Annotated in this window: 44 protein-coding genes (1 of these 44 running past the window's edge); 17 read left to right on the top strand and 27 right to left on the bottom strand. The window is 68.2% G+C overall.

Annotation, left to right across the window (positions count from 1 at the left end):
• Positions 1–180 precede the first annotated feature (180 nt).
• The 3 genes from VGT00_07160 to VGT00_07170 form a co-directional block, all read right to left on the bottom strand.
• Entirely contained in the window at positions 181–1,833 is a 1,653-nt protein-coding gene (locus VGT00_07160; protein HEV8531175.1) for a tetratricopeptide repeat protein, read from the bottom strand.
• A gap of 64 nt (positions 1,834–1,897) precedes the next feature.
• The gene (locus VGT00_07165; protein ID HEV8531176.1) at positions 1,898–3,721 is read right to left on the bottom strand and encodes a DUF2207 domain-containing protein; all 1,824 of its coding nucleotides are present in this window, start codon (positions 3,719–3,721) and stop codon (positions 1,898–1,900) included.
• Entirely contained in the window at positions 3,613–4,176 is a 564-nt protein-coding gene (locus tag VGT00_07170; GenBank protein HEV8531177.1) for a LemA family protein, read from the bottom strand. The genes VGT00_07165 and VGT00_07170 overlap by 109 nt, the downstream gene beginning before the upstream one ends.
• A 125-nt stretch (positions 4,177–4,301) precedes the next feature.
• Between VGT00_07170 and VGT00_07175 the strand changes: the two genes are divergently transcribed.
• Entirely contained in the window at positions 4,302–5,756 is a 1,455-nt protein-coding gene (locus tag VGT00_07175) for a M20/M25/M40 family metallo-hydrolase (protein HEV8531178.1), read from the top strand.
• Positions 5,757–5,894: 138 nt separating this feature from the next.
• Here the strand turns inward: VGT00_07175 and zwf are convergent, their stop codons facing one another.
• From zwf to VGT00_07220, 9 genes are all read right to left on the bottom strand, one after another.
• Positions 5,895–7,397 (bottom strand): glucose-6-phosphate dehydrogenase, encoded by a 1,503-nt coding sequence (gene zwf, locus VGT00_07180; protein HEV8531179.1) that lies wholly within the window; start codon positions 7,395–7,397, stop codon positions 5,895–5,897.
• A gap of 1 nt (position 7,398) precedes the next feature.
• On the bottom strand, positions 7,399–8,382 hold the full coding sequence (gene gnd / locus VGT00_07185) for a decarboxylating 6-phosphogluconate dehydrogenase (protein HEV8531180.1): 984 nt from the start codon (positions 8,380–8,382) through the stop codon (positions 7,399–7,401).
• A 24-nt stretch (positions 8,383–8,406) separates the two neighbouring features.
• Positions 8,407–10,149: a bifunctional transaldolase/phosoglucose isomerase gene (locus VGT00_07190; protein ID HEV8531181.1), complete on the bottom strand. Its 1,743-nt coding sequence runs from the start codon at positions 10,147–10,149 to the stop codon at positions 8,407–8,409.
• A gap of 52 nt (positions 10,150–10,201) precedes the next feature.
• Positions 10,202–11,185, bottom strand: a complete 984-nt coding sequence (gene glk / locus VGT00_07195) for a glucokinase (protein HEV8531182.1) — start codon at positions 11,183–11,185, stop codon at positions 10,202–10,204.
• Positions 11,182–11,931, bottom strand: a complete 750-nt coding sequence (pgl, locus tag VGT00_07200) for a 6-phosphogluconolactonase (protein HEV8531183.1) — start codon at positions 11,929–11,931, stop codon at positions 11,182–11,184. Before pgl ends, glk begins: the two co-directional genes overlap by 4 nt.
• Positions 11,928–12,668 carry a ribose-5-phosphate isomerase RpiA gene (rpiA, locus tag VGT00_07205; protein HEV8531184.1) on the bottom strand — a complete coding sequence of 247 codons (741 nt, stop codon included), beginning with the start codon at positions 12,666–12,668 and terminating at the stop codon, positions 11,928–11,930. Before rpiA ends, pgl begins: the two co-directional genes overlap by 4 nt.
• A gap of 4 nt (positions 12,669–12,672) precedes the next feature.
• On the bottom strand, positions 12,673–15,321 hold the full coding sequence (locus tag VGT00_07210) for a glucosidase (protein HEV8531185.1): 2,649 nt from the start codon (positions 15,319–15,321) through the stop codon (positions 12,673–12,675).
• Between the two features lie 201 nt (positions 15,322–15,522).
• Positions 15,523–16,206 carry a TIGR04282 family arsenosugar biosynthesis glycosyltransferase gene (locus tag VGT00_07215; protein HEV8531186.1) on the bottom strand — a complete coding sequence of 228 codons (684 nt, stop codon included), beginning with the start codon at positions 16,204–16,206 and terminating at the stop codon, positions 15,523–15,525.
• A 2-nt stretch (positions 16,207–16,208) separates the two neighbouring features.
• A complete protein-coding gene (locus VGT00_07220; protein HEV8531187.1) occupies positions 16,209–18,206 on the bottom strand; it encodes an amylo-alpha-1,6-glucosidase in 1,998 nt (665 codons plus the stop codon).
• 238 nt (positions 18,207–18,444) lie between these two features.
• On the opposite strand from VGT00_07220, the gene VGT00_07225 reads away from it, so the two are divergent.
• The 3 genes from VGT00_07225 to VGT00_07235 all read left to right on the top strand — a co-directional run bounded on the left by VGT00_07225 (position 18,445) and on the right by VGT00_07235 (position 21,988).
• Positions 18,445–19,683 carry an ATP-binding protein gene (locus tag VGT00_07225; GenBank protein ID HEV8531188.1) on the top strand — a complete coding sequence of 413 codons (1,239 nt, stop codon included), beginning with the start codon at positions 18,445–18,447 and terminating at the stop codon, positions 19,681–19,683.
• A 5-nt stretch (positions 19,684–19,688) separates the two neighbouring features.
• The gene (locus VGT00_07230; protein ID HEV8531189.1) at positions 19,689–20,942 is read left to right on the top strand and encodes a response regulator; all 1,254 of its coding nucleotides are present in this window, start codon (positions 19,689–19,691) and stop codon (positions 20,940–20,942) included.
• Between the two features lie 206 nt (positions 20,943–21,148).
• Complete coding sequence (locus tag VGT00_07235) at positions 21,149–21,988, top strand: sigma-70 family RNA polymerase sigma factor (protein ID HEV8531190.1); 840 nt, start codon at positions 21,149–21,151, stop codon at positions 21,986–21,988.
• A gap of 128 nt (positions 21,989–22,116) precedes the next feature.
• Here the strand turns inward: VGT00_07235 and VGT00_07240 are convergent, their stop codons facing one another.
• Together VGT00_07240 and VGT00_07245 are read right to left on the bottom strand one after the other, a co-directional pair.
• A complete protein-coding gene (locus tag VGT00_07240; GenBank protein HEV8531191.1) occupies positions 22,117–23,487 on the bottom strand; it encodes a sigma-54 dependent transcriptional regulator in 1,371 nt (456 codons plus the stop codon).
• Between the two features lie 799 nt (positions 23,488–24,286).
• On the bottom strand, positions 24,287–25,126 hold the full coding sequence (locus VGT00_07245; GenBank protein ID HEV8531192.1) for a hotdog fold domain-containing protein: 840 nt from the start codon (positions 25,124–25,126) through the stop codon (positions 24,287–24,289).
• 128 nt (positions 25,127–25,254) lie between these two features.
• Here VGT00_07245 and VGT00_07250 point away from each other — a divergent pair, with 128 nt between their 5' ends.
• On the top strand, positions 25,255–27,054 hold the full coding sequence (locus VGT00_07250) for a hydantoinase B/oxoprolinase family protein (protein HEV8531193.1): 1,800 nt from the start codon (positions 25,255–25,257) through the stop codon (positions 27,052–27,054).
• Between the two features lie 2 nt (positions 27,055–27,056).
• Positions 27,057–29,105: a hydantoinase/oxoprolinase family protein gene (locus tag VGT00_07255; GenBank protein ID HEV8531194.1), complete on the top strand. Its 2,049-nt coding sequence runs from the start codon at positions 27,057–27,059 to the stop codon at positions 29,103–29,105.
• A gap of 254 nt (positions 29,106–29,359) precedes the next feature.
• On the opposite strand, the gene VGT00_07260 is transcribed toward VGT00_07255, so the two are convergent.
• Positions 29,360–32,056 (bottom strand): GAF domain-containing protein, encoded by a 2,697-nt coding sequence (locus tag VGT00_07260; GenBank protein ID HEV8531195.1) that lies wholly within the window; start codon positions 32,054–32,056, stop codon positions 29,360–29,362.
• Between the two features lie 130 nt (positions 32,057–32,186).
• Complete coding sequence (locus VGT00_07265; protein ID HEV8531196.1) at positions 32,187–34,493, bottom strand: transketolase C-terminal domain-containing protein; 2,307 nt, start codon at positions 34,491–34,493, stop codon at positions 32,187–32,189.
• Positions 34,494–34,544: 51 nt separating this feature from the next.
• Between VGT00_07265 and VGT00_07270 the strand changes: the two genes are divergently transcribed.
• The 3 genes from VGT00_07270 to VGT00_07280 all read left to right on the top strand — a co-directional run bounded on the left by VGT00_07270 (position 34,545) and on the right by VGT00_07280 (position 37,808).
• Positions 34,545–35,435, top strand: coding sequence for a DMT family transporter (locus tag VGT00_07270; GenBank protein HEV8531197.1), 891 nt, complete (start codon positions 34,545–34,547; stop codon positions 35,433–35,435).
• Positions 35,436–35,675: 240 nt separating this feature from the next.
• Positions 35,676–36,740 (top strand): ABC transporter substrate-binding protein, encoded by a 1,065-nt coding sequence (locus VGT00_07275; protein HEV8531198.1) that lies wholly within the window; start codon positions 35,676–35,678, stop codon positions 36,738–36,740.
• 27 nt (positions 36,741–36,767) lie between these two features.
• On the top strand, positions 36,768–37,808 hold the full coding sequence (locus VGT00_07280; GenBank protein ID HEV8531199.1) for a substrate-binding domain-containing protein: 1,041 nt from the start codon (positions 36,768–36,770) through the stop codon (positions 37,806–37,808).
• Positions 37,809–37,941: 133 nt separating this feature from the next.
• On the opposite strand, the gene VGT00_07285 is transcribed toward VGT00_07280, so the two are convergent.
• The 4 genes from VGT00_07285 to VGT00_07300 form a co-directional block, all read right to left on the bottom strand.
• Positions 37,942–39,381 carry a DUF222 domain-containing protein gene (locus tag VGT00_07285; GenBank protein ID HEV8531200.1) on the bottom strand — a complete coding sequence of 480 codons (1,440 nt, stop codon included), beginning with the start codon at positions 39,379–39,381 and terminating at the stop codon, positions 37,942–37,944.
• A gap of 336 nt (positions 39,382–39,717) precedes the next feature.
• Positions 39,718–40,926, bottom strand: a complete 1,209-nt coding sequence (locus VGT00_07290) for an acyl-CoA dehydrogenase family protein (protein ID HEV8531201.1) — start codon at positions 40,924–40,926, stop codon at positions 39,718–39,720.
• 48 nt (positions 40,927–40,974) lie between these two features.
• A complete protein-coding gene (locus VGT00_07295; GenBank protein HEV8531202.1) occupies positions 40,975–42,063 on the bottom strand; it encodes a Gfo/Idh/MocA family oxidoreductase in 1,089 nt (362 codons plus the stop codon).
• A gap of 3 nt (positions 42,064–42,066) precedes the next feature.
• Positions 42,067–44,520, bottom strand: a complete 2,454-nt coding sequence (locus VGT00_07300; GenBank protein ID HEV8531203.1) for a mechanosensitive ion channel domain-containing protein — start codon at positions 44,518–44,520, stop codon at positions 42,067–42,069.
• Positions 44,521–44,616: 96 nt separating this feature from the next.
• Here VGT00_07300 and VGT00_07305 point away from each other — a divergent pair, with 96 nt between their 5' ends.
• From VGT00_07305 to VGT00_07325, 5 genes are all read left to right on the top strand, one after another.
• Positions 44,617–45,135 carry a GAF domain-containing protein gene (locus VGT00_07305; protein HEV8531204.1) on the top strand — a complete coding sequence of 173 codons (519 nt, stop codon included), beginning with the start codon at positions 44,617–44,619 and terminating at the stop codon, positions 45,133–45,135.
• Between the two features lie 212 nt (positions 45,136–45,347).
• The gene (locus tag VGT00_07310; GenBank protein HEV8531205.1) at positions 45,348–46,403 is read left to right on the top strand and encodes an extracellular solute-binding protein; all 1,056 of its coding nucleotides are present in this window, start codon (positions 45,348–45,350) and stop codon (positions 46,401–46,403) included.
• Complete coding sequence (locus VGT00_07315) at positions 46,400–47,473, top strand: ABC transporter ATP-binding protein (protein ID HEV8531206.1); 1,074 nt, start codon at positions 46,400–46,402, stop codon at positions 47,471–47,473. The genes VGT00_07310 and VGT00_07315 overlap by 4 nt, the downstream gene beginning before the upstream one ends.
• Entirely contained in the window at positions 47,470–48,354 is an 885-nt protein-coding gene (locus VGT00_07320; GenBank protein ID HEV8531207.1) for a sugar ABC transporter permease, read from the top strand. The genes VGT00_07315 and VGT00_07320 overlap by 4 nt, the downstream gene beginning before the upstream one ends.
• Before the next feature lie 98 nt (positions 48,355–48,452).
• Complete coding sequence (locus VGT00_07325; protein HEV8531208.1) at positions 48,453–49,274, top strand: ABC transporter permease subunit; 822 nt, start codon at positions 48,453–48,455, stop codon at positions 49,272–49,274.
• Between the two features lie 57 nt (positions 49,275–49,331).
• On the opposite strand, the gene VGT00_07330 is transcribed toward VGT00_07325, so the two are convergent.
• Positions 49,332–49,862, bottom strand: a complete 531-nt coding sequence (locus VGT00_07330) for a hypothetical protein (GenBank protein ID HEV8531209.1) — start codon at positions 49,860–49,862, stop codon at positions 49,332–49,334.
• Positions 49,863–50,086: 224 nt separating this feature from the next.
• Between VGT00_07330 and VGT00_07335 the strand changes: the two genes are divergently transcribed.
• Both VGT00_07335 and VGT00_07340 read left to right on the top strand, forming a co-directional pair.
• A complete protein-coding gene (locus VGT00_07335) occupies positions 50,087–50,878 on the top strand; it encodes an enoyl-CoA hydratase/isomerase family protein (GenBank protein ID HEV8531210.1) in 792 nt (263 codons plus the stop codon).
• A gap of 8 nt (positions 50,879–50,886) precedes the next feature.
• On the top strand, positions 50,887–51,402 hold the full coding sequence (locus VGT00_07340) for a gamma carbonic anhydrase family protein (GenBank protein HEV8531211.1): 516 nt from the start codon (positions 50,887–50,889) through the stop codon (positions 51,400–51,402).
• A gap of 126 nt (positions 51,403–51,528) precedes the next feature.
• On the opposite strand, the gene VGT00_07345 is transcribed toward VGT00_07340, so the two are convergent.
• The 4 genes from VGT00_07345 to VGT00_07360 form a co-directional block, all read right to left on the bottom strand.
• The gene (locus VGT00_07345; GenBank protein ID HEV8531212.1) at positions 51,529–52,317 is read right to left on the bottom strand and encodes an SDR family oxidoreductase; all 789 of its coding nucleotides are present in this window, start codon (positions 52,315–52,317) and stop codon (positions 51,529–51,531) included.
• Positions 52,318–52,331: 14 nt separating this feature from the next.
• Positions 52,332–52,907, bottom strand: coding sequence for a CoA pyrophosphatase (locus VGT00_07350; GenBank protein ID HEV8531213.1), 576 nt, complete (start codon positions 52,905–52,907; stop codon positions 52,332–52,334).
• Positions 52,908–52,955: 48 nt separating this feature from the next.
• Entirely contained in the window at positions 52,956–53,747 is a 792-nt protein-coding gene (locus VGT00_07355) for an aldolase/citrate lyase family protein (GenBank protein HEV8531214.1), read from the bottom strand.
• A 75-nt stretch (positions 53,748–53,822) separates the two neighbouring features.
• On the bottom strand, positions 53,823–54,719 hold the full coding sequence (locus VGT00_07360; protein HEV8531215.1) for a polysaccharide deacetylase family protein: 897 nt from the start codon (positions 54,717–54,719) through the stop codon (positions 53,823–53,825).
• A 103-nt stretch (positions 54,720–54,822) separates the two neighbouring features.
• Between VGT00_07360 and VGT00_07365 the strand changes: the two genes are divergently transcribed.
• The gene (locus VGT00_07365) at positions 54,823–55,281 is read left to right on the top strand and encodes a GatB/YqeY domain-containing protein (protein ID HEV8531216.1); all 459 of its coding nucleotides are present in this window, start codon (positions 54,823–54,825) and stop codon (positions 55,279–55,281) included.
• Between the two features lie 15 nt (positions 55,282–55,296).
• Here VGT00_07365 and VGT00_07370 read toward each other — a convergent pair whose 3' ends face one another.
• Positions 55,297–56,691, bottom strand: coding sequence for an AMP-binding protein (locus tag VGT00_07370; protein HEV8531217.1), 1,395 nt, complete (start codon positions 56,689–56,691; stop codon positions 55,297–55,299).
• A gap of 338 nt (positions 56,692–57,029) precedes the next feature.
• Positions 57,030–57,671, bottom strand: partial view of a UbiD family decarboxylase gene (locus VGT00_07375; GenBank protein ID HEV8531218.1) — the 3' portion only. It continues 714 nt past the right edge of the window; only the last 642 of its 1,356 coding nucleotides appear in the window; the start codon falls outside the window, past its right edge; the stop codon is at positions 57,030–57,032.

Here is a 57,671-nt window from a genome sequence, read left to right on the forward strand (position 1 = left end):
CTGCTGAACGGGGCCACGGCCGCCAATGTCTCCATCGCCGACGGGGCCGTCAGGAACCCGAGCCTCGGCGCCATCCAGTACGCTTCGTCGGCCACGGCGCTCGTATCCGTGAGCGGCGCCAGCAGCAAGGTCACGGTCGGCGGCAAGTAGTCCCCCGCCCCCGCCGGCCGATCAGCCGGCTCAGTACTGATACGAGACCGAGACAGACAGCACGCTGCGGTTGTACTGGAAGACCTTCAAGTTCGACTGCTGCGCGATGATCTGATATTCCACGGCCAGGGTCAGCGGCGATCGCGTCACGCCCCCTTCCTGCCTCTGGAGCCACGGCAACGGATGCTCGACCTTGAAGATGTGGTTCTGCTCGGTGTCGTATCGCTGCCGAGAGCCCGGATTCTGGACGGGCAGAAGCACGTTGGCGTGGAGGTAGTTTCGGAACTGCACGTCCAGGTTGTAGCTCACCCGCGTCAACGCCACGGGCACCGTGTACTGCACGCCGGCCAGGATACGATTTCCTCGATACTGGAAGTCGCGGCCGCTCGTGTCATCCGTGTCCCACTGGTAGCCGAGCCGGAGCCAGTGCCGGTCGCCCTGCCAGTAGAAGGTGTGCGCGAACCCGATCATGTAGTTGATGCCGCTCCGCTCCTCTTCGGGAGGCGCGGGGAAGTCGACAAACTTGGCGAACATCTTGCCCTGGATGCGTCCGATGGGCGTGGTCACGTTGGCGGGTATCCAGGGATTGCCTTCCGGCGACGCGTTCCACTGAATCGTGCCGAACACGGTACCCGTCTGACGCTGGAGGAATTGCTTGCCGCCCAGCGTCTGGTAGTCATAGGCATACTGCGATCCGAGAAGGAAACGGCGGCCCGCCAGCACGCCGGTCTCGATGGCCCCTCGGTAGGTCAGGCCGAGCACCCCGACATGATCCTGAACGCTGAAGTTGGGAAAGTTGTTGACGTAGTTCTCGAAGAACTGGTAGCCGACCGTGGACTCCCATGGCCCCGCGCGCAGCCAGTCATAGGAGAGGGTGAGCGAGGCAAGCTCGCCCGGCGACGTGGTCGACGTGTGCTGGAGCTCCTTGACCACCAGGTCATCGCTCGGGGCGGGAATGACCTTCACGTTGGTGTCGTACGTGAAGCCGAGCCGCAGCTCGGCGTGGAAGCGACTGCCCCCGCCCACGCCCGCGGCAAAGCTATCGCGGAGACGCTCGGCCGGTCCCGTCAGCGCCGATCCGGTGAGACCCCGCGTGGCCGCATCGAGCTCGGCGGCGGCGCGCTCCGGCAATCCCATCACGGCCAGGGCCAGGCCGGTGTAGAAGCGGGTCAGCTGCTGTATGGCCGGGTTCTCCGAGGTCTCGGCGCGCAGCGCCTCCACCGCGGGCGCGTATTGCTTGTTGCGGTACCGCATGAAGCCCACGTAGTAGCCGAGGCCCTCGGTCTTCGGCCGCTCGCGGAAGCATTGCTCCAGGATGGGTTGGGCCAGCTCGTAGCGCTCCTGGGAGAAATACACCACGCCCAGGAGGAACCGCACAGAGAAGTCGTTGGGGGCGAGCGAGCGGGCACGCTCCAGGGACTCGGCGGCCTGGGGCATCCGCTGCTGGGCGATATAGACGAGGCCCATGTAATACCAGGCCTCGACATTCTTCGGCTCCTGCTCGACGGCCTCGCGGAGATGGCCCAGGGCCTCGTCGTATCGCTTGTCTTCATAGGCCAGGATGGCCTGGGCCACGAAGACATCGGTCTCCGACTGCTGGGCCCAGGCTGGCGCAACAGCGCCACCCAGCAAGGCCAAGACCAGGAAACAGGCCAGGGAACAGCGGGCGAGAGGATATCGCATGGGGCCTGGTTTTTTTACCAGAAACGGAGCCCTCCTGCCCCAGAAAACTAGATGCGGTCAACTGTTAGAACGTGCCCCCGCCCCCGCCGCCCATGCCTCCTCCCGAAGATCCTCCGGACAAGCCCCTGCCTCCGCTCCATGAGTCGCCCGCACCCCGGCGGGACGTCAGCAGGGCCTGCTCGGTGCCCGAGGAGAATCGGCTGAGGCTCCGGTCGAAGCTGTCGAGGTCGAAGCCACCGCCGGAGACGTACCACGTGGGCTGGCTGACGGGCAGTCCGTCGAATGCGTGGATCCAGCGCTCGCTGACCCCCAGAGCAATGGCCCAGGCCAGCCACTTGTGCATGGTATCGGGGGGCAGGCGTCGAAGCTCGTCCTTGCTCGTCCGCTCGAGAAACTCCCGGAAGCCCTTGACCCGGTCCAGCGCCTGCACGCCGCGCCAGGTCTTCCTCGGCATGATCCGCGACAGCGCGACGACGATGAGACCGGAGAGACCGGCACCGAGGGCAAGCGGGAGGGGCGCCGCCCCGAGCCGTTCCGTGCCGCTCGTGAGGGCCCAGCCCGCCACGGCCACAAGCGCGATGCCCGAGACAAGCCAGAGGGCCCGCACCCGCTCCGGAGAGGACGGGAAAAAGCCGTCGCGGACCATGCTCCGGTAGATCTCGTCACGCATGGGCGGGAAGACATTGTCGTAGTCGCGCCTGAGCTCGGAGAGCCGCCGGGCGTTGACCCCCCAGTCGCTCCCGAAGAGTCGGCTGAGCACATAGAGCTCGAGGGGCTTGAGGCCGGGATCGCCCGAGAGGGGCTTGAGCCGATGAAAGACGAAATCCTTCTCGCCGAAGTCGGGCTCGATCTCCTCGATGCGGATATAGCCGCGCACGGCCAGATCGACGAGGGTGGCGACCACGTCGCGCGGCTCCGCCTTCTCCGTGACGAGAGCTCCCCCCGCCGCGGGACCGAGTCCGTCGGGCGGGGCGTACTCCGGCTTGATGGTGCGGGCGCCGCCGGGATCCCGTCCATAGAGCTGCCACATGATCAGCGCGCCCGTGATGGTCAGGAGGGGCAGCGCGAAGGGCCAGTTGTCGCCCAGCCACCACAGAGCCCGGCGCGCCGCCGACGGTCCCCGAATGGCGCCGGGCGGCCAGCCCACGGCCACCGTCAGGCCCTCGCGCGCGCGAAGCGGTCGGGTCGTCCGGAAGGTCAGGTACGTGTCGGCTCGATCCTCGGTGTAGTCCGCACCCGCCGTCCCCGACGGGCCGGTATAGGCGATGGCCCGGATCTGCTCGAGCGGGATGGAGGCAGGCGAGGAGACCACGGCCTCGGCCTGGCGAATCGGCACGTCCCACTCCGAGCCGGTGACGTTCCAGTACAGCTCCTCGTGGCCGTCCACGTTCATGAGCGCGCGGCGCACGCGATAAGTCAGCATGACCGTTCTCGCCGTATCCACCGCCCCAGGAACCAAGACCTTGACGTGGATGGCGCGCCCGAGCCGGGAGACCTCGGCCCGCAGCGGCATGACGCGCTCGTCGAAGGCGTGGACCTCGTCGATGCGGAGCGCGAACTCGAAGCCGCGACGCTCGTAACGGACGGGAATGGTGCGGAAGATCCCCTGGTGGCTGCCCTTGAAGTCGAAGGTGATGGCCTCGCGCACGTTGAGGATGCCGTCGGCCGTGACCTCGAGGGTGACGGCGAAGCGGTCGATGGCAAAGCTCTTGCCCTGGGCCGCCGCGGGGGCGGCGAGCGCCGCCAGCAGGGCAAAGGCGAGGACGGCTCGGGTGATCGCTAAGCCCCGAAGGAGACCTTGGGGACCTGCCGCTCCTCGGGCCGGTCGAGCTCGAAGTACGCGTGCTCCCGGAACTGGAAGAGGCTGGCCACGAGGTTGGACGGAAATATCTCGATCGTCGTGTTGAGGTCCCGCACCACGGCGTTGAAGTAGCGCCGCGCGCTCTGGACGGCATCTTCGATCTCTCCCAGCGAGGCCTGGAGCGTCTGGAAGTTGGCGCTCGCCTTGAGGTCGGGATAGGACTCGGCGAGAGCGAAGAGGCCGCGGAGGGCCTGGGTCAACTGGCCTTCGGCCTGGGCGCGCGACTCCGGCGTCTGCGCGGCCACCGCGGCGCCGCGCGCCCGGATCACCGCGTCCAGGGTGCCGCGCTCGTGGGCCGCGTAGCCCTTGACCGACTCCACGAGGTTGGGGACGAGGTCGGTGCGACGCTTGAGCTGCACGTCCACGTCCGACCACGCCGACTGCGTGCGCTGGGCGAGCGAGACCAGCCGGTTGTAGCTCACGATCACGAAGATGACGATCGCGGCCACCACGGCAAGAAAGATCAGAAAGGCGAGACTCATGGGCGCGCGCCTCCTCGTTTCCATGATACGAGCCCGGCGGACGTCGAGACAAGAAAGAAGCGCCCCTCGCGTCGGAAGGGGGGCAAAGCCCCCTCCAAGCTTCCCGTCCGGGTTATGGTAGCGGCATGACCACCGACTGGAATGCATTCGAGACGAGATTGACCGACAAGCGACGCGGCATCGTCGAAGGCTTTCTCGAGTTCCTCCGCCGCAATACCGTGAGCCAGAACCCCCAGGGCGTGCGTGACGGGAGCGAATGGCTGGCCGCGCTCATGCGACGACGCGGGCTCGAGACTCGCGTGCTCGAATCAGGCGGCGGCCCCGCCGTCTTCGGCGAGCGCAAGGTGCCCGGCGCCGCCCGTACTGTACTCATCTACTGCCACTACGACACCAAGCCCGCCCCGGCCCAGGAATGGTTTCAGCCCTCGCCCTTCGAGCCGGTCTTTCGCAAGGTCGATGAGGCAGACAATGCGCCCTTTGTGCCCTTCGACCGCGTGCCCACGGAGGCCTTGGCCGACTGGCGCGTGCATGCGCGGGGGGCGTCAGACGACAAGGGGCCGATCTGGTCCCATCTCGAGGCGCTGGCCTTGATGGACGAGCTGAGGCTGTCTCCGCGGGTCAACGTCAAGTTCATCTTCGACGGCGAAGAAGAAATCGGCAGCCCCTTCTTCGGCCCCCTGACGGAAAACCACCGGAAGCTCCTCGCCGCCGATCTCGTCCTCGTCACGGATGGGCCCAAGCACGCGAGCGGCCGCCCCACCATCATGTTCGGGGCCCGCGGCGTGCTGAAGTTCGAGCTCACCGTCGAGTCCGCGCGCCGCGATCTCCACTCGGGCAATTTCGCCGTGCCCAATCCCAACTGGCGCCTGGCCGGGCTCCTGTCGAGCATGGCGGCCCCCGACGGCACGCCGCTCATCGAGGCCTTCGAAGATGGCGTGCTCCCGCCCACCCAGGCCGAGCGTGAGCTCATGGCGCGCTATCCGCTCGATCTGCCCAGCCTCGAGCGCGAGCTGGGGGTGACGCTGCCCAAGGACTACCTCGAGCGAATGATGTTCCATCCGACCCTGACCATCCGCGGGCTGCGGAGCGGTTTCGTGGGGGCCGAAGCCAATACCATCATTCCGCACAAGACCACGGTGGCCATCGACATCCGCATGGTGAAGAACCAGAAGCTCGAGACCGTCTACGCGCGCGTGCTCGACCACATCCGCGCTCAAGGCTTCGAGGTTATCGAGGGCGCGGAGGCGCCCCTGCCCGATCATCTACGCGGGCGGGCCGTGCGCGTGCTCGACAAGGGCGGCTATGACCCCGCCAAGACCGCCGCCGATCTGCCGATCTGCGCCGAAGTGGTGGCCGCCGTCGAGCGGGCGCATGGCGGCCAGGAGGCGGTGGTGGTGCCGACGGCGGGAGGCAGCGTGCCGATCTGGGCCTTTACCGACATCCTGAAGCTGCCGACCATCCTGGTGCCCTACGCCAACGCCAACAATCGACAGCACAGCCCCAACGAGCACCTGAGGCTGGATCATCTCTTCCAGGGGGTGAGGACGACGGCAGGTCTGCTCCACGACCTCGGCGATTAGCTTTCGCGCAGGCGAGCAGGTGCGTCTCAATAATCTCGGGCTCTCGCGAGCAGGAATGTCCCATTTCGAGCGCCGGCTTCGCCGCCGCAATCGATCCCGGGGGGAGGTTTCGGAAGGGAGGCGGGGCCCCCCTCCGAGTCATTTAGGCAGCCACCACTTGCGCCCATCCCGCTCGATCAGCGCGTCGGCAACCGCAGGGCCCCAGGACCCGGCGGGATAGTTAGGAAAGTCCCGGGCAGGCAGGGAGGCCCACAAGTCCAGGATGGGCGTGACGATGCGCCAGGCTTCCTCGACCATGTCCGCGCGATGGAAGAGGGTCGAGTCGCCGATCATGCTGTCATAGAGCAACCGCTCGTACCCGGTGGCCGCGCTCGTCTCGCCGAACTCCTTGTAGGAGAAAGCGAGCTTGACCGTGTTCAGCTCCATGGCCGGCCCCGGGTGCTTGGCCTTCATCTGAATCTCGATGCCCTCCTCGGGCTGGATGTGGAGCACGAGGCGATTGGGCTCGACCTGCTTCTCCCGCTCCTCGAAAAGCAAGAGGGGCGGCCGCCGGAACTGGATCATGATCTCGGTGTCGCGCCGGGCCAGCCGCTTGCCCGAGCGGAGGTAGAAGGGCACGCCGGCCCAGCGCCAGTTCTCGACCTCCAGCCGTATCGCCGCGTAGGTCTCCGTGTTCGAGGTCGGCGAGACCTTCGGCTCGCTCCGGTAACCCGGGACGGGCTGGCCGTCGATCACCCCGGGGCCGTACTGACCTCTCACCGTCGCCTTGAGCACATCCTCGGGCTTGAGGGTGCGGATGGCCGTGAACACCTTGACGCGTTCGTCCCGCACGGCCTCGGCCTGGAAAGACGTGGGCGGCTCCATGGCGACCAGGGCGAGGAGCTGGAGCATGTGATTCTGCATCATGTCCCGCACCACGCCCGCCTTGTCGTAGTAGTTGCCGCGGTCCTCCACGCCCACCGTCTCCGCGACCATGAGCTGGACGTGGTCGACGTAGTTGCGGTTCCACACGGGCTCGAGGAAGCCATTGGCGAAACGGAAGACCATGATGTTCTGGACGGTCTCCTTGCCGAGGTAGTGGTCGATCCGGTAGATCTGGTTCTCCTCGAGCACGCGCGAGAGATCGGCGTTGAGAGCCCGGGCGGAATCGAGGTCGCGACCGAAGGGCTTCTCGACGACGACGCGCCGCCAGGCCCCCGTCGTTTGCCGGCTCAGGCCGGTCTCCCCCAGGCGCTTCACGATCTCGCCGAAGAAGTCGGGGGGAGTGGCCAGATAGAAGAGCACGCTGTCGCCCGTGCCGTGGGTCTTCCCGACCTCCTTGAGCAGGGCCTCGAGCTTGGTATACGTCGCGGGATCAGTGAACTCCCCGGCCTGGTAGTAGAGACACGGGCGGAGTTCCTCCCACAGCGCCTCGTCGACCCGCTGGGTGGCGAACTCGTGGATGTCCTTGGTCTGCTCCTCTCGAAACTCCTCGTGGGTCTTCTCTTTACGCGTCACCCCCACGATGGCGAAGGGGCGGGGCAGCAGTCCCGCCGCCTTGAGGTTGTAGAGGGCGGGCAGCAGCTTGCGCTTGGTCAGATCGCCCGCGGCGCCGAAGATGACGAAGGTGCAGGGAGGCGGCGGCCTGAGCCCGGTCGCCATGCTAGCCGCCCGCGGGCGGCTCGACGTGGCCGCCGAACTTGTGTCGCATCGCCGACAGCACCTTCTCGGCGAAGGTGTGCTCCTGTCGCGAGCGGAAGCGCGTGTACAGGGAGGCGGAGAGCACGTCGGCGGGAACGCCTTCCTCGACGGCGGCCATCACCGTCCACCGCCCCTCCCCCGAGTCCGCCACCACGCCCTCGAAGTTCGAGAGGGTGGGGTTCTCCACGAGCGCCTGCGCGGTCAGGTCGAGCAGCCACGAGCTGATCACGCTGCCCCGCCGCCAGACCTCGGTGATGTCGGCGAGGTCGAGATCGTAGCGCAGCTCCGGAGCCAGGTCCTTGCTGGTGGCGTTCCTGAAGATGTCGAGACCCTCGGCATAGGACTGCATGAGCCCGTACTCGATCCCGTTGTGCACCATCTTGACGAAATGGCCGGCCCCGCTCGGTCCACAGTAAAGGTACCCCTGCTCTGCGGTCCCCGCGAGCTTTTCACGTCCGGGCGTGCGAGGGATGGAGCCCATGCCGGGGGCCAGGCTCTTGAAGATCGGGTCCAGGCGCTCCACGACATCACGGGGGCCCCCGATCATGAGGCAGTAGCCGCGCTCGAGGCCCCACACGCCGCCGGACGTTCCCGCATCGATGTAGTGGATGCCCTGGGGCTCCACCATCTTCTTCCGGCGGACATCGTCCTTGTAGAAGGAATTGCCGCCATCGATGATGACGTCGCCCCTGGTCATCCGCTTCGCGAGCTCCCTCACCACCTGCTCGGTTGCCTCGCCCGCGGGCACCATGATCCACGCCGTCCGGGGCGGCGTGAGTCCGGCCACGAGGTCGTCGAGGGTGCTGACACCCTTCGCCCCTTCGCTCGAGATCTGCTTGACGGCGGCCGGATCGGTCGCGTACGCGACCACCTCGTGCCCGCCCCTCATGAGGCGCCGCGCCATGTTGCCGCCCATGCGCCCCAGGCCGACCATACCGATCTGCATGTCGTGCCGCTCTCTTTCCGCGCTCTAGGCGAGCGCCTGTTCGATGGCCCGCCGAAGCGCCTCCAGACCGGCCGTCACGTCCTTGCCGAGGTGCACCCGGAGGGCCCGTCGCTGCCGCTCCGCCAGCACCTGGAAGTCGCCGCGGGCCTGCGCCGCCTTGACCACGCCGAAGGTGAGCTTCTGTCCGGGCACGGGCAGATCGGTGGCGTCATCGCAGGTGATCTGCAGAAAGACGCCGGAGTTGGGCCCGCCCTTGTAGACCTGACCCGTCGAGTGCAGGAAGCGCGGGCCGAAACCGAGGCAGGTCGCGACGTGCTTGCCGTCGCGCACCATTCGGCGCATGGCCTGGAGGGTCTGCTCGTGCGCCTCGCTCATCTCGATATAGGCGAGGAAGGCCGCGTAGTCACCGGGCTTGAGCCGTGCGAAGTGCGCGTGCAGGGCTCCCACGATCGAGGTGCGAGCCCCCGGCACCGCCATGAGCTGTGAGGCATTGCCCTCGTCGGCATAGAGCCTCAGGCCGTCGCCCTCGAGCATGGCGGCTTCGGGTGCCAGCATACCCGTGCGCTCGTACTGCTCGGTCAGCTTCCGCGTGGCGATCTTGCTCGCCTCCACGTCGGGCTGATTGAAGGCATTGATGCCGATGATCGCCCCCGCCACCGCCGTGGCGAACTCCCAGCGGAAGAATTCCTGCCCCAGATCGTACCGATGGCCGACGCGAATGCGCACCACTGGGTGCCCCGCCCGCTCGAGAGCCGCCACGTGCTCGTCCTGGTGGAGGTCCGGGGCGGGCTCGAGGCGCAGATAGACGAAGAGCTGATCGGCGCCGTAGACGGCCGTGTCGCCGGACGGCTCGCGGTCCACGGGAACGATCCCCTTCCCCTCCTTGCCCGTGGACTCGGCGAGGAGCTGCTCGAGCCAGGCGCCGAGGTCGTGGATGCCCGGAGAGGCGATCAGGGTCACCTTGTCACGGCCGCCTCTGGCGAGCACGCCCATCACGATGCCGAGCGCCGCGCCGGGGTTGTCGGCCACGGAAACCGCGGCGGAGCAGGCCGTCGCCATCTCCTTCGCCCGAGTCAGGAAATGCCCCACGCCGAGTCCCATGATGGCGGCCGGCACCATGCCGAAATCCGACAGGGCCGAGTAGCGGCCGCCCACCGACGGCACGCCGAAGTAGACGTGCCGGAAATGGGCGGCCTCCGCGACCTGCTGCAGCTTCGAGCGAGGATCGGTGATCGCGATGAAGTGGCTCCCCGCGCTTTCCTCACCCACCGCCCGCCTGACGCGGTCGAAGAAGTAGTCCTTGAAGATGTTCGGCTCGAGGGTGGTGCCGGACTTGCTTGACACGATGAAGAGAGTCCGGGCGGGATCCAGTCTCCGCTCTACGCTGCGGATCTGAGCGGGATCCGTCGAGTCCAGCACGTGCAGCTCGGGGAAGCCCGCGACCCGGCCGAAGGTCATCCGCAGCACCTCGGGGCAGAGGCTCGAGCCGCCCATCCCCAGGAGCAGGACATGGTCGAAGCCGCCCGTGCGCGCGTCCTCCTGGGCCCGCTTCAGATGATCGATCTGCGCGATCTCCTCCGCGGGGAGCTCGAGCCAGCCGAGCCACGAGGCCTCGTCCGTGGCCGTCCACAGCGACGCGTCGCGCTGCCAGAGACGGCGCACCTTGCCCGCCTCCTGCCAGGCCTGGATCTCCGCCTTGACCGCCGCCTCGAGGTCCGCGGGCAGCGTCCACGTCTGGCTCTGCACGTCCCGTAGCGGATCGCTCATGTCCGGCCTCCCCGCTGCTCGGATTGCCTCCGTACTATACCTGCCGCGCCGCTCATGTCCTGGCCATCTCCCCCGCCACTCGCGCGGCGCCCCAGAGCGGCGCCCGCGGATCGAGGGAGACCTTGACGGGCACCGTCGACAAGAGGTCTCGGAAGCGCCCCTTGGAGAGAAAGGCCTTGACGAAGCGGCCGTCGGTCAGCCGCGCACGGATCCTGGGCGCGATGCCGCCGCCCACCACGACTCCCCCCATGGCCACGGCCTTGAGGGCGAGGTTGCCCGCCTCGCTGCCATAGACGGAGACGAAACGATCCAGAGTCTCCACGCACACCGGATCGCCCCCCGCGAGGGCGACCTCGGAGATGACGGCGCTCGGATCCTCGCTTCCCAGCCGGTGGCGCAGCCAGTCGGGCGCGGCGTGTCCGGCTCGCATCTGTAAGAACCGATAGATCTGGTGGAGGCCGGGCCCCGACAGCACGCGCTCGTAGCTGACGTGGCCAAATTCTTCCCGAAGGAAGCGGAGGAGATCTACCTCGAGCTCGTCGCGGGGCGCGAAGTCCACGTGCCCCCCCTCCGAGGCGACCACTTGGTATCGAGCGCCGTCCCAGATCATGAACGCCTCGCCGAGGCCCGTGCCCGCGGCGATCATGGCCATGTGCCGCCCGGATCGCCACTGTCCCGCCTGCAGAATGAGGAAGTCCTCGTCCGGCAGATCGAGGACGCCGGTGGCCGCCGCCTCCAGGTCGTTCATCAGCTTCACCGGGCAGCCCAGCACGCCCGCGAGCTTCGATTCCTCGAGCTCCCAGGGCAGGTTGGTGGTGACGCAGCGGCCGTCCACCACGGGCCCGGCCACCCCGAAGCACGCCGCGCGCACTCGGAGGGCCGGGGCGCCGCCGATGAAGGTCGTCACCGCAGCCTCGAAGCTTTCGATCTCGCGGCTCGGCAGGGTCGCCTCCCGCACGACCCGGCGAGTTGCCGAGGTCTCGTCGAGCACGGCGAGGGCGGTCTTGGTGCCCCCGACATCGCCGGCGAGGATCATGCGCCACCCTTGAGATCTGCCGCAGCCGCGCGGTCGAGGAGCCAGCGCAGGCGACCCGACGTCGGCGCAATGAGCTGGACAGGCAGCCGCTCCGGATCAACCGGGCCCTCGAGAACGGCCTTGAGGGTCTCGGCCTTGTCGGCGCCCGTGACGAGGAACCGGATCTCCCGCCCCTGGTTCAAGATGCGCGCGGTCAGCGTGATCCGGTCGGCCCCCAGCCGGGCCGCGTGGTTTGGCACGACCCAGCGCTGCCGCTCCTTCAGCGCCGGGCTCGCCGGGAAGAGCGAGGCGGTGTGACCGTCGGGCCCCATGCCGAGCAGGATCAGGTCGAGGGCCGGAGGCGGGCCCTTGACGTCGACCCCGAAGCGGCGCGCGATCGTGAGCTGATAGTCGCGCGCCGCGCGATCGAGATCGGGATCCTCTCCGCGCATCCGGTGCACGAGCGAAGGGGCGGCGCCGATCTTGTCGAGGAGCGCGGCGGCCGCGGCGCCATAGTTCGAGTCAGGGTGCTCGGGGGGGACGGCGCGCTCGTCACCCCAGAAGAACTCCACCCGCCCCCAGTCGACGGCGTCGCGGAGGGGAGACGCGGCCAGCAATCCATAGAGGCGCCGGGGGGTCGAGCCTCCGGACAGGGCGACGGTGAATCGGCCGCGCGCGCCGATGGCCGCCATCGCCAACGCGACGAACTCGGCCCCGGCCGCCTGTGACAGCGCCGCCGCGTCCTCGAACATCTCGAGGGAGCTCATCGCGCGACCCTCGCCCGCGGTCCGAGCTCGCGGACGCGCCCCCCCTCGGCCACCAGCACCAACGAGGCGGTGCCGAGAAAGAGACCATGGTCGAGGACGCCGGGAATCGCCCGCACGGAAGCGTCGAGCGCGGCCTTGTCGGCGATGGGGCCCGTGCCGCAGTCGAGGAGGATGTGCCCCGCATCCGTCATGAAGGTCCGGCCCTCGACCGTCCGCAGCTCGGGCCGCAGGCCGAGGGCGGTCAGGCGATCCTGGCAGAGCGGCTGAGCGAACGGCACGATCTCCACGGGAAGCCGCCCGTGATGGCCGAGGGCGGGCACGAGCTTGTTCGCTTCCACCAGGATGATCTGGCGGCGGGAGGCCGCCGCGACGATGCGCTCGTACAAGAGAGCACCGCCGAAGCCTTTGATGAGATCGCAAGCGGGATCCACCTCGTCGGCGCCATCCACCGTCACGTCGAGAGTCCCGACCTCGAGGCCGACCAGGGGCACGCCCACCTCGCGGGCGAGGGTCGCCGTGTCATGGGAGGTGGGCACGCCGCGCGCGCGAAAGCCCGCCCGCACGCGCACCCCGAGGGCGCGCACGAAAGCCGCGGCCGCGCGACCGGAGCCCAGGCCCACCAGGGCGCCGTCGCGCAGCTCCGCGAGGGCACGCTCGGCCAGCAAGGCCATGGCGGCCGGATCGACTTCGTCGCTCATGGCCGTCCGGTGGCCTGCATTGTCGTCGGTATGGCCCACCCGGTTACTCCCCGCTCTGGGAGAGAAGCTTGGCGACCACGCCGGTCCAGCCAGTCTGGTGGCTGGCCCCGAGGCCGGCGCCGTTGTCGCCATGGAAGTACTCGTAGAAGAGAGGCAGGCCGCGCCAGTGCGGGTCGCGCTGGAACCTCTCGGTGCCGCCGAAGACCGGGCGGCGCCCGTCCGGCCCGGCGAGAAAGAGACGATTGAGACGCCGGGAGACATCCGCGGCCACGCTCCAGAGGCTCATGAGGCGGCCCGAGCCGGTCGGGCACGCGACCTTGAGATCGTCGCCGAAGAAGTGATGGAATTTCTGCAGCGACTCGACGAGGAGAAAATTGACGGGGAACCAGACGGGACCGCGCCAGTTGGAGTTTCCACCGAAGAGCGGGGTGGTGGACTCGGCCGGTTCATAGTCCACCCGGTATTCCCGATCGCCCACGCGCAGAACATAGGGATGATCCTTGTGATAGCGAGACAGCGACCGGACGCCGTGAGGCGAGAGGAACTCCTCCTCATCGAGCATGAGGCGGAGGACTTTCGGCAACTGCTCCCGGCTGACGATCGACAGCATGACGCGCCGGCCGCCCCCCGGTTTGTCCTTGAAGGCGATGTGCTCGCGGAGATCCGGGTTGTTGTCGATGAACCATTGCGCTCGGCGGTTGAAGCCCGGCAGCCCATCCGCCAGCTCCGTGTCCCACGTCTCCACGGCGAAGAGGGGGATGAGGCCGACGAGTGAGCGCACCTTCATCGGGCAGCGGGTGCCGTCGGGTAGGTTGAGCACGTCGTAGAAGAAGCCGTCCTCCTCGTCCCACAGGCCCATGCTGTCCCCGCCCAGGTGGTGGGTGGCATGCGCGATGTAGACGAAGTGCTCGAAGAACTTGCTCGCCACGTCCTCGTAGGCCCGGTCGTCCCGCGCCAGCTCCAGCGCCATGGCCAGCATGTTGAGGCAATACATGCCCATCCAGCTCGTGCCGTCCGACTGCTCGATGTACCCGCCCGTGGGCAGCGGCGCCGAGCGGTCGAAGACGCCGATGTTGTCCAGGCCGAGAAAGCCGCCCTGGAAGACGTTGCGACCGGCGGGGTCCTTGCGGTTCACCCACCACGTGAAGTTCAGGAGGAGCTTGTGGAAGACGCGCTCGAGAAACTCCCGGTCCGCCACTCCGCGGATGCGCCGGTCGATCTTGTAGACGCGCCAGGCCGCCCAGGCGTGCACGGGCGGATTGACGTCGCTGAACGACCACTCGTAGGCGGGGATCTGGCCGTTCGGGTGCATGTACCACTCGCGCAGGAAGAGCACGAGCTGCGCCTTCGCGAACTCGGGATCCACGAGGGCCATCGGGATCATGTGGAAGGCGAGATCCCAGGCGGCGTACCAGGGATACTCCCACTTGTCCGGCATGGAGATGACGTCCTCGTTGTACAGATGCGTCCACTCATGGTTCCGTCCCCGTCGCCGCTCGGGCGGCGGGGGCGGCTGGGTGGGATCCCCGGCGAGCCATCGCTTGACGTCATAGTAGTAGAACTGCCGGGTCCACAGCATGCCGGCCAGGGCCTGGCGCATGACCAGACGCCCCTCGGCAGACAAGGTGCGCGGGATGACGAGGTCGTAGAACTCGTCGGCCTCGCGGAGGCGGCGGCTGAAGATCTCCTCGAAGTCGAGACCGAAGGCCGGGCCCGTCCGGGCTGGGTCGGCATCCGTGAGACGCAGCCGAAGCGACAGCTGCCCGCCGGCCGGCACGCTCATGCGGTACCACGCCGCCGCCTTGGTGCCCACGCGGGCCCGGTTGACCGCATCGTCCTTTCCCCCCACCACGCGCTCATGGATGCTGTCCTTGACGTACGGCGAGCGGGCAGGCACCCCGAAGAGACGCGAAAAGTTGGTCTCGTTCTCGGTGAAGAGTAGCTCGGGCGCCCCCTCGGCGTGCAACCATCGGGCGCCGAGCGTCTGATGGCGCGCAGCGATGACCGCCGACCCAGGGGCGGATGATATCGCCTGCAGCTGTGGCCGGGAGGCGCCCCTGTCCCAGGACCACGTGTTGCGAAGCCAGAGCGTGGGCAGGAGGTGGAGCTCGGCCGCCTCGGGCCCGCGGTTGATGGCGGTGACTCGGATGAGGAGGTCGTCCACCGTGACCTTCGCGTATTCCATGGTGATGTCGAAGTACCGGTCGCCATCGAACACACCGGTGTCGAGCAGCTCGTACTCGGGCGACGGGCGGCCTCGCCGCGCGTTCTCCTCGACGAGGAGCTGATACGGGAAGGCTTCCTGCGGATACTTGTAGAGGCACTTCATGTACGAGTGCGTGGGCGTCGAGTCGAGGTAGAAGTAGTATTCCTTGACGTCCTCGCCGTGATTGCCCTCGGGGTTCCCGAGACCGAAGAGCCGCTCCTTGAGGATGGGATCACGCCCGTTCCAGAAAGCCAGAGCGAAGCACAGCCGCTGGTGATTGTCCGAGATGCCGCAGAGGCCGTCCTCGCCCCAGCGGTATGCCCGTGACCTGGCATGGTCATGGGGGAAGTACTCCCAGGCCGTGCCGTACGGGCTATAGTCCTCGCGGACGGTGCCCCATTGCCGCTCCGAGAGGTAGGGGCCCCACCGGCGCCAGTACGCCCGCCGTTCTTCGTTCTCCATGAGCCTGTTGTGCTCTTCGATCATCTTCCCCCCGACTCAGTGATGCACCAACGCGCGCCCAAAGAAACGGGTGCCCATGAAAGCGGCTGGCCGGCGCCGCGCCCAGCGCCGAGGCGGCCCCCAGCATACTCCGACCCAAGTACAGCAGTGTTTCGAGCCGAAACGTGGCCCCTTGTTCGAGGTGAGGGGCGGCGCCTCGCCGACGCGAGCCGAGAGCTGAATGGATCAGCGGGGACGGGCGGCCAAGAATCGCCACGTCCGCGGCGCCGGCTTTCCCCCGCTCGCGGCCAGGTCGGTCTCGAGCCGGGCCAGAGCCTCGGGCGTGTCCACGTCGTACCAGGTAGGCAGCAGGGCGACCCGCAGCTGGAGGCTCCGGCACCGTGCCAGGGTCTCGTCGAAGACGCCCGCCGTGCTCCACGCCATGGACTCGAATAGCTCCACGTGGAGCCTCCGGAGGCCGATCAGACAATAGCCGCCGTCGTCGCTGGGTCCGAGCACCACATCGTGGGCGCCCTCGCCCAGGAGCTTTACGGCCAGGCGGAGGCGTTCCGCCGGGATATGTGGTGCGTCGGTACCGATGAGGACAACTCCTTCCGCGCCGGCGGCCAAGACGGCGCCCGCGCATTCCGCCATGCGCGCGCCCAGATCGGCTCCGCGTTGAGGCCGGAGGAAGAATTCCGGCGCGAGCGCCGCGAACACGGGGCCCGACTCGGGCGGATCGTGAGCGATGACGGTGGCGGCCTCGGGCACTTCGCGCACGCGCTCGATGGTATCCAGGAGAAAGCAGCGCGAGAGCTCGGCCGCCTCGCCCGGCGACAGCGGAGGGCAGAGGCGCGTCTTCACCCGACCCGCCTCGGGCGCCTTGGCCATGATGACGACGGTCACACGCGGCCGCGCAGGGACGCCCATCGTCAGCCTCTTTGCCGCCTGGCCACGGCGTCGATCTCCACCCAGGCCCGCAGCGTCTCAGCCACCGTCCACGCCTGCGCCGGACAGCCGCCTGGCCGGAAAGGCGGTTCACCGTCAAAGACCTCGCCGAGCGTTCCGAGGCCATAGGCGGCGAGCGCGTGGCCCATGGGCTCGAGAAAGCTCGCGGCCGCCCCGGCGTCGCCGTGGACCTTCAGATGCGCCAGCGCGAAGGGTCCGAGGAGCCAGCCCCATACCGTGCCCTGGTGATAGGCCGAGTCACGCTCCCGAGGTCCGCCCGTGTACCGCCCGCGGTAGGCGGGATTCGCCGGGTCCAGGCTGCGGAGACCGAACGAGGTCAGCAGCCGGCGGGCGCAGATCTCGACGATGGCGCGCTGCCGGCTCGGGGGCAGCGGAGAGACCGCCATCGAGACGGCGAAGATCTGGTTGGGCCGCACGGCAGGGTCGGGGCCGGCGGGTCCGTCGATCACGTCATAGCAGCAGGCGGCTGACTCGTTCCAGAAGCGCGCGAAGGATGCCCCCGCGCGGGCCCCTCGCTCCTCCCACTCCGCGTGCGGTTTCCCGAGACGCCGCGCAAAGCCCGCGCCTGCCCACAGCGCACTGTGCCAGAGGGCGTTGATCTCGACGGGCTTGCCTATCCGCGGCGTCACCACGAAGTCGCCGATCTTCGCGTCCATCCACGTCACCTGCGCGCCCGCTACACCGGCGCGCAAGAGCCCGTCGGCGGGGTCCTCGCCTATGCCGAAGCGGGTCCCCCGCCGGTACCAGCCCACGATGTCCTCGACGACGGGGAAGAGCCGGGCGAGAAACGGGTCGTCACCGGTGGCGGTGTGATACGCGCGAACGGCCTCGATGAACCACAGGGCGGCATCGGCCGTGTTGTACTCGGGCGAGCGCGTGGCATCCGGGACGCGATTCGGGAGCATCCCGCGATCCACGAAGCGCGACGCCGTGGTCAGTATCCGGCGGGCGATCTCGGGACGGCCCGTGGCCACGGCGAGGCCGGTGACGGCGATCATCGCGTCGCGCCCCCATTCCTCGAACCATGGATAGCCTGCGATGATCGACCGCCCCGCGGGCAGCTCGGGCAGCGGCCGGCCAACGATGAACTGATCGGCGGCCAGGACGAGCTGTCCCACCCACGCGGGGATCGGAGCCGGTCCCGGCCTCGCCTGATCCCAGCACCTGCGGAGACTCTGCACGGTGCCCTGACGACGGTCCCATGCTGCCTCGCCATCCGCGCTCGGGGCGGGCTCGGCCGAGCACGCGATGGTGAGAGAGCGGCCGGATTCGAGCCTGGCCCGAAAGGTGCCGGCATGAAAGTGGTCGTCCAGATGATCGAGCCCGCGCTCGTCTTCGCGGGCCAGAAAGTAGCCGCGATACCATTCCTGGGCGATCTCCGCCCGCGCGCCCGCGGACAGAAGGCGGAGAGGGGGAGCGCCGGCGAAGGCCGTCACCGCGAGCCCATCGGGGACGACCTCCACGGACATGCCCGCGCTTTGACCTTGCGTGGTCGCGTGGAAGTCGCGGCAATCGACGAGGCACTTGAGCGTGAGTGCGACGGCACCGCTGGCGCGCAGGACCTGATACCGGACATACGTCGTCGCCTGCCCCTGCTCCATCCACACACGCTTCTCGATGAGGGCGTCAGCGCAGGCGAAGGTCCAGATTGGCGTCATGTCCTCGAGGCGGAAGGCTTCGAGGAAACGGTGCCCCACTGGAGCGACGACGCCGCTGGCCCATCGGTTGGTGCCGAGCTCGAAAGTCTCCCCGAGATACTCGGCGATCTCCTCCACCTTGGCGACCAGCAGGCGGCGGTCGAACGGCGGCTCGAGGGCGGCCATGAGCAGGCCGTGGTATCGCCGGGTCAGCGTCCCCGCCACCGTGCCCGAGGCGAAGCTGCCTGCTCCATTCGTGCAGAGCCACTCCCGCGCCTCCGCGGCCCGAAGATCACCGGTGAGCTCTCGACCGAAGCTCAGCAAGGCGCCGGCGACCTGGTACCTGAAGCCGGGCTGGCAAATATCATTCTAGTTTTCAATATGTTAGAACTCGTATTCTCTTCCATCACTTGAAGATCGGTCTCAGCAATGGCCCAGCTTGCCGTTCCGATTCAGCATCCGGCTGCGGCATGGGCTCCCTACACCCTCCGAAAGTGTCCTCGAACCGCCGATGACGAGGGTGGTACAGGAACACACGATAACGCGGCACCAGGGAGGCATCGTGAATCAAGTCGGCGCATCTGGAGAGTGGGCGGGAGAGCCCGGGCGGGACAAGCTGGCCGTCTTCACTCGGTCCCTCGAGGCCGAGGTCCGCGAGCTCCGCGCCAAGCTGGCCGCTCAGCAGCGGACTCTTGTCACGGCCCACCGCATGATGACGCTGGGGCGGCTCCTCTCGGATGTCGCGCATGACGTCTCCAATCCGCTGACTACCCTGGTCGCCCGGAGCGCCATGATCCGGATGACCTCGTCGACGCTCGAGGACGCCCAGCGTCACGCCGCCATCATCGAAGAGCAGGGACAGCGTGCCGCCCGAAGCATGCGCACTGTCTCGGGCTTCGGCCTGGGTGGAGAGCCCGGACGCGCTCCCCTCGATCTCAACGAAGTGGTCCACGCCGTGATCGAGCTCCAGCGGCACCAGCTCGCCGGGAGCAATATCACCGTGACCGCCGAGCTCGAGCGGGGGCTGCCACACATTTCCGGGGAGGAGCAGCAGCTTCAGCACGTCGTCCTGAACCTGGTGCTCAACGCCTATGAAGCCATCGAGGCCACTCGGGAGGGAGGCGCCGTCACCGTGTCGACGCACGCGGATGAGGGCACGGTGTGGGTATCGGTTCGTGATAACGGACCTGGTATGCCGCCCGAGGTCGCCGACCGCGCTTTTCAGTCGTTTTTCACCACCAAGGACGAGCGCCTGGGCCTGGGCCTCGGGATCGCGCGCGAGCTTGCCCTGGCTCATGGCGGCGACATCGCCGTGCAATCGGTGCAAGGCGCGGGCACCATCGTCACTCTGACCTTGCCCCGACCCGTGGCCCCTCCCCCCGCCGCGCATGCGGGCTTGGCGGAGCACGCGGCCGTCGCCTCCCGCCGCCCGCTGCTCGTGGTGGACGACGAGAGCGAAGTGGGAGAGCTTCTCTCGGACATTCTCCGGACCAGGGGTTATGAGACCCAGTATGTCGCCTCCCCCCGGGCCGCCCTCGAGCTGATCCGTGATCGCGACTTCCAGGGTGTCCTCATGGATCTCCGCATGCCGGAGATGAGCGGCACCGAGCTCTGGCGAGAGCTGCAGCGCGAACGGCCGGCCCTGGCCCTCAAGACCATCTTCATGACGGGCGACTACGCGAGCCTCGACACCGTGGCCATGCTGAGCGGCACGGAGCGGCCCTTGCTCAGCAAGCCATTCCGTTCCGACGAGCTCGATCTGGCCCTCGCCAGCCTGGACTCGATGGCCAAGGGCGACTGACCGCGATGGCCAAGCCCCGGGCCCTTCTCGTCGAGGATGATCCGAGCGTGCGGAGCACGCTCACCGAGCTGCTCCAGCATGCCGGTTTCGAGGCCGATGCCGTCGGGAGCGCGGCCGAGGCCCGGCGCCACGTCGCCGACCATGCCCCGGACTTGGCCGTCCTCGATCTCGTGCTCCCGGACTCCGACGGCGTCACCCTCCTCTCGGACCTGCGCTCGGGCAGCCCAGAGCTCCGCGCCATCATGGTCACGGGTCATACGGATCCGCGCAGCATCGTGGCCGCGATGCGGGGTGGAGCCCTCGACTATCTGCCCAAGCCGGTAGACCCCGAGGTCTTCATGCGCCTCTGCCGCTCAGCGGTCGCCGACACCGCCGGGACGTCAGGGACCGCGGCCGTCGAGGCCCTGGTGGGAGGCTCCCCCTGGACCACCCGCATGAAGCAGACCATCGAGCGGCTGGCCCGGACCCGTCCGGCGGGCGCGCTCGTGAGCGGTGAGCCCGGGGCCGGCAAGACGCACCTGGCGCGTGTGCTTCACACCGCCATGGGCCGGAGCGCCCATCCGTGTCTCGTGTACGCCTGCGGCGACTCGGCCAATCCCTCGGTGGATCTCTTCGGTGTCGCCACGACCTCGGAAGGCGGGCTGGCCACGGCCGTTCAGGGCGGCACCTTGATCCTCGACGATGTCGAGAAGCTCGACGCGCGCCTGCAGGAGCGGCTGACGAACTGGATCGCCTCGCTGGCCGAGGCCTCCGGCAGAACACCGCTCGTGATCGGTCTCACCACGGGCATGCGCAGGGACGCCCCCCTCCTCGACTCGCTCGGTCGGGTGGCGCTGGGCATTTCTCCGCTGCGTGAGCGGACCGCCGATATCGAGCCTCTCGCGCGCCACTTCCTGGCCCAGAGCGCGGCAACGCTCGGCAGGCCCTTCGAAGGCTTCACGCGCGGGGCGATACACCGGCTCATCGGCCATGTGTGGCTGGGAAATGTCCGCGAGCTCGCGCAGGCCGTGGCCCAGGCCGCCCAGGCCATGCCGGGCGGCGCCCTGCACGCCGACCACTTCCTCGCGGCCGAGCGTGGCTCTTCTGGGCCCGCCTGGGCTCCTACCGGTGAGCCGCGGCCGCTTCGTGAGATAGAGGACGCGTACATCGATCACGTGATCGGGCTCTGCGGCGGCAACAAGACCCGCGCCGCTAAGATCCTGGGGGTGGCGCGCGAGACTCTTCGCATCCGGCTGACCGCTCGGCACTCTCCCGCCTGATCGCCACTCAGCTCGAAACCCGGGCAGCGTCTCGGCTTGTCGGACGGGTACTTCCGGAATTCTTCCCGCCCTATTTCGGCAACGATTGCCGGAATCCGGGCTGTCAGCGAGGAAACAGCGAATCCCGTCAACAAGTTGGACTGCCTGGAATACAGCTTGCTCTAAGGTGGAGGTATGAGACACCCAACGCCGCCAAGGAGCCGCCAATGAAAGCCGTGAGCCAGACCTATCGCTGGCCTTTCGAAACCGCGGGAAGGGCCGTGAACCGCGAGGAAGTGGATGCCGCCTGGATCGCCTATAGGACAAACCCTTCGGGCGAGGCCAGAGACGTGATCGTCGAACGGTACATCCACCTGGTGCGCTACATGGCCCGGCGGCTGGGGCGGGCACTGCCGCCCTCGGTCGACCCTGACGACCTCGTGGGCGCGGGCCTCGAGGGCTTTCTGGGGGCGGTCGACCGCTTCGATCCCGAGCAGGGAACGGACTTCAGCGTCTACGCGCTCACGCGGATCCGTGGAGCCATGGTGGACTTCGTCCGCGAGATCGATCCGGTGGGACGCACCACGCGCCGGCGCCTCCGCGAGGCGGGGCGCGCCGTCGCGGCGCTCGAGCAGGACCGCGGCCATGAGATCTCGGATGCCGAGGCCGCCGAGCATCTGGGACTGTCCATGGATCGTTACCACGAGCTGATGACCTTCCAGGCCGCAGGCTCTCCCCTCTCGCTCGAGCGGCTCGAGGGAGGCGACGAGGACAATCGCGGCGCGGCCGCGCACGGGCGCCTCGCCGACCACTCGGAGGGGGATGCCTTGGGCCACGTCCTCGACTCGGAGCGCGCGTACGACGTTGCCGCGCTGGTCAGCGGGCTTCCGCGAGGACAGCAGCTTGTGCTCCAGCTCTACTACGTGGAGGACCTCAACTTCCGAGAGATCGCCATGATCATGGACATCTCGGAGTCGCGCGCCACCCAGCTCCACACGGCCGCCGTCCAGGCCCTCCGCTCGGGTCGCGACTGCCTCGAGACGGTCAGCACGCTGGCGCTCGCCTAGGACTCCATCCCAGTAGTCTCCCTGCCCTCGCGAGCAAGAACGTGCCATTTCGAGCGCCGGCTCCGCCGGCTCAATCTGCTTTTGGGGGGAGGCTTCGGAAGGGGGGCGGAGCCCCCCTCCGAGCTAACCTAGCCCGCGGGCGGGCTATAGGTCTTGAGCTTGTTGTAGAGCGTCTTCGGGTCCACGCCCAGGACCTTCGCCGCCTGCGTCCGATTCCCGCCGACGTGCTTCAGCACCTTCAGGATATGTCGGCGCTCGACCTCGTCGAGGGGGGGCAGCCCTCCCTCCGCATCCGGAGGCGGATTCGGCAGATGGAAGGCCACCTCTTCGGCCGTGATCTCTTCTCCCGCCGCCATCACGGCCAGACGCTCGATCATGTTGCGGAGCTCTCGGACATTGCCGGGCCAACGGTGACTGGTGAGCACCTTGATGGCCTCGGGGGTGAAGCGGATCGCGCGCCCGCGCGGCTGCGCCACCCGCTGGGCGAAATAGCGGATGAGCATCGGAATGTCCTCGACGCGCTCGCGGAGCGGCGGCACCTCGATGAGCACGACCCCCAGGCGGAAATAGAGATCGTGACGGAAATCGCCGGCCGCCACCGCCTGATCGAGCCGCTTGTTGGTGGCGGCGATGATCCGCACGTCCACGTGGAGGGTGCGATTGCCGCCCAGGCGCCTGATCTCCCCGCTGTCGAGGGTGCGGAGGAGCTTGGCCTGCATGGCCTGGCTCATCTCCGCGACCTCGTCGAGGAAGAGCGTCCCGTCGTGGGCGAGCTCGAGGAGGCCTTGCCGCTGGCCCGCCGCCCCCGTGAAGGAGCCCTTCTCGTGACCGAAGAGCTCGGACTCGAGCAGCTCGTCGAGCAGCGCCGCGCAGTTGATGGCGAGAAATGGCTGATCGCGTCGATCGCTGGTCCGGTGAACGTAGCGAGCGGCCAGCTCCTTGCCGCTGCCGCTCTCGCCCTGGATGAGGACGTGGGAGCGGGAGTGACCCGCCCGGGTCAGGAGCTCACGCAGCCGCTCGATGGCCCGGCTCTGGCCCTGCATGGCCGGCTCGGGCTCATGCTGCAGGACGACGCGCCGGAGGGCCCGGTTCTCGTGACGGAGCCGGCGGTGCTCAGCGGCCCGGGCCACGACTTCGTAGAGCTCGCTCAGCCGGAAAGGCTTGGTGACGTAGTCGAAGGCGCGGAGCTTGAGCGCCTCGATGGCCGTCTCGACCTCGGCGTATCCGGTGACAATGATGACTTCGGCGTCATAGCCTTCGGCCCGCATGGCCTGCAGGACCTGGATGCCGTCCTTGCGGGGCATGCGCAGGTCCATGAGGACGACATCGAACTCCTCCCGGGCGAGGGTCCGGAGGGCGGCCTCGCCGTCCCGGGCGGCGCTGACGACATACCCCTTGCGCTCGAGCCCGGTGACGACCGTGTCTGACAGGGCAGGGTCGTCTTCCACAACCAGCAGCCGGGTCGCTTTGACCGCGCTCTCTACGACTTCGCTTTCCATGCGTATCGGGCAGCCTTTGGGATCGACGACGGGCGTAGCATGCCGGGCGGTCCCCCTGGGGAGATCGCGACAACCGGCCCGGAGAGTATGACGCAACCCCCCGAAATGTCAAACGTTCCTCGAAGTCTCCGGAAGGAGACTGGAGCGGCCGATAACTCGGGCATGGCCGACGAGAAGCACGAGACACCGGACCCGGTCAGGGGCCCGGGAGACCGAGATTCTGACGGACTCCTCCCCGTGAGATTCCTCCGCGTGGTCGATGCCCGGCGGCGGCTGGTCCAGGGCTGGCTCACCCCCCAGCCCGAGCTCATCGCCCGAGCCTTGATCCTCCGCGCCGCGCTCGACTGAGCAGCGCCCTCAGCCCGCGCTCAGCAAGCCAGGGAATCCAGGGGGCGAAGTCGCCTGCCCTTCTCGTCCCCGCTTGAGCTCGCCCAGAATCTGGCCATCCACCGACGCGAGCTCGCCCTGGGAAACCCGCAGCAGCCATCGCTGGCCACACGAGCAATCGAAGACCACGGTGCACTGGCATCCGCCGCGGGCCCCCATGGGCACGTGTATGCGATGGAGGCGGAGACCATGCGAGCCGGCGCACTCGCGAAATCGACCCGTATGATCCTGTGCCTCCAGCGTCGCGTTCGAAGGCCGTGCTCTGCTCATGCCTCTCAGAGGAGCAAGAGCCGTTCCACCCTCTATCTGCCTGATCTTACGATCCTAGGCGCACAGGAAGCTGACGGCACCCCGCAAAGCCGCCCCAAAATTGGCAGGAAAGCTGCCGAGGCCCGGCATGCGGTTTTGAGTCTCAGGCGGGGCGGAGCTGGTAGATCGCGACGTGTCGAATGGCGGCCACGGGGCGTGATCCGTGACTGACCAGGAGCAGGTCGAGCTCGACGAACTGATGGCCCTTCTTCTCGAAGAGCCTTTGGACACGCCCGCGCATGCCGAGCCGCTCGCCCACGCGCGCCACGCTCCAGTGACTCCCCTGGCTCTCGACGTGGATCCAGGGGCTCACCCGCACATTGCCACTGAGCGCTTTGTTGGCCAGATCCAGGTACGTGCCCGGATGCGCCGGAGCCTCGGGCCCGCGATAGAGCGCCAGCGTCTCGCCAAAGCGAGCGAGGTACATGGCGGCGCTCTCGGGCGTGAGATGAAGCTCCGGCGTACCCAGGACCCGGAGGCCTTCGAGGTGCGCCCGGCACACCTGCGGTCGCTCGACAGGCAGCGCAGCCGTCGCGTAGGTCTCGGCATCGGGGGGGTGCGGGCGCGGCGCGCGCGACAAGCTCATCTGGGCTGAGCCGCATATCTCACCCACCGCGTTGTGCGCCACGGCCTCGATGCTCACGTGGTCGCCCGTCCGCGACGTGACCCGCGCGCGGATGACGGCCGGCTCGTCGAAATAGATGGGCTTGGCGAAGCGCGTCCGAAAACTCCCGCCCTCGAGCCATTCCGCCCCCAGCGCCTCGACCACGGGATGCGTGAGCCAGCCATAGACGGTGACGCCGGGAACGAGACCGCCCTTGAAGCCGTACTGCCGGGCCACGGTGTCCTCGTGAATCTTGTTCTCGCGTGGCTCGGTCGGCTCTGGCGCGCTCACGTGGAACTCGGGCAGCGCCGTGCCGGGAGTCAGGGCGTCGAAGCTCATGGCAAGGAGAGACTACCCAGCGGCTCGCTCGAGAGCAAGGCCGGGGAGCGAGCGGTTGCTGCGTCGGGAGCCGGGGTGATGTACAGTCGCGGAGAAGCTCTCGATCCCCTGCGTCACCGGGAGGTACTATGGCGCTCGACCGAATCACCGTCTCCGTCATCCAGCATCGCCTCGAATCCATCGTCCAGGAGATGGGCGAAGCCATGCTGCGCACGGCGTATTCGCAGATCCTGAACTCGAGCCGCGACTTCTCGACGGCCGTCTTCGACGGCCAGGGCCGACTGGCCGCCCAGGCCGAGCATGTGCCCATCCATGTCGGCGCGCTCCCGTGGGCGGTCACGGCCATCACCACCGACTTCGCCGGGCGCATCCGTCCCGGGGACATGTACCTGCTCAATGATCCGTACCACGGCGGCAATCACCTGCCCGACCTGACCGTGCTCCTGCCCGTCTTCGTGGGCGAGCGCCTGGCCTTCTGGTCCATCAACCGCGCCCACCAGAGCGACATCGGCGGCGCCACCCACGGCGCCTACAATCCCGGCGCCACGGAGATCTGGCAGGAGGGCCTCCGCATCCCTCCCCTCAAGCTCTACGACGCCGGCACCCTGCGGGACGACGTCATGAACATGGTGGCCACCAATGTCCGCCACCCGCGCGACTTTCTGGGCGATCTCCGAGCCATGATGGGCTCCGCGCGGGTCGGCGAGCGGCGACTTCTCAAGCTGGTGGACGAGTACGGCATCGAGATGTCGACCCTGGCCGTGGGCGAAGTGCTCGACTCCGCCGAGCGGCAGAGTCGCGCGTGCATCCGGCAATGGAAGGACGGCGTGTACCGGGGCCTGTCCATTCTCGACGACGACGGCCACGGCATCGAGGACATCAAGCTCCGCGCCACCGTCACCAAGAAGGGCGACAGTCTCATCGTGGATCTGACGGAGTGCGACCCTCAGGTCATCGGCTTTGTCAACTCGTCCTACCCGAACACGATGTCGGCGGTGCACATGGCCCTGGCGTATCTCATCGATCCACGCATCCCGAAGAACGAGGGCACCTTCCGGCCCGTCGAGGTCAAGGCGAAGCAGGGCACCATCGTGTGGCCGTATCCGCCGGCCCCGGTGACGCTCGCGACCAACCATTGCGCTCAGGAGGTTGCCGAAGCGGTGATCAAGGCGCTGGCGGGCGCCTGTCCCGAGCGCGCCCTCGCGGGGTGGTCGCGTCGCTTCCGCATCGCCATCTCCGGCAAGAACCCGCGCAGCGGGCGTCCCTTCATCTGGCATCTCTTCCACGCGCGCGGGGGCGGCGGCGCCTCGTCCGCGGGCGACGGATGGGAGACTGCGGGAGAGGGCCAGGCGGCCGGGGGGATCAAGTTCGGCAGCGTGGAAGTGGCCGAGGCGCGCTTCCCTCTGTTCTTCAAGAACCACGAGTTCCGGCCGGATTCGGCGGGCGACGGCCGCTTTCGTGGCGGCGTGGGGTCGGTCCTCGAGCTGCGCATGGAGACGACGGAGCCGGCGCGCGGCAATACCGCGGGCGACGGGGTGCGCCATCCCTCCTACGGCCTCCTCGGCGGCAAGGACGGGCTTCCTCACCGCTACGTGATGGTTGCGGGCGGCAAGCGGCGCGTGCTCAAGACCAAGGAGGCGGGCGTCCCGATTCCCCCGGGCGCCGTCTTCGACATCGTCTCCGCGGGGGGCGGCGGATGGGGCAAGCCTGTCCGGCGCGATCCTGAGGCGCGCGCGGCCGATCTCGAGAACGGCTTCGTGACGCGTAGGGGGAGTGCGGGGGCCATATCTAGGCCCCCGCAGACGAATGATAGTCGGGTCAAGAATCTCTACGCGAAGTCTCGGACGGCGGGGGCCATGTCGAGGCCCCCGCAGACGAATGATCGACGGGCTCGAAATCGCAACGCGAAGTCTCGGATGGGACGCTAGCCATGTACCGCATCGGGATAGACGTGGGGGGAACCTTCACGGATCTGGTGGCGGTGGACCCGGACGGACGAGTCACCATCGCCAAGGCCACCTCGACGCCCGAGGACCAGTCGCTCGGTGTCGTGGAAGGACTGACGCTGCTTGCCCGCGAGCTCGGCCTCGATCTCCACGGGCTGCTGGGGGCCACCGACCTCGTCGTCCACGGCACCACGGTGGCGACCAATGCCCTCCTCGAGCGCAAGGGCGCCGCGGTGGGCATGCTCACCACCGAGGGGCACCGCGACATCATCGAGATGCGCGAGGGGCTCAAGGACGACCGCTACAACCTGCGCATGCCGCCCCCCATCCCTCTCGTGCCTCGCGCGCGCCGGCTGGGCGTGAGGGAGCGGATTCGCTTCGATGGCAAGGTCGCCACGCCGCTCGATCGCCGCTCGCTCGAGGCCGGCGTCGGGAAGCTCAAGCGGGCCGGCATCGCCTCGGTTGCCGTGTGCTACCTGCACGCCTATGCCAACGCCCGCCACGAGCAAGCCACGCGGCGCGCCCTCGAGCGACTCATGCCCGGCGTCTACATCTCGCTGTCGTCCGAGGTCCTGCCCCAGATCAAGGAGTACGAGCGCTTCGGCACCACCGTGGTCAATGCCTATGTCGGCCCTATCCTCGGCGCCTATCTCGGCCGGCTCGAGCAGAGGCTCCGCGGGGCAGGCTATGCCCGGGACATCCTCATCATGCAATCCCACGGTGGGGTGGCGGGCGTGGCCGACTCCGTACGGCTGGCCGCCGGGGCGGTGCTCTCGGGACCGGCGGGCGGCATCGCCGGCGGTCGCCATGCCGCGCGGGTGCTCTCCCACGGCGAGCTGATCACCTTCGACATGGGCGGCACCTCGACGGACATCGCGCTCCTCCAGGGCGGCGAGCCGCAGCTCACGGGCGACAAGGCGGTGGGACCGAGCAAGGTGGCCCTGCCCGCCATCGACATCCACACCCTGGGCGCGGGTGGCGGCTCCATCGCGCGGGTGGACGAAGGCGGCATCCTGCACGTCGGACCCGAGAGCGCCGGGGCCGTGCCGGGCCCCGCCTGCTATGGACTCGGCGGGACCGCGGCCACGGTCACCGACGCCAATGTCGTGCTGGGCTTCCTCGACCCTGCCAATTTCCTCGGCGGGCGCACGCGCCTTGAGACCGCTCGAGCTGAGGCCGCCGTTGCCGCCATCGCGTCGCGACTGGGTACCCTGCCCGTGGCCGCGGCCGAAGGCATCCAGCGCGTGGTGAACACCAACATGGCCGAAGGCATCCGCATCGTCTCCGTGCGGCGCGGCGCCGACCCGCGACGTTTTGCCCTCCTGGCCTTCGGGGGCGCGGCGGGCCTCCATGTCACCGAGGTCGCACGCATGCTCGAGATCTCGCGAGTGGTGGTTCCCCGGGTCGCGGCCGTGCTCTCGGCCTGGGGCATGCTCGCCACCGATCTGCGCCACGAGCTCGTGCGGACGCATGTCGGTGAAGCGCGCAAGGTGGGCGGGGCGCGGCTTCGCGCGCTGTTTGCCGAGATGGAGGCGCGCGGGCGGGCGCGGCTGGGGCAGGATGTGCCGGGCCACGTGGACGTGCGCCGCGCCGTGGACATGCGCTACGGCGAGCAGACCTTCGAGATCACCGTCCCGCTGGAGGGTGTAGACGTGAATGCTCCGGACCTGATGGACCAGGTCATCGACCGCTTCCACAAGCGCCACGAGGAGCTCTACACGTATAGCGCGCCCGGACAGGACGTGGTGCTGGTCAACGCCCGGCTCGCCGTGGTGGGCACGCTTGGGAATCCGCCCGCCGATCGTCCGGTCGAACTCGGGCCCGGCGCGAGCGCGCCGCCACGGAGTCGCCTCGTGTACCTCGGGCGCTGGGCGGAAGTACCGGTCTACGACTTCGAGGCCGCGCGGCCCGGGCTCGAGGTCAAGGGGCCCGCGATCTTCGAGTCGGCTACGACCACGGTGGTCCTGCGCCAGGACGACCGCGCGATCGTCACGCCGCGCGGCTGGCTAGACATCAAGGTCTCAGGCACCTGACGAGGAACGCACCAGGCGGCTCAAAAAGGCCCAGCTGCGAGGCGGCGCCCGGCCGTTCGAGTTGAGCGGCGGCCCCTGGCCGTCTCGAGACGAGAGCTGAGTTGATCCGCACGCGAGGCGTACTCTCTGTACGTTGAGCGTGCAGCCGAAGGTGCCGTCTTATGGTTGGCTGGTGTGGATGGTCTTGGCTGAGCGGTAGGGTCTCTTCGCACAAGCGCTCATCGCCGCAGATGGGCCTTTATCGGTCGCCGGCGCTAGCTGATGGCGCCGTCGAGAGCTGAGCGCGCCGCCTGAAGGAGCCCGTCGACCGAGAAGGGCTTTTTCAGGAAGACGCCGGGGACCGAGGCTTCCCCTTCACGCACGACCGGATCGTCCGTATAGCCGGACATGTAGACCACGCATAGATCGGGGCGCACAGGGGCCAGGGTCTCGGCGATTTCGCGCCCCGTCATGCGTGGCATGACCATGTCCGTAACCAGGAGCTGGATCTCATCAGTGTGCAGGCTCCACAGCCGCATGGCCTCGGCCGGCTCCGCCGCCTCGAAAACCCGGTAGCCCGCGCTCCGGAGCACGTCTCGCGCGAGCTCGCGGACCGCCTCCTCGTCCTCGACGAGGAGTATGGTTTCGCGCCCCGCCGGCCCCCGCTCGATGACCAGCGGAGCTTCGGGCTCTGCCACCGCCGCCGCCACGGACGGCAGGTAGATGTCAAACACGGTACCGCGCCACTGCTCGCTGGCCACTGCGATGTAGCCGTCATGCTGCTTCACGATGCCGTACACCGTGCTGAGACCGAGCCCGGTCCCCTTCCTGGGCTCCTTGGTCGTGAAGAAGGGCTCGAAGATCTGTGCCTGCACGGCGGCATCCATGCCCTGGCCATTGTCCCGCACGCTGAGCTGGACAAATGATCCCGGATGCGAGCCCGGGTTCTTCCGCATGAAGGTCTCCCCCAGCTCCACCTTCGCCGTCGAGAGCGTGAGGCGTCCGCCCTTGGGCATGGCGTCGCGGGCATTGACGGCGAGGTTGATCAGAACCTGCTCGATCTGGCCCCGGTCGGCCTTGACGCGCGCGAGAACGGGGTCGAGCACCGTCACGAGCTCCACGTCCTCGCCGATGAGCCGCCGCAGCATCACCTCCGTGTCGGTGACCACGACGTTAAGATCGAGCACGGAGCGTTGAAGCATCTGGCGCCGGCTGAAGGCAAGGAGCTGGCGCGTCAGCCCAGCTGCGCGATCCGCCGTCTTGTGGATGAGATCGACATCGCGACGGTACGGGCTATCGGCCGGGAGGCGCTCCAAGAGGAGCGTGCTGCGTCCGCTGATGACCGTGAGCAGGTTGTTGAAGTCGTGCGCCACCCCGCCTGCGAGCCGCCCGATGGCTTCCATCTTCTGGGCCTGACGGAGCTGGGCCTCCCGATCGTGAAGCGCCCGCGCGGCCGTCTCCGTCTCGGCCCGGGCCCGCTTCTCGCCCTCGAAGGCGCGGGCATTTGCGATGGCGATGGCCGCGTGGTCGGACAGCCGCTTGAGGATGGACTCGTCGTGGTCGGTGAAGACGCGCGTGCTCCGCTGGTCGACGTAGAGGAGACCCTCCACGCGGCCTTCGATGCAGATGGGCACCACCATGGCGGCCAGCGCCGCCTCGGCCCGGGCCACCTCGTGGAAGGTGGAGGACACGCGGGGATCGTGAAGATAGTCCTCCGTACGGAACGGACGTCCGGTCTCGAAGGCTATCCCTCCCGCTCCGATGCCGGGAAGGACGCGCAGGTCGCGCCAGCCCTCGTACCGGGCGTCGGGCCAGTAGCAGAAGCGCATCGCGCTCTGATCGTCCCCGTCCTCGCGAAGGGCGATCCGGACCAGATCGGAGCGGCAGAGCTCCCGGGCGCCCTCCCCCACGCGCTGGAGGGTCGTGTCCAGATCGAGGGCCGCGGAGAGGCTCCGCGCGACATCGTCGAGCACCTCGGCCTCCCGACGCCGCTGCTCGGCCTCGCCGTAGAGGCGGGCATTCTCGAGGGCCAGGGCGGCCTGGTCGGCGAAGGCCTCGAGGATGGCGATATCGGTCGTGGTGAACACGCGCCCGAGCTTGTCGGCGATCATGAGGGAGCCCGTGATCTCGCCCTTGACCCGGAGCGGAACGGCCAGGAGCGCGCGATCGCCCGTGATCTCGACCCCGCGGCGGTGCTGCTCCGGGAGACGGATGGACGGATCACTCAAGACATCGGACACCCAGACCGGCTTGCCCTGGATCGTGGCCTGGCCCACCACGCCCGCTCCCGGTGGAAAGGTGTCCTCTTTGCCCCCGGGAGTGAGGCGGCCGCCCCAGGCCACCGACTTGAGCGAGCCGTCCGGCAGACGGCGCCGCAGACGGGAAAACGAGCCACCGAGAAGCGCGAGCACCCCATTGACGATGCGCGCGCCGACTTCGGCCTCATCGAGGCTTTCCGCCAACCCCCGCGCGACCGCGGCCAGCGCCTCGGCCTCGCGCCGGCGGCGCTCCGCCTCGCCGAAGAGCCGCGCGTTCTTGATGGCGAGAGCAGCCTGGGCGGCGAAGAGATCGATATCTTCCCGCTCCTCCTCCGTGGGCTGGGCACCCGTGGGGAGCGAGACGTTCAGGATGCCGAGCACGTCGTCGCCGTCGAGGAGCGGGACGCCGTAGAAGACCGTCAGGTCACGTCCGGCGTACCAGGCGACGTCGACGAAGCGCGGGTCGCTTCGCACGTCCAGGATCAGAAGCGGCTGGCGTGACCTGGCCACGACCTCGCTGAGGCCAGTACCGAACGGGATGATGCGGGGCCGGCCCGCCATGATGCCCGGGGCCCGGGCGAGCCGGTATCCCCCAGCCTCTCGGTCCACGAGCCGCACGAGGCAGACGCCGTCCGGCCTCACGGCGGTAACGGCGGCGGTGATCTCGGCCAGCACGGCCTCCAGATCGAGCGCACCCGCGATGGCTCGAAGCACGGAGGCAAAGTGCCGATGGCGGGGGTCCCTTGTCCTGGGCTCGGCTCCTGCCTGACCGTTCACGGACTCCATCGACATGGTCATCGGCAGTCACGAGGCGGAATCGGAGAGTGCCCCGTGACGCAAAGGCCTATCGCGCGAGGAGAATCCGCGCGGCGCGCGCGATGCCGGCGCCGTCGATACCGTAGTGGGCGTAGAGGTCCGGGCGGCTGCCCGATTGACCGAAGTGATCGACTCCGAGCGGGATCTGGGGCACGCCGAGCGCCGAGCCCAGGAAGGCGAGGCCATGGGAATGCCCATCCAGGACCGAGACGATGGGCACTCCCTCCTCCTCCGACGTGACGAGCTGCTCGAGATAGGGGCGTGACGCGCGCAGGCCCCGGTAGAGACGATCCGGGCTCGTCACCACGAAAAGGCTGGCCAAGATGCCCTCGGCGCGCAGGGCGCGGGCGGCCTCCATCGCCTCGGGCACCATGACCCCGGCCGCGAAGAGGCTCACGGCATTGTCTTCCGCATCCCATCCCGCCTCGGCTCGCGCGTCGATGAGCCGGTAGCCTCCGCGAAGAACCTGAGCGCGGTACTCGTCGGACGGCGGCGGGGCCAGAGATTGCGCGACGGGCTTGGTGGAGAGCCGCACATAGAGGCTCTCGCCACCCTCCCGGTCCAGCAGAGCGCGCAGCCCCTCGAGCAGGACCCACTCGACTTCGAGCGCGAAGGCGGGCTCGTAGTAGACGAGGGCGGGAAGCGCGATGCCAATGCCGGGCGTGATCACCGACTGGTGCGCCCCGCCCTCGGGCGAGAGGCTCACGCCGGAGGGCGTGGCCGCCACGATGAAGCGGCCTCCCGCGTACAGGGCATGGTAGAGCGCATCGAGCCCCCGCGTGACAAAGGGGTCGTAGAGAGTACCGATGGGTAGGAGCGGCACTCCCGAGAGCTCCGGGGCAAGGCCGAAGGCTCCCAGGGCCAGGAAGAGATTGTGCTCGGCGATGCCCAGCTCGACGTGCTGGCCGCGCGGCGACTCTCGCCAGGGCACGGCTTGCGGCACGTCGGCGAAGAAGTCCGGCTTCGCCGTTGGGGAATAGACGCCGGTGCGGGTGATCCAGGCGCCGAGGTGGGTCGTCACCGCCACGTCGGCCGAAAGGGTAACGACGTGCGCGCCCACGGGCAAGCGCGCCAGCCGGGACAGGGCGCGGCCGAAGGCCTCCTGGCTCGAGGAAGTCTCCGGGTAGCGCTCGTCGAGCGTTGCGGGCAGCTCCGGCGCCTCCACGCGGCGACCCGGCGCTCGGAAGGGAGCGGGGCGCTCACGGATCCATCGACCCTCGGGACTCGAATCCGGAAAGCGGTCCCACTCCGCGCCAGGCTTCACGCCGAGCGAGTCGCGAAGCGCCTCCATCTGAGTCGCGGTCAAGAGCGCGCCATGATTCATGGGATCGCCCGCCATGGGCAATCCCCAGCCCTTGATCGTCTGGGCGAGCACGACGCAAGGCTGTCCCGGGTGACGCCTGGCCTCGGCGAAGGCCTCCAGGATCTTGATCATGTCATGACCGCCCACGTCGGCGATGGCGGCCTGCAGCATCTCGTCCGAGAGATCAGTCACGGCCCGGTCGATCTCGGCGGACAGCTCTCCGTCGGGCAGCGTGGCGAGCGCCTTGCGTACGGAGCCCGCCGGCTTTCGCAGGAGGGCCTGGTACTCGGCACTGGACATCGCGTCGAGTCGCTGTCGCAGGGGCGGGCCGCCGGGCCGTGAGAAGAGAGTCTCGAGGCGGCACCCCCAGCGCAGCTCGATCACGTGCCAGCCCGCGGCGGCGAACCACTGCGCGAGCTGGCGCGGCCGCGCGTCGGGCGTGAGGCGATCGAGGCTCTGTCGATTGACGTCCACCATCCACAGGACATTTCCGAGCCCACCGAGCGGCTCCTCGAGGAGTGCTTCCCAGACATTGCCTTCGTCGAGCTCCGCGTCGCCCACCACGGCGATGAAGCGCTCGGGCGAGCGCACCTGCCAGTGGTCCTCGACATAGCGCGAGGCGAGGGCGCCGAAAAGCGTGCTGGCGGCGCCGAGGCCCATGGAGCCGGTCGAGAGATCCACGATGGCGGGGTTCTTGCGGCGGCTCGGATAGGCCTGCAGGCCGCCGAAGACACGCAGGCTCCGGAGATCCTCCGCGGTGAGGCGCCCGCGCAGGTACTCGATGGCATAGAAGGCCGGCGAGCCGTGGGCCTTGGTCGCCACCACGTCGCCCGCGCGGAGCTCCGCGAAGTACAGCGCGGTCATGAGGCTGACCACCGAGGCCGAGGAGGCTTGATGGCCGCCCACCTTGGTGCCGTCGGGATTGGGCCGGGAATTGGCGTGGTGGACCATCAGCGTGGAGAGCCAGAGCACCCGGCGCTGGATTTGCTCGAGCAGGACGGGGTCGGGAGTAGGCACGGGCTCGACGGTCATGGATTCATTACCTTAGCGCATTCCGCCGCGTCTGGTATGGTATCGGCGCCCGTGGATCTCTTCTCCCTTCCCGCCCTGGGCGCGCTCTGCGCGCTGGGATCCGGTCTGACGTGGGCGGTGACGAGCCTGCTCATCCGCACCGTGTGCCCTCCCCTGAGCTCGGTGACGGCGAGCGCGATCCGCGCGCTGCTGGGGGGAAGCCTCCTCCTCGTCTGGGTACTCCTGACGGGCGGCGTGGGGCGGCTGGCCTCGATGGGCGAGACCAACTTCCTGCTGCTCGTGGTCTCCATCGTGCTCGCCATCGCCATCGGCGATGTGCTGTTCTTCGAAAGCCTCCGCTTCATTGGCCTGGCGCGCGCCATGACCGTGTCCATGGTCTATCCGCTCATGAGCGCCGTGATGGCGGCCATCTTCCTCGGCGAGCCGCTGACCGCCCGCATGGGCGTGGGATCGCTGGTGACCGTCCTGGGACTTGCCCTTATCGTGCGCGCCCGTTCCGGTGCGCCGCCTCGCGAGGAGCGCTTCGCGCTCGGAATGGTCGCCGCCATCACGGCGGCCCTGGCCTGGGCGGGATCGCTCCTGGTCCTCAAGCCCGCCATGGGAGCGCTCGATCCCGTCACCGCCCAGGCGGTGCGTCTGCCCCTGGCCGGGGTCGTGCTCCTGGCCACGCCGTGGGGCTGGGAAGCTCCTCGCCACGTGCGGGCGGCGGATCGTGCCACCCTCTGGCGCGTCGTGCTGCTCGGGCTCTTGACCGCGGCGAGCTCCGTCCTCTTCGTGACGGGTATCAAGTGGGCGGAGGTGGCCGTGGCCGCAGTGCTCTCCTCGACCGCGCCCCTCTTCGCCCTGCCGCTGGGGCTCATCTTCCTGCGCGAGCGAGTGACGGGGGTTGCGGTGGCCGGCACGGTGATTACCCTGGCCGGCCTGGCGATCTTGCAGCTCTAGGACCCGCTAGGCAGACCTCGCATATCGTAGATCCCAGGTCTCCAATAGCAACTTTACCCCGCGGAGTAGAGATGGCCGAAATGGCTGGTTTCCCGGACCGATCCTCGTAAACCGTACTTTGGCATCATCGTGCTACCCTCGCCCAATGCTTGATATCTGGCGGTACATAGACCAGCCGAGCTCTAGTTGGGCAGACCAGTGGTGCGCCCCTCGATGAAGACGACTTGGGGGACAGTTATCATGAGACTGCCGATCAGAGGGCTCCCGGTCGTCGCGGCCGTCTTTCTTCTCGTCGCGCCAGGCGCCGCCCACGCGCAGCAGCCGGTGATGCCGGTGATCGGGTTCCTCGGCACCTCGACGGCCGCGGCCTGGGCAGGCTACGTGGCCGGGTTCCGTCAGGGGCTCAGCGAGGCCGGCTATGTCGACGGCCGCAACGTCACGATCGAATTCCGCTGGGCGGAGGGCCGATCCGATCGATTGTCGGCGCTCGCGGCTGATTTGGTCGGCCGTCGGGTGACCGTGGTCGTCACAAGCACTGGAGTGGCTGCGGCGCTTGCCGCGAAGGCCGCGACCCCGACCATCCCTGTCGTTTTCGTGATGGGGGCCGACCCGGTCGAGTTCGGTCTCGTCGCCAGTTTCAATCGGCCGGGCGGCAACCTCACGGGCGTAAGTTTCTTGCTCAATGTGCTCGTGCCGAAACGGCTGCAGGTGCTGCACCAATTGGTGCCGACAACCAGAGCCATCGGCGTGCTCGTTCACCCGAACAACCCCAATGCCGTGTCCGACACGAAAAATGTCGAGGCGGCGGCCCGCGCGCTCCGGCTGCGGACCCATGTCGTGACCGCCCGAACCGAACGCGACTTCGATGCGGCATTCGCCATCGTGATCGCAGATGTGCTCACTGCCGAGCATCGCGAACGAATCGTGGCCCTCGCGACAAGGAATCGGCTACCGGTGATTTCCGAGTTTCGGAACTTCGCTGACTCCGGCGCCCTCCTTACGTATGGTTCCAGCGGGCCCGACGCCGGCCGACGCGCCGCGTACTTTGTGGACAAGATTCTCAAGGGCGCGAACCCCGCCCATCTACCCGTCGAGCAGCCGACCAAGTTCGAGTTGGTCATCAATCTTAGGGCCGCGAAGGCTCTTGGGCTGGCGATCCCGCCGTCGCTACGATTACGGGCGAACCACGTCATAGAGTCAGTTCACGCTGCCCAACATCACGCTGCAGCGGACTGGCCGCTCGCCCTGCTCGCGCCCCGGGCGCTGAGCGGTACGTTCGACGCACGACGAACCAATCGACGGTAACAGCTCCGCTTGAGAGGATAAGCGATGATGAGACGGCGGCTCTTCCTGGCGAGTGCGCTGAGCGCGTTCGGCCTTTCCCAAACGCAAGTGGCTCGCGCCGCGGAACGGCGGACGGCTCAGGTGGCTGAGCCGCTCGTCTGGCCGGTCGTCAGCTTACCGCCGAACGGCATTCGATCCTTCGCCGGTCACACCAACACGGTCGTGGATATCGCCGGCCGGATCGGGACACCACCGAGCCTCGTGATCTTCAGCGAGGGCAATCACTTGATGGTCCTGCTCAGCAAGGACATTGTCGGTGCGTTCGCGACATGGGCCAAAGCACAACCGCACTATGCGGATCTCAACCTGGACAACGTCGTGGTCGTGACCCTGCCGCAGCCGATCGTCGTCCAAATGGTGCGCACGGGCGCAGTCGCGCTCGGCAATCTCACGATCGACTTCACCCGTGCGTCTGGCCTCTACCCTGATATCGTCATGGGTGGACCGGCCCCGCTGCAGGAATTGTACAAACTCGGAGTTCTCCAGCCGCAGGCCCGTTACTTCTCGCGGAATCGCGGCCGCGCGCTGCTTGTCCGCAAGGGCAATCCCCTCCGGATTCGTGGCCTTGCCGACGTGGCGCGTACTGGCGCCCGCGTCGCGCAAGCTGATTCGGTCGAGGCAGGCGCGCGCGCCGGCAACCGCGCCGCGATCGAAGGGCTGGTGGGAAAGCCGGCCGCCGACGCCTTCTTCGCCAATGAGGTCGAGCACTTTCCCGGCCGCCTCGGTATCACTCATCGGGATGTCCCCGAGATGGTCGCGCGTGGCTATGCCGACGTGGGCCTCACGCAGTACCATCTCATTTCATATTGGGCGCGCACCTTCCCCAATCAATTCGTGTTGGTGCCCATCGCGGGAGCGGAGCGATTTCCCGTCAAGATCGCCTTTGGCCGTGTCATTGGCCCGCTGCGCGCCCAGGCGGCGAAGGCGTTCGAGGAATTCTTCTTCAGCCAGGCGAGGGACGTCTATCCTCGATATGATTTCGCGCGGATGACTGACGACGAGTATGGAGCGGTGTTAGCGCTCGATTGATCGATGAGTAATGGAACGAGGCCGCAGCGCCTGTCAGCAAAGATCGACAGCTGAAAGTCGCAGTCCTTGCCGCCTGGTCGATGTCCTTGGCGAGTAGGGCTTGGTCCGCCTGCCAAGGGTCTCAGGTGATCGATCAATGACCGATGAGCAACTCCCGGATATCGGAGGTGGACTGGACCTCAGGATGTCTGTTGAAAGGGCGGCTCACGATCACTGTGCAGGCGGACACGGTCTCGATCTCACGGCCAGCGGGTGGAGGACGTCGATCGCCCACCCCACGTCCAGGCGCTCTCCGAGCCAGCCGGCGCACGCCGTCCGCGCGTCGATGTGAAGGCCCTGGGCGTCGTGACGCGCCCGGAGAAGCTTGATGGGATCGTCGGGGACCCGCGGCAGGTGGCGGCACCTCGGGGAGCGGGCGGCCGTCCGGCCGCCGGAACCGCAGCGCCCCGTCAGGTCCGCGCGCGACCTGATAGCCCTCCTCGTGCACCGCCCGATGATGCCGGCGACACAGCAGGGCGAGGTTGAAGAGGGTGGTCGGGCCGCCGTGGGCCCAATGGCGGAGATGATGCCCCTGGGTGAAGCGCACGCCGCACCCCGGGAAGCGGCAGCAGCCTTGGTCCCGATGGTGGAGGGCACGGCGTAAAGCCGGAGGAATCGTCCGGGTCCGGGCCCCGATCTCCACTAAGCGCCCTTTGTCGTCGTGGCGGATCACCACCCGGCTCGCGTCACACGCCAACCGCCGGGACGTTTCTGCAGAAACGTGAGTACCCCCCTCGAGGACGGACTGGCCTGGGCGCTCCGGATCGGCCAGCACCTGGGCGTCGACGTGGACCACTACCTGGTAGCGCTCACCCGAAGTGCCGGGATCGAGGCCGTGGTGCAGGGCCGTCTCCGCGAGCAGGGCCAGCGCATCCGCCTGCTGCTGATAGACCGGGGGCGTTTCCGCGGAAACGTCCCCGAAACCTGCCGAGGCCCTGGCCCGCTCTCGGGCCCGCTGATAGAGGCTCTCGCGGGCGGCGGCCAGGACTTGCATGACCAGCGCTCCCACCTCCGGCTCGAGCCGCCCCCGCAGCACCACCATGCCGTCCTCGTCCTGATACACGTGCAGGGCTCGCATCGCGTGCCGGCGCTTCGTCTCCCGCGCCTCGGCCCGCCGATCCACGCACCGCCACCCGCGCACGATCCGCTCGACGTGGGCAGCCGTGCCGGCGCGCCCCACCACAAGCAGGCGGGCTTCGGTCTCCGGCGTGGCCACGCGGGTCAGGGCGCGGACCTTGGCGTAGGACAGCTCCCCGCGGCCAAGGGCCTCGGCCAGGAGCGGCAGCGTGCCGAGCGCGCGGGCCACTCGGACCCGCTCCCGGGCCGCGCCCAGGTCGAGCCCCACCCGCCAGGAGAGCCAGGCCGCGCAGGAGCGGAAGCCCGTGTTCCAGCCGCCGCGGGCGTCGAATGCTCGGATCAGCTCGAGCAGGCGCGCGGTGGCGGCGTCGAGATGGGCGGACAGCTCGGCGATCTCGTCGCCGAGTCGGTCCAGCGCCGAAACAGGTTGCTGAGTAGATAGCGAATGGATCTGCATGGGGAGACCCTCCTGTTGAAACAACTCTATCCCCTGATTTTCGAGCCATCTGGAGGCGCCAGAACGTGCGATCTCGAGCCGAAAATCTTTTTTGCTCCGATCGCATCCAGCTGTCGACCGGTGAGCCCGTGAGTGCCTCTGGGCTGACGCTATCTGAAGATTGCCGGAGAATGACCGGGGCGCGGCGACGAAGCTGTCAAGCGGCAAAATGATTTGTGGTGTATCCGCGCAGATACCCGCGCAGGCGCGCGGGGGCAACAAACGAGCCAGGCGTGTCGCAGGTCGGCCCCTCACCCTGCCCTCTCCCCAGAGGGGAGAGGGATGCAGTGGAACCGATCAAGCGTGCTTGCGGAGCTCCAGGCGGCCGATCTGGCGGCGGTGGACCTCGTCGGGGCCGTCGGCGAAGCGCAGGGTGCGCGAGTGCGCCCACATGGAGGCCAGGGGAAACTCCTGGCTCACCCCGCCGCCGCCGTGAAGCTGCATGGCGCGCTCGACCACGGCCAGGGTGATGTTCGGCACGGCCACCTTGATCTCGGCGATGGCCTGCTTGGCCGCCTTGTTGCCCACCGTGTCCATCATGTAGGCGGCGTGTAGGACGAGAAGCCGCGCCTGATCGATCTCGATGCGCGACTGCGCGATGCGCTCGAGGGTGATGTCGTTGTCGGCGAGCGGCTTGCCGAAGGCGATGCGCGTGGTCGAGCGACGGCACATCAGCTCCAGGGCGCGCTCGGCCACGCCGATCTGGCGCATGCAATGATGAATGCGCCCGGGCCCCAGGCGGCCCTGGGCGATCTCGAAACCCCGCCCCTCTCCCAGGAGCATGTTGGAGGCGGGGACGCGCACGTTCTCGAAGACGACTTCCCCGTGGCCGTGGGGCGCGTCGTCGTAGCCGAAGACCTTCAGCATGCGGAGGATCTTGATGCCGGGCGCGTCGCGCGGCACCAGGATCATGGACTGCTGCTTGTACCGGTCGGGGTTCTTGGCGTCGGTCTTGCCCATGAAGATGAGGATCTTGCAGCGGGGGTCTCCGATACCCGAGGTCCACCACTTGTGGCCGTTGATCACGTAGTGGTCGCCGTCCCGCGTGATGCTGGACTCGATGTTGGTGGCGTCCGAGGAGGCGACCTTGGGCTCGGTCATGGCGAAGGCGGAGCGGATCTTGCCTTCGAGGAGCGGCTCCAGCCACTGCTTCTTCTGCTCGGGCGTGCCGTAGCGCTCGATGGTCTCCATGTTGCCGGTGTCGGGGGCCGAGCAGTTGAACGACTCGGGCGCGATGGGCGAGCGCCCCATGATCTCGCAAAGGGGTGCGTATTCGAGATTGGTCAGCCCCGCCCCCCGCTCGCTCTCGGGGAGGAAGAGATTCCAGAGGCCGCGCTCCCGCGCCTTGGCCTTGAGCTCCTCCATGATGGGCGGGATCTGCCATCGCGTCGGCCCCTGATCGAGCTGCTCGGCGAAGACGGGCTCCGCCGCGTAGACGTGCTTGTTCATGAAGTCCGTGAGCTGCTCCATGTACATCTTCGTCTTCTTGGAGTATTCGAATTCCATCGGCGGTCCCCCCCGGGCCTGGCTCAAGGATTCGTGAAGTGTGTGGCCCTAAATAGACACCATCCGGCCGCCCGACGCAATGGAGTCGAGCACGGCATCGAGGACGACCTGCGCGCGGAGGCCGTCCTCGAAGGACGGCGACGCGCTCTGGCCTTTGCGCGCGGCGGCGAGGAAGCGCTTCACGAGCGGCGCAATGGTCGTCTTGCCGACGACCTCCATGGCGTCGCCCTCGCCCGCGCTCTTGGGCAGCCCGGCGGGCACCTTGACAGGCGCGGAGCTGGCTCCCTTGCCGCCGTGGCGCAGCTCTCCGCGCCACCAGCGAGGCGTTTCCCGATCGAGACGGTACAGGAGCGCTCCTTCCGTGCCGTACGCTTCGAGCGTCTGCTCGTTCACGCCGTAGGCCGCGCGACTCGCCGTCAGCGTCACCTGCGCGCCCGAAGCGAGCTCGCCTGTCACCGCGCAGTAGTCCTCGGCGTCCGCGGGCTTCTCGCCGCCGGGCATGGTACGGGTGGGATGCGCCATGCCGGCCTGGGCGGTCAGGCGCTTGAACTCGCCGAAGTTCCAGCAGGCGAGATCGATGAGGTGAACGCCCATGTCCCCCATCGCCCCATGGCCGGCCTGGGCCCGATCCATGCGCCAGGTCGACGGCACCGCCTCATCGGCGAAGCGCGGGGCGAAGTGGCGGAGGTTGACGTGAAAGAGCCGGCCGAGCACTCCCGCCTCGACCATGGCGTGGAAGCGTTGCATGGCGGCCGGATAGCGGAAGTTGAAGCTCGTCATGGCCGTGCGGCGGGCCCGCTGGGCCGCTTCGACCATGGACCGGGCCTGCCCCGCGTTCATGGCGAGCGGCTTCTCGCAGAGCACGTGGCAGCCCGCCCCGAGCGCGGCGAGGGCGATGGCCTCGTGAGAGGCGGGCGGGGTGGCGATCACCACGATCTCCGGCTTGGCCTCCGTCAGCATCCGTTCCCAGCGGTCGAACACCCGAGGCACGCCGTAGCGCTCCGCCACGACCTGCGCGGCCGCCTCGTCGCGCTGGCAGACGGCGATCACTTCACAGCCGTGAGCCTGGAAGGCGGGGATATGGGCGCGACCGAAGCCGAGCCCCACGATGCCGACGGTGAAGGACTTGCGGGACATGGGTCAGGTCTCCTCTCGGGGCGGGAAGCGGAGGGTGACGTCACGCTGGGGGGACGGGATGGCGATCCCCGCGTCCTTGAACGCGGCATTGACGGCGACGCCGAGCCGGCTCTTGACGATCAGCCAATCCTCGAACCGGTCCGTCCAGGCGCGGATCTCGAAGTCGAGGGTGCTGTCCCCGAAGTCCTTGAACAGCGCGAGAGGCGCCGGCTCGGGAATGACCCCGGGCACGGTCAGCGCCGTGGCCCGCAGGAGATCGAGCACCCGCTCGGGGTCTGCCCCGTAAGACACGCCGATCGGCAGGTCGATGCGACGCCGGCGGTCCGACAGGGTCCAGTTGGTAACGCGGTCGGAGATGAAGGTCGCATTGGGCACGAACACCTCGGCGCCCGGCCAGGTTCGGACGGTGGTGGAGCGGATGCCGATGCGGCGGACAATCCCTTCGAGGTCGCCCAGCTGGACCACATCGCCGACCTGGATGGGGCGCTCCAGCAGCAGGATGATGCCCGACACGAAATTGTTGACCACGGACTGCAGCCCGAAGCCCACGCCCACCCCGAAGGCGCCCGTGAGGAAGGTGACGCGGTTCATGTCCACGCCCAGAGCGGCCGCGGCGAAGAGAAAACCCACGAGCAGGATGGCGTAGTGAACGAGCACGGAGAGCGCATAGGGCAGCCCCCGCGCCAGCAAGAGTCGAGGGTAGATGTCCTCCTCGAGCACGAAGCGCACCAAGCGCGAGGCGAGGAAGGCCAGGGCCACCGTGATGACGAAGGCGAGGACGTCCCCCAGCGAGATCGTGAGAGCACCTCGCGTGACTGAGGCGGCGAGGCTGCCGTACAGGAAATCGCGGGCGGGATCGAGCAGGCTCAACGCGTCTAGCGTCGAGGCCACCCACAGGAACACCGCCGCCCACCGGAGAAGCCGAAGAATCCGGCGCTCGAGCAGCGCCCGGTGACGCCGGACCATCTGAAGCGTAATGAGCGGCCAGTTGCGGAGCGCCCAGGCGAGCAGGCCGTCAGCCACTCGGACGGCGGCATAGAGCAGCATGGCGGCATAGCCGCTCCGGAGCACCCCATCGCCGATGAGCCGCGCGATCGGCATGTATCCGGCGGCGCCGAGCCCGAGCGCGAGCAGGAGCGCCGCGAGGGCGATCCACAAGAGCGGCGGAGGCACCACCACTCTGGATGAGGGGGGCACGGAAGGGGCCGCGGCCTCGCGAGCGGTGGCACGGCGGCGGGCCAGAACTCGCTCGATCATGACCACCGCGACGGCGACCAGCATCTCGACCACGAACATTCGCTGCTCGAGGCCGGGCACGTCGAGGGCGAGCTCACGCACGCGGTTGACCAGGAAGAAGGCGCCCAGAGCGAAAAACCCGATGGGAGGCGTGGGCGCCGTCAGTCGTCGCAAGATGCGGATGACCGGCACCAGCATGAGGAGGGCCACCGCGTTGCGCAGGACGAGCGGCGGCCGGGGATAGAGCCAAAAGGTGGCCATGAGAGCGAGGACGAGCGCCGCGGAGATCGGGAACTGGAAGATCTGGGCCACGCGGGCCAGGTCTGGATCGTCTTCGCTCCACTGCCGCGCGCGACGATGTCCGATCCGGAGGAAGATGAGCAGGGCCACGAAGACGAAGGCGTGGACGATGGCTCGTTCCCGGCGGTCGGCCATGAACTGTGCCAGGAGCCTACTTTCGCTGGCCAGTCCCGCCCACAGTTTGCCGGGGACTTCCCGCCAGGGCACGGGCCCTCGATCGGCGTCGCGCCACACCGGCGGGCTGTCGCGCCGGAAGAGCATCGCCAGATCCAGTCCGCGCGCCCGGGCCACTCGCGCCTGCGCGTCCTGGACGAGGGCCAGCTGCTGGGCCACGCGGGCCTGGAGACTCAGGATATAGGCCCGCCGGGCCAGCGCCGTGCTCCGGCTGAGGCCGATGGCGGTGGTGGTGACGTCGATGCGCTGGAGCACGGTCGAGGGCGCCTGCGAGCGCCGCGCCTCATCGCGCGTGCGCGCCCACTGATCGGCGAGCCGGTTGAGGCGGTCGAGCTCGCTCTCGATGACGGTCGCCTCGCGGGTCAAGAGGTCTGACCACGCCGCGAGTTCCGTCGCGATGCCCCGCCATGCGTCCGCGAGATTGGTCAGCACGACCAGGGTGGACTCGGAGTCGAGCAGCCGCTGAGTCTCGGTCAGCTGGCGATGGATGCGGTCGGCCATGGCGGGCAGCCGAGCCTCGATATTCGCGAGATCGGCGCTGGTGGCCAGCCGCTCGTCGAGCGCCTTGAGGGAGACTCCGACCTCCTCCGACCGCGCGGAGATTTCCGGCACGGCAATGGGCGGGGGGGAGGAAGACGTGTCCTGAGCCCGAGCCGGCTGAAGAAGGACGCAGAGGAGGAAAAATCCGGCCAGGGCGACGGCGAGGCGGCCGCGCCCACCTGTCCGGCCGCGTGGCTGCTCGATCATCGACGAGTCCTCACGTCCTGAAGGTTCACGCGGCCTGGACTCCGCGGCGGGAGTATAACGCACCCTTTGCGCCGGATACGGTAGTATCCCGCCACCATGATGCTCCTCGCAGATCCGCTGCCTCATCTGGTCGCCGTCGCGCGGGCGGTGGGCGAGCCCGGTCAGCCCGACGCGCTCTTCGCAGCCCTCGATATCGCCATGGGCGGCGTCATCGGCCACAAGCTCTTCACCGTGCTTGTCTACCATGCCGACGCCGCGCAGTCGGAGCGTCGATACACGAATCAGCCCGCGGCCTATCCGGTGGGTGGGCGCAAGCCCGTCACGCCCTCGGCGTGGACGGAGCGGCTCTTCAAGGAGCGGCGTCCGTATGTGGGCCGGACGGCCGACGATATCCGCGCCGTCTTCTTCGACCACGAGCTGATCCTCTCGCTGGGCTGCCAGTCGGTGCTCAACGTGCCCGTCGTCTGGAACGGGCGAACGCTCGGCACGATCAACCTCCTGCACGAGGCGGGCTGGTACGACGAGAGAGATCTCCCGGTGGCTACTGCCTTCGCGGCCCTGGCCGTGCCCGGCTACGTCGAGCTGCTCCGGCGTTCTGCGCCGGCATCGCCATGAGAGCACGAACGGCCTTGACACGGGCGAGGCCCTACCCGATAGTCGCGCTCGCGCCCCTACCGAAGCTGACTTCCTCGCACAGGAGGCTCTACATGGGTCAACGTCGACCGCACAGGTGGTGGCTTCTCGCCGCGCTCCCGCTTTTTACTCTCGGAGCCATCCTGGGTGCCACAGGGGGGCCCGCGGAGGCCCAGCAGGCTGTCACGATCTCCGTGATCGACGTAGCCGGTGATCTCAGCTCGGTTCAGGTGATCCTGGACAACTACAAGAAGGCCTTCCCGAACAAGGTCAAGGAGATCAAGACGCAGCGGGCTCCCGAGCCCGAGCTGCCCGCCAAGATCAAGGCGCAGCAGGATGCCGGCCGGCTCGATATCAACCTCATCATGACCGGACAGTCCGCGGCCTCCCAGCTCGTCTCCGCGGGCCAGCTCGTCAAGCTCTTCCCCACGTACGACAAGATGTTCCCACGGGACGAGCTGACCGACGCCGGCCGGGCCCTGCAGGACGAGGCGGAGGGGTACCTGCTGCCGTCGGTGGTCAGCAATGGCGGCCCCGTCTTCATCTACAACCCGAAGAAAGTGCCGAATCCGCCGAAGACGGCCGAGCAGCTCCTGGCCTGGGCCAAGGCCAATCCGGGCAAGTTCCTCTACGCCCGTCCCGCCAACAGCGGCCCGGGGCGCTCCATCCTGGCCGGCATGTCCTACGTCCTCAAGGACAGGGACCCGAAGGATCCGGAGAAGGGCTGGGACAAGACGTGGGCCTTCCTCAAGGAGCTCGGGCAATCGATCGAGTACTACCCCACAGGGACGGGCTTCACGCTGAAGGAGTTCGCCCAGGAGCAGCGGTGGATGATCGCCGGCATCATGGAGTGGGACATGAAGCCGCGCGCCGAGGGCATGATCCCTCCGGAGTCCAAGATCACCATCCTGGAGAACACGACCTTCGTGATCGATGGGCACTACTGGGCCATCCCCAAGGGCGTCTCGCCCGCCGAGCTGGAAGTGATCCTGGACCTCATGAAGTTCATGCGCCGGCCCGAGCAGCAGGTCCTGACGTGGCGCGCTTTCATCGGGCCCTCCATCAAGGCGGCCACCCTGGACAAGGCCCCGCCGGATCTGCAGACCTACGTGAAGGAGATCTGGCGGCCGGAGTACGACGAGATCGGGAAGAAATGGAAGGTGACGCCCATGCTCGAGGTGAAGAAGCTGAACTATGCCATCGAGCGATGGGACAAGGAGGTCGGGGCGCAAAAGATCAAGAAGCAGTGAGCCAGCCGCTCCACTCGCTGCGCTTTCGACTGACCAAGCGCTTCGGGGCGAAGACGGTCCTCCACGACTTCGCTCTCGAAGTGCGCGGCCGCCAATTCGTCACCTTCCTGGGGCCGAGCGGGTGCGGCAAGTCGACGGCGCGGAACATCATCGCGGGCTTGATCCCGGCCAGCGATGGAGAGGTATGGGTCGATGAAGAGCGCATCGACCACCTTCCCCCGGAGAAGCGGGGGTTCGGGATGGTCTTCCAGAACTACGCCCTCTTCCCTCATCTGACCGTCTTCGGCAACATCGCCTTCGGCCTGCAGCTCCAGCACCGGCCCGCTCCCGAGATCCGAGAGGCCGTGCGCGCGATGCTCGACCTCGTGCAGCTCCCGGGACTCGAGGAGCGCTACCCCAGTCAGCTCTCCGGAGGCCAGCAGCAGCGGGTGGCTATCGCGCGGGCCCTCGTCCTGCACCCGCGCCTGCTCCTCATGGACGAGCCCCTGTCCAACCTGGACGCCAAGCTTCGAATCGAAATGCGGGCGGAGATCAAGCGCATCCATGCCCGCCTCGGCCTCACCTCCGTGTACGTCACCCACGATCAGGCGGAGGCCCTCTCGCTCTCCGACTGGGTCGTGGTCATGCGGGACGGCGTGGTGATCCAAGCGGGTCCACCGTCCGAGATTCACGACCGGCCGCAGAGCCTCTTCGTGGCCGACTTCATGGGGTTCCGCAACTTCTTCCCCGTGGAGATCACCGCCGCCGACTCCGACGGGGTGGAGGGCACGGGCCATGGCATGAGCATGAGGGGACGAGCGCGCCACCCATTGGCGCCGGGCGCCGCCGCGGTGGCCGCCATCCGTCCTGACGACGTGGAGCTCGGCCAGGAGGGCGGGGGCGCCAATCGATTCCGGGGCAAGGTCGAGCTCGTCGAGTATCTCGGGCGGGAGAACGAGGCGGTCCTGACCCTGGAGGCCGGGCCCAAGGTGTGGATGCGCACGCCGCGCTCCCTGGCCCCCGATGAGTCGGTGACCGTGACCTTCCCGGCCGACAAGGTGATCTTCCTGCCGCCGGAGCCTGCCGCATGAGACGGCGCCGCGCTGGCGAGGCGAGCGAGCTCGACGCGATGGCCGTTGCCTGCCTCCTGCCGTCGCTCCTCTACGTCGTGGTCATGTTCGTCTACCCGTTTCTCAACGGGATCTACCTGAGCCTGCGCCCGTCCAAGCAGAGCGGCCTCGGCCTCGCCAACTACGTTGCCTTTTTCACCGACGAGTGGCAGTACCGCACGGTGTGGATCACCTTCAGCATCGCCGTCCCCAACACCGTCGTGGTGGTGGCCGTCGCCCTGCTCCTGGCCTACGGAATGCGACGGGGGATCTGGCTCGAGCGGACAATCACCACCATCCTGGTGCTTCCCATCTCCCTCGGCATCATCCTCCTCGCCGAGGGCATTCTGGGATTCTACGGAGGCCGCGGCTGGTTCAACCAGATCCTCCTGGCCGCCGGCTTGCTCCAGGAGCCCCTGACCCTCACCCACAACTACACCGGCGTGATGCTGTCGCTCTTCATGCAGCAGTTTCCCTTCTGCTTCCTCATGCTCCTGGGCTACATCTCGGGTATCGATCCCAGCATCGAAAATTCCGCGAGGACCCTGGGGGCGGGGCCGTGGATCGTCTTCTCCAGGGTGATGTTCCCTCTGATCGCGCCGGGACTGGCCATCGCCTTCGCCCTCGTGTTCGTCCTGAGCTTCGGCGTATTTCCCTCGGCCATCCTGCTGGGCCAGCCCGCCGGGGCCACCCGCACGATTGCCATCGCCGCCTACCAGCAGGCCTTCGAGCACTACGACATGTCGTACGCCTCGGCCATCGCGGTGGTCATGGGCCTGTTCCAGCTCGCGGGGCTTGTCGTCATCGTTCTCCTCAGGCGACGACTGGTGATGGCGCCCACCATGGGCGTCGGGAAGCGCTGAGCCACCGTGAACCAGTCAACATGCGAGGCACCGCGTGAGATGAATGTGGTGGGGGGGCCTGGGGGAGGAGCGACGCCGCTCCCCCCCAGATCAAATTGATGCGCGGGCGTCTATGGAGCCTGGCCCTCTACATGTTCGTCCTGGGGTTCATCCTGAACCTCCTGGGTATCGTCAGCCATGTCGTGGTCAGCGCCTTTGCCAAGCGATGGTTCGGGACGCCCGTGCCCGCCAGATTCACCACGGAATGGTTTCAGTATGCGTGGACGAACTTCGACCTCGGTCGCGTGCTCGGGGTGACGGTCTTCGTGGCTCTCTCCGTCGTGCTCCTGGCCCTGCTCCTCGGATTCCCGGCCGCCTATATCCTCGCCAGGAGGAATTTCCGGGGCAAGGCCCTTCTGCTTCTGCTCTACTTCCTGCCCCTCCTCATCCCCCAGATGACCTACGGGATTCCCCTCGCCACGACGATGTACCGCTACGCCATCGGGGGGACGGTGACGGGAGTCATCCTCGCCAACCTCGTGCCCATGGTTCCCCTGGCCGTTTTCATCCTGATGCCGTTCATCGAGCAGATCAGCGTGAATCTCGAGTGGGGGGCGGCCATGATGGGCGCCAATCGCATCCAGGTCTTCCGCCGCGTCCTGTTTCCGCTGACCGTGCCCGGCCTCCTCACCGCGGGAATCCTGATTCTCGTGAACACCGTCTCGAATTTCGAGCTGACCTTCCTCGTCTCCGGGGCGGGCTCGCAGACCCTCGTCGTCGCTCTCTTCTACAATGTCTTCGCGGGCGGCGTCCGGCCCGTGTACTCCGTCGACGCCATGGCCGTGATGTACATGGTCACCGTCATGCTCGTCCTGCTTGTCGCCCTGCGCTTCGTCCGGCCCACCCAGATGGTCTTCCGCCTCGATCAACCCCGCCGGTAGGCGCGGTGGCGCCCCGATCTCTCGGGATCCGGAGACCGGGGCGCGCCTGCGGTCGTGTTACTTCGCGCTGGCCGCCTTCTTGTCCTTGTGGAGCTTCGCCTTGTCGTGGTTGACCTCGCGGCGGTCCTCGCGGCGGTCGCGATTGTCCTCGCGGAGATCCTTGCGATCGTTGTGGAGGTCTTTCCGGTCACGGTAGAGGTCGCGCCGATCGCCGCGGATATCCTTGCGGTCGCCGGCGATCTCCGCTCGGTCCTTCTTCACGGCCTCGGTGTTGCCCGCGGCCTTGTCCTGCCGGAGCTGCTTCTCGTCCTGCCGGAGGTCGCGCCGGTCCGAGTATAGATCCTTCCGGTCACTGCGGATGTCCTGCTTGTCCTGCGTGATGTCGCGCCGGTCCTGTCTGATGTCCCGCCGGTCCTGCTTCAGGTCGCGGCGATCGCGCCGGAGCTCGCGCCGGTCCTGCTGCACCTGCGGATCCGGCGTGGGCGGCGCCGTCGGCGCCGGAGGCGGCGTGGTCTGAGCCCACGCGGCGGGAATCCAGGCGGTCGCGAGGATTGCCCCGCTCGCTACCAAGGTCGTCCATCGAGCCATCGCTATCCTCCATGGGTGAGAGTCACTGCACTGCCGATACGACGCAGGCAGGAACGCAAGCGTTTAGCCCTCAAGAGAGCAAGCTCCGGACCCAGGGGAAATCCTTTGGGGAGCAGGTACTTACACCAGCCTCCTTAAAGTCGATTGGCAGATTCCGTCACCCCCCTGCCGCGCCCCGTCTCCGTGCTACCATGCCGGGCAGCCAACTCAGGGAGGTTCACACCGTGGCAACCGACAGCCAGGCGCAGGAAGTCCTCCTTACCCGCGACGGCCCCGTGGTGACGCTGACCTTCAATCGTCCCGAGGCCCGCAATGCCCTGACGTGGAACATGTACGAGCGGCTCTCCCAGACCTGCGACGAAGTGGACGCCGACGACTCTGTGCGCGTGCTCGTCCTGCGGGGGGCGGGCGGCAAGGCCTTCGTGGCGGGCACCGACATCTCGCAGTTCAAGAGCTTCAAGACCGCGGAGGACGGCATCCAGTACGAGCGCGACGGCGAGCGCCGAACGAGCCGGCTCGAGCGCGTGGGCAAGCCCGTCATCGCTCAGATCGAAGGCTTCGCGGTGGGCGGCGGCTTCGCCATCGCTGCCGTCTGCGACGTCCGTATCGCCACCCCCGAGTCGCGCTTCGGGGCGCCGATAGCGCGCACGCTCGGAAACTGCCTCTCCATGGAGAACTACTCGCGCTTCGTGGATCTCTTCGGCCCGTCACGGGTCAAGGAAATGATCATGCGGGCGCGTCTCCTGACGGCGGAAGAGGCCCATGCCGCGGGCTTCGTCCACGAGATCGTGCCCGGCGCCGAGATCGAAGCGCGCGTCACCGCCGTGGCGGCGGAGCTGGCATCTCACGCGCCGATCACGTTGAGGGTAACCAAGGAAGCGGTGCGGCGCATCCAGGAGCGTCGGCGCCTCGAAGGCGGCGACGATCTGATCTCCCTGACCTATACCAGCGCCGACTTCCGCGAAGGCATGAGCGCCTTCCTCGAGAAGCGCCCACCCCGGTGGACTGGCAAGTAGGCGCGTCCATGATCCGCAGCGTTCCTGGACGCACCCCGCGCGTGCACCCCGCCGCCTGGGTCGATCCTTCCGCCCAGGTTATCGGCGACGTCACCATCGAGGAAGGCGCCAGCGTCTGGCCGCTCAGCGTGCTCCGGGGCGATCAGGACAACTACGTCACGCTCGGCCGGAACTCCAATGTCCAGGACAACTCCGTGCTGCACGTCACGCCGGAGTTTCCCTGCATCGTGGGCGCCGGCGTCACCATCGGCCACCGCTGCGTGGTCCACGCCTGCACCATCATGGACAACGTGCGGATCGGCATCGGGGCTGTGGTGCTCACGGGCGCCGTGGTCGAGGAAGGCGCGCAGGTAGCCGCGGGGGCCGTGGTGCCGGAGGGCAAGGTGGTGCCCGCGGGCTGGCTCGTCATGGGCGTGCCCGCCAAGCCTATTCGCAAGATGAGTCAGGACGAGGTCGAGGACATCCTCAAGAACGCGCGCGACTACCTCGAACTCTGGCACCGCGACTACCGAGGGCGGGGATAAGGGTCCATCTGCTTCGTTGCCGCCCTCGGCCGCACGCTCAACGTAGAGAGACTACGCCTCGCGTGCGGCCTTCGGGCGCCGCCGCGCATCTGGGCCCTTCTCCCCGCCCTCGGCACGGTGGGCCGCTCAGGGTGCGCCGGGAGGCGCTCCGAGGTTGCGGGAGACCTCGATGTCCCGGCTCTGGTCGCGTGTGCGCGTGGGGCTCAGGATCATCTCCTCCACCACCGTGCGCGCGGGCAAGGTGACGCAGAGGAGGATGGCCTGCGCCACGTCCTCGGGCAGCATCATGGTGGCGCGGGCCTTGGCATCGGGGGGCAGCGGGCGCTTGTCGAGGATGGGCGTGTCCACCTCCGCAGGCATCACGGTGGTCGCCCGGATGCCCTTGTCGCGGAGCACGGTGTGAAGGTGCCCCATGAAGTTGAGCACCCCCGCCTTGGCCGCCCCGTAAGGGGCCCCGCCGATCAGCCCGGGCTTCAGGGCGGCCATCGAGCCCACGGTTACGATGGTGCCCCCGCCGTGCTCGATCATGCTCGGCAGCACGGCCTGGGTCAGGGCGAAGACGCCCGTCAGGTTGACGTTGATCACGGCCTCCCACTCGTCCAGGGGCACCCAGCGCGCATTGCGCGCCTTGCTCGAGTGGCCGGCATTATTGATCAAGATGTCCACGCGCCCCTGCTCCTTGATCACCCACTCCGCGAGCGCCCGCCCCTGGACGGGCTTGGCGACGTCGGCCTCGCGGGCCACGGCCTGGCCGCCCGCCTTCTTGATCTCGGCGACGACGGCGTCGAGGGGCGCCCGGCGGCGGCCGGTCACCACCACGTGCGCGCCTTCCGCGGCGAGCATGAGCGCGGTCGACCGGCCTATGCCCGTTCCGGCCCCCGTGACGATCGCGATCTGCCCATCGAGCTGTCCCATGCAGTTCTCCTGATCTATCGCCAGGCCCAGACGGGCTGTTCGAAATGGTCCACGCGCGTCGACTTGCCCCGCGCCACGACTTCGAGCATCTGGTAGATCACGGCCGCGGTCGGCGCGTGGATGAGGGCGCCGAGAATCGGAAGCTGGATCACCGGACGATCGCTTTCGGGAATGGAGACGAGCCGGGGCAGATCAGGCCTCTCCAGGTCGGCGAAGGGCACCCGGTAGAGGCGCGCCACTTCCGAAGGGTTGGGCGTCAACGGACCGAGATGATCGCTCCAGAAGACCACGGGCGTGATGACAAACCCCGAGCGCGTGGGGTAGTCGTCGAGCAGACCCAGCGAGGAGCCCCCGGGCAGACGCAGCCCTACCTCCTCGTCGAGCTCGCGTAGGGCCGCATGTTCCGGGGTCTCCCCCACGTCGACTCGCCCGCCGGGCAACGCCCACTGCCCGGTGTGGGCCCGCAGGGTGGGCGCGCGCTTGGTCAAGAGGAAGCATGCGCGCCCTTCCTCGTCCGCCACGAGGACGACGGCCACCGCCGCCGCCTTGCGGCCGTCGATCGCGACGCCCCGGCGCTCGAAGGCCTGCAGGTTCGCGCGCGCCCGCGCGAGGAAGCCCTCGTCGAAGCGCACGGGGGGCTAGTACGCCGGAAGCTTGCCGGCCTTCGCCCCCGTCTTACGAACCACACCGACCTCTTCGCCGGCCTTGGCGGCCATGAAGCGGCTGTCGCTCGCCAGGGTCACGAACTGATAGCCCTGCTCGATCATCTTCACGGCGTAGGCGGCGGTCGCATTGTGAATGCCCGCGATCACCCCGTGCTTCTTGCACGCTTTGACGATGAGCTGCTGCGCCTCCACCACCGGGGCGTCCGTCTGGTCGAGCCGCGGCTTGAGGCCGAGGGCCAGCGAGAGATCCGAGGGCCCGACGTAGATGGCGTCCACGCCCGGCACGCTCAGGATATCGTCGATGTTCTTGACCGCCTCTGCCGTCTCGATCATGGGCATCACGATGACGTCGTCGTTGGCGTGGTCGCCATAGTCGCCGCCCATGTAGAGGCTCGCGCGCACGGGCCCCCAGCTCCGGTAGCCGCGCGGCGGATACTTGCAGGCCTGCACGAGGGCCTCGGCCTGCTCGCGCGTATTGATCATGGGGCAGATGACGCCGTAGGCGCCCGCGTCGAGAATCTTCATGATGCGCGCCGGATCATTCCAGGGTATGCGAGCGAGCGGGATCACCTCCGTGGTCGAGATGCCCTGGAGCATCGAGACGCCCACCTGGTAGTCGACGACACCGTGCTGCATATCCACCGTCAGCGAGTCGAAGCCCTGATGAGCCATGACTTCCGCCGAGAAGCCCGAGGGAATGGACAGCCAGCCATTGACGACCGCTTCGCCGCGAGCCCAGATCTCCCGCACCGTGTTCTTCCGCACGTGGTTCTCCTTTCGGACGTCGAGCTCCTGCGTTGTGAGGTACCGCGCTATCTAACTCCCCGCCTCGGGCGGCTGTCAAGGACGGCGGGGCGGATAAGCGTCCGTCCAGTGGCGCGCGATGTCCCCACGCCGGGCGAACCAGACCTCTCCGCGGCGCTGGGCATGATCGAGGAAACGCGCGAGCCCGGCCGCGCGGCCCGGCCGGCCCGCGATGCGGCAGTGCAGCCCCACCGACATCATGCGCGGGCGCGTCTCCCCTTCCTCCCAGAGCTGGTCGAAGGCATCCCGCAGATACGCGAAGAAGTCGTCGGCCACCTGCAGCGAGCCCCGCCAGAAGCGGATGTCGTTGGTATCGAGCGCATAGGGGACGACGAGCCAGGGACCGGTGCCGGTCTGCGTCCAGTACGGCAAGTCGTCGGCGTACGAGTCGCTGTCGTAGAGAAAGGAGCCCTGCGCGGCCACGAGCTCGCGGGTATGGACGGACGGGCCGTAGCGGCAATACCAGCCCAGCGGCGTCTGTCCCGTGGAGTCCCGGATCGAGGAGATGGCGCGGCTTATGGCCGCGCGCTCGCTCTTGCGGTCCAGCAGGTAGTGCTCCTCCCAGCGATTGCCATGGGCGCAGATGTCCCAGCCGCGGGCGGTGATCGCCTTGGCCGCCTCGCGATTTCGCTCGAGGGCCACCGCGCAAGCGAAGACCGTGCCCTGGACCTCGTGCTGGTCGAGCACCCGCAAGAGGCGCCAGAAGCCCGCGCGGCTGCCGTACTCGTAGAAGCTCTCGTTGGCGAGATCGCGCTGCTCCGGCGGCACCGGCGAGGGCGCCTCCCCCATGGTCTCGCGCTGGAGCTGACCGTCCTCGACTCGATTCTCGGAGCCCTCCTCGTAGTTGATGACGATGTTCACGGCCACGCGGGCGCGGGCGGGCCAGCGCGCCTCCGGCGGCGTCTCACCATAGCCCACGAAGTTGCGCATCATGGCAGGAGGATAGTCGCAGAGAAGGGGCAACGGCAAGCACGCTGGGCTCGTTGCTCCGCTTTCTTTGCCCGGCCGACGCCCTCACGCTACTATGTCGAGCACCATGACCCTCGAACAGACGCTCGACGACACCCTCAGGCAGGCCATGAAGAACAAGGACGGCCCCACCACGGATGTGGTGCGCATGCTCAAGACCAAGCTTCAGGAGCGCCGCACCGCCAAGGGCTTCGCGGGCGCGGTGAACGACGCCCTCGTGCTCGACGTCATCGGCGCCTACCGCAAGCAGCTCCAGAAGGCCATCGCGGAATACGAGAAGATCGGAGAACGCGGCGCCAGCCAGGCCGCCCAGCTCCGCTTCGAGCTCGAGTTCTGTGAGCGCTACCTGCCCAAGGGCATGAACGAGGCCGCCGTGCGGGCGCTCGTCAAGGAGCGGCTCGCCGCCCTCGGCATCACCGACGTCAAGCAGGCAGGCCGGCTCGTGGGCGATATCATGAAGACCCACAAGGGCCAGCTCGAGGCGAGCGACGTGAAACGCATCGCGGAGGAATTGCTCGCCGGCTGATCGCCGGCTATCAGGTCAGGGGCGGAGCAGCGACTTGAGGATCTTTCCCGTGGCGCTCTTGGGCAGGTCCGCAACGATGGAGACCCGCCTGGGGTACTTGAAGGACGCGAGTCGATCGCGGCAGAAGGCCACCAGCTCCTCGCCCGTGGCCCACATTCCGGGCCGCAGGGCGACGAAGGCCGCGATCTCCTCCCCGAGCTCACTATGGGCGACACCGACCACGGCCGCCTCGGCCACCGCGGGATGCCCCAGGAGCGCGGCTTCGACCTCGCCCGGCACGACCGAGTAGCCGCCGCGAAGAATCAGCTCCTTCTTTCTTCCCACGATGGTGACGAAGCCGTCGCCGGAGATCGTGGCCAGATCGCCCGTCCTGAACCATCCTTCCTCCATCACCGCCCGGGTCTCCTCCGGCGCCCGCAGGTAGCCCTCGAGGGCGGCGGGCGACCGGATCCAGAGCTCGCCGATCTCTCCCACGCCGAGCGCCCGTCTCTCCTCGCTCATGATCCGCACCTCCACCCCCGGCACCGCTCGCCCGATCGAATCCGGCAGGTCCGTCAGATCATCGGCGAGATACGAGATGGGCCGGAAGAGCTCGGTCATGCCATAGCCGCGAAGGATTCTCACTCCCGTGCGCTCCTTCCACTGCCGGGCCAGCTCCCACGGGCAAGGCGCCGCGCCGGACAGGGCGACACGTAATGACCCGAGATCATCGCGGGCAAGGCCCGGCACCTCGAGGATGCGCTGGAACATCGTTGCCACGGCCGGGAGCACCGTGACGCGATGGCGCGAGATCGCGCGCAGCGCCGCATCAGGAGTGAAGCGCTCGAGCACCGCCACCGTCGCCCCGGCGAGAAGCGGCGCCAGCAGTCCGCCATTGAGCCCAAAGGAGTGGGCCATCGGCAGCGCCCCCAGCACGATATCGTCCGGCACGAGCGCCATCACGGGGCCCGCCCAGGACTCATTCGCGGCGCGAAGCGCGGCATGCGACAGCACAGCCCCCTTCGGCTCACCCGTCGACCCCGACGTATAGAGGACGAGCGCAGGCCCCCTGGCGCCCACGCTATCCCACACCGCCTCCTCCGCGCGCACCTCCTCCACCACGAGCGCAGGTTCCAGATGCCCCAGGACCTTGCGGCATTCTTCGGCGGACAGCAGCGGATTGATGGGGCTGACAGTGGCGCCGAGCTTGAGAACGCCCCACAGCGCGGCCACGAACCCCCAGCTATTTGGCAGCTGGAGCGCCACCGTGTCGCCCGCACGCACGCCGTGTCTCGACAGGCGCCGCGCGACGCCGCCGGCACGAAGCTCAATCTCACGCCAGCTCAGCGCCTCCGCGTCACAAAGAATCGCCGGGGCATCAGGACGCCGTCGCGCCACCGCATCGAGCAGCCCGGCAAAATTCTCCGCCACTAGCTGTCCCTGCCGCTGGGCATGACAAATACATCAATTGCCGAACCGCAGGGAGCGACCGGGGCGCTGCGCGGGTGGCGCCGGCAGGCACGCCCTCGGAAGCGAATCCGACGAGCCGTAGCGCGCCCCGAAGCGCAGGGCGTCTCCGCCGCGCGAGCCGGCCTGCGCAGCAGGCCGACGAGCGCACCCCCCGCCTCGGGGGGATGGGGGGGCAGGCGGAGGCGCCCGAGCGAGGTGGCGCGCGAGGCGAGGAGGTTGAGCGTACGAGGGCGTGCCTGCCGGCGCCACCCGCGCAGCGCCCCGCCTGGCGCGTTGTCAGCCGATCCAGCCCCTGACAACTACAACCCGTAGTCTTTGAGGTTGATGCGCTGCCAGACTTCGGGCGGCACGCGGTGACGTGGCGTGTAGGCCGCCAGCGAAGGCTTCGCCGTCGCGTCCACGCCCCACTTCGCCGTGTAGCCATCTTCCTTCGTAGAAGGATCGAGATCCGAGCCGCGGGCATTCGTGATGATGGAGATGTCTCGATCGGGCTGGCAGCGCGTGGCGAGCGCCCATGTCACCTGCCGGTCATCGAAGATGTCCACGTCGTGGTCGACCACCACCACCCGCTTCATGTAGAGATCCGCGCCCAGCACCGCCATGATCGCGTTCTTCGCCTGCCCGGGCAGCCGCTGCTCGATCGAGACATAGCACGTGAAGGGGCCGGGCACCCGCACCGCCTTCACCGAGGGAACCATGGCGCGCACCGCACGATAGAGGTTCGCCTCCATCGGAATCGTCGAGAGCAGCATGTGATCGAGATGCGCCACCGTGATGTCCTGAAAGTACGCGCCCGTCCGGTGGGTGATGGCCTTGACCTTCACCACCTCGCGCTCCCGCTCCCCCAGGCTGTATCCCGTGAACTCGCCGAAGGGCCCCTCGGGCGTCCGCGCCCCCGGCAAGATCTCCGCCTCGATGATCATCTCGGCATGCGCCGGGAC

The organism is Candidatus Methylomirabilota bacterium (genome assembly GCA_036002485.1).
Classification (GTDB): domain Bacteria; phylum Methylomirabilota; class Methylomirabilia; order Rokubacteriales; family CSP1-6; genus AR37.

Bases quoted from the DNA above. Each gene is read 5' to 3' on its own strand.
- VGT00_07160 (HEV8531175.1), bottom strand. From the start codon at position 1,833: ATGCGATATCCTCTCGCCCGCTGTTCCCTGGCCTGTTTCCTGGTCTTG.
- VGT00_07170 (HEV8531177.1), bottom strand. From the start codon at position 4,176: ATGAGTCTCGCCTTTCTGATCTTTCTTGCCGTGGTGGCCGCGATCGTC.
- VGT00_07175 (HEV8531178.1), top strand. From the start codon at position 4,302: ATGACCACCGACTGGAATGCATTCGAGACGAGATTGACCGACAAGCGA.
- zwf (HEV8531179.1), bottom strand. From the start codon at position 7,397: ATGGCGACCGGGCTCAGGCCGCCGCCTCCCTGCACCTTCGTCATCTTC.
- gnd (HEV8531180.1), bottom strand. From the start codon at position 8,382: ATGCAGATCGGTATGGTCGGCCTGGGGCGCATGGGCGGCAACATGGCG.
- VGT00_07190 (HEV8531181.1), bottom strand. From the start codon at position 10,149: ATGAGCGATCCGCTACGGGACGTGCAGAGCCAGACGTGGACGCTGCCC.
- glk (HEV8531182.1), bottom strand. From the start codon at position 11,185: ATGATCCTCGCCGGCGATGTCGGGGGCACCAAGACCGCCCTCGCCGTG.
- pgl (HEV8531183.1), bottom strand. From the start codon at position 11,931: ATGAGCTCCCTCGAGATGTTCGAGGACGCGGCGGCGCTGTCACAGGCG.
- VGT00_07210 (HEV8531185.1), bottom strand. From the start codon at position 15,321: ATGATCGAAGAGCACAACAGGCTCATGGAGAACGAAGAACGGCGGGCG.
- VGT00_07215 (HEV8531186.1), bottom strand. From the start codon at position 16,206: ATGGGCGTCCCTGCGCGGCCGCGTGTGACCGTCGTCATCATGGCCAAG.
- VGT00_07230 (HEV8531189.1), top strand. From the start codon at position 19,689: ATGGCCAAGCCCCGGGCCCTTCTCGTCGAGGATGATCCGAGCGTGCGG.
- VGT00_07235 (HEV8531190.1), top strand. From the start codon at position 21,149: ATGAAAGCCGTGAGCCAGACCTATCGCTGGCCTTTCGAAACCGCGGGA.
- VGT00_07240 (HEV8531191.1), bottom strand. From the start codon at position 23,487: ATGGAAAGCGAAGTCGTAGAGAGCGCGGTCAAAGCGACCCGGCTGCTG.
- VGT00_07245 (HEV8531192.1), bottom strand. From the start codon at position 25,126: ATGAGCTTCGACGCCCTGACTCCCGGCACGGCGCTGCCCGAGTTCCAC.
- VGT00_07250 (HEV8531193.1), top strand. From the start codon at position 25,255: ATGGCGCTCGACCGAATCACCGTCTCCGTCATCCAGCATCGCCTCGAA.
- VGT00_07255 (HEV8531194.1), top strand. From the start codon at position 27,057: ATGTACCGCATCGGGATAGACGTGGGGGGAACCTTCACGGATCTGGTG.
- VGT00_07265 (HEV8531196.1), bottom strand. From the start codon at position 34,493: ATGACCGTCGAGCCCGTGCCTACTCCCGACCCCGTCCTGCTCGAGCAA.
- VGT00_07275 (HEV8531198.1), top strand. From the start codon at position 35,676: ATGAGACTGCCGATCAGAGGGCTCCCGGTCGTCGCGGCCGTCTTTCTT.
- VGT00_07280 (HEV8531199.1), top strand. From the start codon at position 36,768: ATGAGACGGCGGCTCTTCCTGGCGAGTGCGCTGAGCGCGTTCGGCCTT.
- VGT00_07285 (HEV8531200.1), bottom strand. From the start codon at position 39,381: ATGCAGATCCATTCGCTATCTACTCAGCAACCTGTTTCGGCGCTGGAC.
- VGT00_07290 (HEV8531201.1), bottom strand. From the start codon at position 40,926: ATGGAATTCGAATACTCCAAGAAGACGAAGATGTACATGGAGCAGCTC.
- VGT00_07295 (HEV8531202.1), bottom strand. From the start codon at position 42,063: ATGTCCCGCAAGTCCTTCACCGTCGGCATCGTGGGGCTCGGCTTCGGT.
- VGT00_07300 (HEV8531203.1), bottom strand. From the start codon at position 44,520: ATGATCGAGCAGCCACGCGGCCGGACAGGTGGGCGCGGCCGCCTCGCC.
- VGT00_07305 (HEV8531204.1), top strand. From the start codon at position 44,617: ATGATGCTCCTCGCAGATCCGCTGCCTCATCTGGTCGCCGTCGCGCGG.
- VGT00_07320 (HEV8531207.1), top strand. From the start codon at position 47,470: ATGAGACGGCGCCGCGCTGGCGAGGCGAGCGAGCTCGACGCGATGGCC.
- VGT00_07325 (HEV8531208.1), top strand. From the start codon at position 48,453: ATGCGCGGGCGTCTATGGAGCCTGGCCCTCTACATGTTCGTCCTGGGG.
- VGT00_07330 (HEV8531209.1), bottom strand. From the start codon at position 49,862: ATGGCTCGATGGACGACCTTGGTAGCGAGCGGGGCAATCCTCGCGACC.
- VGT00_07340 (HEV8531211.1), top strand. From the start codon at position 50,887: ATGATCCGCAGCGTTCCTGGACGCACCCCGCGCGTGCACCCCGCCGCC.
- VGT00_07345 (HEV8531212.1), bottom strand. From the start codon at position 52,317: ATGGGACAGCTCGATGGGCAGATCGCGATCGTCACGGGGGCCGGAACG.
- VGT00_07360 (HEV8531215.1), bottom strand. From the start codon at position 54,719: ATGATGCGCAACTTCGTGGGCTATGGTGAGACGCCGCCGGAGGCGCGC.
- VGT00_07365 (HEV8531216.1), top strand. From the start codon at position 54,823: ATGACCCTCGAACAGACGCTCGACGACACCCTCAGGCAGGCCATGAAG.